This window comes from Pseudomonas sp. SG-MS2, from assembly GCF_009933855.1.
GTDB classification, from domain to species: domain Bacteria; phylum Pseudomonadota; class Gammaproteobacteria; order Pseudomonadales; family Pseudomonadaceae; genus Aquipseudomonas; species Aquipseudomonas putida_E.
Genome location: NZ_MOMO01000174.1, coordinates 1 through 49067 on the forward strand (window position 1 = coordinate 1; position 49067 = coordinate 49067).

General features: G+C 61.5%; 37 protein-coding genes and 2 pseudogenes. 27 read left to right on the plus strand and 12 right to left on the minus strand.

Features of this window, described 5'->3' with window-relative positions:
* Positions 1-366 (minus strand): annotated as a pseudogene (locus BLX42_RS14910) (NADP-dependent glyceraldehyde-3-phosphate dehydrogenase); the annotation flags it as partial.
* A gap of 138 nt (positions 367-504) precedes the next feature.
* Here BLX42_RS14910 and BLX42_RS14915 point away from each other — a divergent pair.
* The gene (locus BLX42_RS14915; RefSeq protein WP_046785981.1) at positions 505-2106 is read left to right on the plus strand and encodes a bifunctional diguanylate cyclase/phosphodiesterase; all 1602 of its coding nucleotides are present in this window, start codon (positions 505-507) and stop codon (positions 2104-2106) included.
* 6 nt (positions 2107-2112) lie between these two features.
* Here BLX42_RS14915 and BLX42_RS14920 read toward each other — a convergent pair whose 3' ends face one another.
* Complete coding sequence (locus tag BLX42_RS14920) at positions 2113-5901, minus strand: dermonecrotic toxin domain-containing protein (RefSeq protein WP_161872072.1); 3789 nt, start codon at positions 5899-5901, stop codon at positions 2113-2115.
* A 313-nt stretch (positions 5902-6214) separates the two neighbouring features.
* Here BLX42_RS14920 and BLX42_RS14925 point away from each other — a divergent pair, with 313 nt between their 5' ends.
* The 7 genes from BLX42_RS14925 to BLX42_RS14950 all read left to right on the plus strand — a co-directional run bounded on the left by BLX42_RS14925 (position 6215) and on the right by BLX42_RS14950 (position 13482).
* Complete coding sequence (locus BLX42_RS14925) at positions 6215-7363, plus strand: hypothetical protein (RefSeq protein ID WP_046785983.1); 1149 nt, start codon at positions 6215-6217, stop codon at positions 7361-7363.
* Positions 7364-7438: 75 nt separating this feature from the next.
* Positions 7439-8557 carry a glycosyltransferase family 61 protein gene (locus BLX42_RS14930; protein ID WP_046785984.1) on the plus strand — a complete coding sequence of 373 codons (1119 nt, stop codon included), beginning with the start codon at positions 7439-7441 and terminating at the stop codon, positions 8555-8557.
* A 338-nt stretch (positions 8558-8895) separates the two neighbouring features.
* Positions 8896-9072 carry an EPS-associated small membrane protein EppA gene (gene eppA, locus BLX42_RS26560; protein WP_168216558.1) on the plus strand — a complete coding sequence of 59 codons (177 nt, stop codon included), beginning with the start codon at positions 8896-8898 and terminating at the stop codon, positions 9070-9072.
* Positions 9073-9375: 303 nt separating this feature from the next.
* Positions 9376-9933 carry a polysaccharide biosynthesis/export family protein gene (locus tag BLX42_RS14935; RefSeq protein WP_046785985.1) on the plus strand — a complete coding sequence of 186 codons (558 nt, stop codon included), beginning with the start codon at positions 9376-9378 and terminating at the stop codon, positions 9931-9933.
* Between the two features lie 25 nt (positions 9934-9958).
* Positions 9959-11074 carry a hypothetical protein gene (locus tag BLX42_RS14940; protein ID WP_115274613.1) on the plus strand — a complete coding sequence of 372 codons (1116 nt, stop codon included), beginning with the start codon at positions 9959-9961 and terminating at the stop codon, positions 11072-11074.
* A 20-nt stretch (positions 11075-11094) separates the two neighbouring features.
* Positions 11095-12663, plus strand: a complete 1569-nt coding sequence (locus BLX42_RS14945; protein WP_161872073.1) for a Wzz/FepE/Etk N-terminal domain-containing protein — start codon at positions 11095-11097, stop codon at positions 12661-12663.
* A 12-nt stretch (positions 12664-12675) separates the two neighbouring features.
* Positions 12676-13482, plus strand: a complete 807-nt coding sequence (locus tag BLX42_RS14950) for a CpsD/CapB family tyrosine-protein kinase (protein ID WP_161872074.1) — start codon at positions 12676-12678, stop codon at positions 13480-13482.
* Between the two features lie 66 nt (positions 13483-13548).
* Here the strand turns inward: BLX42_RS14950 and galE are convergent, their stop codons facing one another.
* The 3 genes from galE to BLX42_RS14965 all read right to left on the minus strand — a co-directional run bounded on the left by galE (position 13549) and on the right by BLX42_RS14965 (position 18718).
* Positions 13549-14511 carry a UDP-glucose 4-epimerase GalE gene (galE, locus tag BLX42_RS14955; RefSeq protein ID WP_161872075.1) on the minus strand — a complete coding sequence of 321 codons (963 nt, stop codon included), beginning with the start codon at positions 14509-14511 and terminating at the stop codon, positions 13549-13551.
* A gap of 75 nt (positions 14512-14586) precedes the next feature.
* A complete protein-coding gene (locus tag BLX42_RS14960) occupies positions 14587-17187 on the minus strand; it encodes a glycosyl hydrolase family 5 (RefSeq protein WP_161872076.1) in 2601 nt (866 codons plus the stop codon).
* A 4-nt stretch (positions 17188-17191) separates the two neighbouring features.
* Positions 17192-18718, minus strand: a complete 1527-nt coding sequence (locus BLX42_RS14965) for an O-antigen ligase (protein ID WP_161872077.1) — start codon at positions 18716-18718, stop codon at positions 17192-17194.
* A 94-nt stretch (positions 18719-18812) separates the two neighbouring features.
* Between BLX42_RS14965 and BLX42_RS14970 the strand changes: the two genes are divergently transcribed.
* The 13 genes and pseudogenes from BLX42_RS14970 to BLX42_RS15030 all read left to right on the plus strand — a co-directional run bounded on the left by BLX42_RS14970 (position 18813) and on the right by BLX42_RS15030 (position 32640).
* Positions 18813-20189, plus strand: coding sequence for an oligosaccharide flippase family protein (locus BLX42_RS14970; RefSeq protein ID WP_046785992.1), 1377 nt, complete (start codon positions 18813-18815; stop codon positions 20187-20189).
* Between the two features lie 68 nt (positions 20190-20257).
* Positions 20258-20452, plus strand: a complete 195-nt coding sequence (locus BLX42_RS14975; RefSeq protein WP_046785993.1) for a hypothetical protein — start codon at positions 20258-20260, stop codon at positions 20450-20452.
* Positions 20449-21906 (plus strand): annotated as a pseudogene (locus BLX42_RS14980) (FAD-dependent oxidoreductase); the annotation flags it as partial. The gene BLX42_RS14975 and the pseudogene BLX42_RS14980, both read left to right, overlap by 4 nt.
* 122 nt (positions 21907-22028) lie before the next feature.
* Positions 22029-22646, plus strand: coding sequence for an acyltransferase (locus tag BLX42_RS14985; protein ID WP_046785994.1), 618 nt, complete (start codon positions 22029-22031; stop codon positions 22644-22646).
* A complete protein-coding gene (locus BLX42_RS14990) occupies positions 22639-23595 on the plus strand; it encodes a glycosyltransferase family 2 protein (protein WP_046785995.1) in 957 nt (318 codons plus the stop codon). Before BLX42_RS14985 ends, BLX42_RS14990 begins: the two co-directional genes overlap by 8 nt.
* 8 nt (positions 23596-23603) lie before the next feature.
* Positions 23604-24128, plus strand: coding sequence for a serine O-acetyltransferase (locus BLX42_RS14995; protein ID WP_161872078.1), 525 nt, complete (start codon positions 23604-23606; stop codon positions 24126-24128).
* 61 nt (positions 24129-24189) lie between these two features.
* Positions 24190-25164 carry a glycosyltransferase family 2 protein gene (locus BLX42_RS15000; protein WP_161872079.1) on the plus strand — a complete coding sequence of 325 codons (975 nt, stop codon included), beginning with the start codon at positions 24190-24192 and terminating at the stop codon, positions 25162-25164.
* A 10-nt stretch (positions 25165-25174) separates the two neighbouring features.
* On the plus strand, positions 25175-26131 hold the full coding sequence (locus BLX42_RS15005; RefSeq protein ID WP_161872080.1) for a VirK/YbjX family protein: 957 nt from the start codon (positions 25175-25177) through the stop codon (positions 26129-26131).
* Between the two features lie 79 nt (positions 26132-26210).
* The gene (locus BLX42_RS15010; RefSeq protein ID WP_161872081.1) at positions 26211-27413 is read left to right on the plus strand and encodes a glycosyltransferase; all 1203 of its coding nucleotides are present in this window, start codon (positions 26211-26213) and stop codon (positions 27411-27413) included.
* The gene (locus BLX42_RS15015) at positions 27410-28597 is read left to right on the plus strand and encodes a glycosyltransferase family 2 protein (RefSeq protein WP_046785999.1); all 1188 of its coding nucleotides are present in this window, start codon (positions 27410-27412) and stop codon (positions 28595-28597) included. The genes BLX42_RS15010 and BLX42_RS15015 overlap by 4 nt, the downstream gene beginning before the upstream one ends.
* Positions 28598-29347, plus strand: coding sequence for a WecB/TagA/CpsF family glycosyltransferase (locus BLX42_RS15020; protein WP_046786000.1), 750 nt, complete (start codon positions 28598-28600; stop codon positions 29345-29347). It begins immediately after the preceding gene.
* 169 nt (positions 29348-29516) lie between these two features.
* Positions 29517-30935 (plus strand): undecaprenyl-phosphate glucose phosphotransferase, encoded by a 1419-nt coding sequence (locus BLX42_RS15025; protein ID WP_046786001.1) that lies wholly within the window; start codon positions 29517-29519, stop codon positions 30933-30935.
* Between the two features lie 43 nt (positions 30936-30978).
* Positions 30979-32640: a phosphoethanolamine transferase gene (locus BLX42_RS15030; RefSeq protein WP_161872082.1), complete on the plus strand. Its 1662-nt coding sequence runs from the start codon at positions 30979-30981 to the stop codon at positions 32638-32640.
* Here BLX42_RS15030 and BLX42_RS15035 read toward each other — a convergent pair whose 3' ends face one another.
* Positions 32641-33606 carry a LysR substrate-binding domain-containing protein gene (locus tag BLX42_RS15035; protein ID WP_046786003.1) on the minus strand — a complete coding sequence of 322 codons (966 nt, stop codon included), beginning with the start codon at positions 33604-33606 and terminating at the stop codon, positions 32641-32643.
* 146 nt (positions 33607-33752) lie between these two features.
* Between BLX42_RS15035 and BLX42_RS15040 the strand changes: the two genes are divergently transcribed.
* The gene (locus tag BLX42_RS15040) at positions 33753-35129 is read left to right on the plus strand and encodes an L-serine ammonia-lyase (RefSeq protein WP_115274625.1); all 1377 of its coding nucleotides are present in this window, start codon (positions 33753-33755) and stop codon (positions 35127-35129) included.
* A gap of 1 nt (position 35130) precedes the next feature.
* Here the strand turns inward: BLX42_RS15040 and BLX42_RS15045 are convergent, their stop codons facing one another.
* From BLX42_RS15045 to BLX42_RS15055, 3 genes are all read right to left on the minus strand, one after another.
* A complete protein-coding gene (locus tag BLX42_RS15045) occupies positions 35131-36426 on the minus strand; it encodes an FAD-binding oxidoreductase (RefSeq protein WP_119687148.1) in 1296 nt (431 codons plus the stop codon).
* A 14-nt stretch (positions 36427-36440) separates the two neighbouring features.
* Complete coding sequence (locus BLX42_RS15050; protein ID WP_046786006.1) at positions 36441-37529, minus strand: polyamine ABC transporter substrate-binding protein; 1089 nt, start codon at positions 37527-37529, stop codon at positions 36441-36443.
* 65 nt (positions 37530-37594) lie between these two features.
* On the minus strand, positions 37595-38953 hold the full coding sequence (locus BLX42_RS15055; RefSeq protein WP_046786007.1) for a glutamine synthetase family protein: 1359 nt from the start codon (positions 38951-38953) through the stop codon (positions 37595-37597).
* Positions 38954-39103: 150 nt separating this feature from the next.
* On the opposite strand from BLX42_RS15055, the gene BLX42_RS15060 reads away from it, so the two are divergent.
* Positions 39104-40012, plus strand: a complete 909-nt coding sequence (locus BLX42_RS15060) for a helix-turn-helix domain-containing protein (protein ID WP_046786008.1) — start codon at positions 39104-39106, stop codon at positions 40010-40012.
* A gap of 59 nt (positions 40013-40071) precedes the next feature.
* Positions 40072-41985 carry an AAA family ATPase gene (locus BLX42_RS15065; protein ID WP_161872083.1) on the plus strand — a complete coding sequence of 638 codons (1914 nt, stop codon included), beginning with the start codon at positions 40072-40074 and terminating at the stop codon, positions 41983-41985.
* Between the two features lie 37 nt (positions 41986-42022).
* Here the strand turns inward: BLX42_RS15065 and BLX42_RS15070 are convergent, their stop codons facing one another.
* Positions 42023-43408 (minus strand): aldehyde dehydrogenase family protein, encoded by a 1386-nt coding sequence (locus BLX42_RS15070; RefSeq protein ID WP_161872084.1) that lies wholly within the window; start codon positions 43406-43408, stop codon positions 42023-42025.
* 105 nt (positions 43409-43513) lie between these two features.
* Here BLX42_RS15070 and BLX42_RS15075 point away from each other — a divergent pair, with 105 nt between their 5' ends.
* Together BLX42_RS15075 and BLX42_RS15080 are read left to right on the plus strand one after the other, a co-directional pair.
* Positions 43514-44398, plus strand: coding sequence for a LysR family transcriptional regulator (locus BLX42_RS15075; RefSeq protein ID WP_046786398.1), 885 nt, complete (start codon positions 43514-43516; stop codon positions 44396-44398).
* A 153-nt stretch (positions 44399-44551) separates the two neighbouring features.
* Positions 44552-45073: an acyloxyacyl hydrolase gene (locus tag BLX42_RS15080; RefSeq protein WP_125923697.1), complete on the plus strand. Its 522-nt coding sequence runs from the start codon at positions 44552-44554 to the stop codon at positions 45071-45073.
* 31 nt (positions 45074-45104) lie between these two features.
* Here BLX42_RS15080 and BLX42_RS15085 read toward each other — a convergent pair whose 3' ends face one another.
* The gene (locus BLX42_RS15085) at positions 45105-47240 is read right to left on the minus strand and encodes a TonB-dependent siderophore receptor (protein WP_161872085.1); all 2136 of its coding nucleotides are present in this window, start codon (positions 47238-47240) and stop codon (positions 45105-45107) included.
* Positions 47241-47439: 199 nt separating this feature from the next.
* On the minus strand, positions 47440-48330 hold the full coding sequence (locus tag BLX42_RS15090) for a universal stress protein (protein WP_046786012.1): 891 nt from the start codon (positions 48328-48330) through the stop codon (positions 47440-47442).
* A 158-nt stretch (positions 48331-48488) separates the two neighbouring features.
* Between BLX42_RS15090 and BLX42_RS15095 the strand changes: the two genes are divergently transcribed.
* Positions 48489-49067: inositol monophosphatase family protein (locus tag BLX42_RS15095; RefSeq protein ID WP_161872086.1), on the plus strand; the 579-nt coding region annotated here is incomplete at its 3' end.

The window sequence follows — 49067 nt, forward strand, 5'->3', positions numbered from 1 at the left end:
CAGCAGTTTTACCACGGCCTGGCGCTGTTCGCGCATGCGCGCAAGGAAGGTTTCGACATGCTGGATGCGTTCGGCGACACGCATGTTCGGCCAGGCGCCGCGGCCTTTGTCATAGGCCTGCACGGCGGCGTCCAGTGCCGTCAGTGCCGTATCAGCATCGAGCAGCGGGGCGCTGCCGAGGATGACCTGTCGCTCGCCGTCCCCTTCTTTTAGCCAAACCGGGCTGCGCACGGTGGCCAGCGGGCCGTCCCAGCGCCTCAGTTCGCCATTGACGAGGTAATCGCGTTGCTCCAGGGGGGCACCCAGCTGCCAAGGGGTGGGGACATCCTCGGCAGCAGGGAACAGCGAATCGAGCAGGTGGTCCATGTGTACTGCACCTCACAAGTCTGGGTAGGTGAATCGCTTCAGCTTCGAGGATGCACCCGGCGAAAGAAAAATACCAGTCTGGCTCAATATTGCCCGCAGTGCGCCGATACATAAGCAATCGAGCGCATACGAAGGCCTATGACCCCGTCCAATACCCCACTACCTGATGAACCGCCGCCCACCGGCCAGCTGCGCCGCTCCCTTGGCAGCCTGATGCCGGTGGGCTTTGCCCTGGCCGGGATCGCCCTGTCGGTGCTGCTGGGCCATCTGGACGTGCAGCGCCAGCCTGACGGCCTGATGGCCAGCCCTCTGGTCTCGCCGCTGCTCTGGTTCGCCCTGGCCTGTACAGGCTTGACCAGCCTGTTCCTGGCCCTGATCAACCGCAAGCAACGCCAGCTGCAGCAACGCAATCGAGAACTGCGCAGCTCCCAGGCGCAACTTGAGCGGCTGGCCCACTACGACACCATCACCGGCTTGCCCAACCGCGTGTTGTTCCAGCAGCAACTGGCCGATGCCATTCTCAAGGGCGATGGTCTGGCTGTGTTGATGCTGGACATCGATGGCTTCAAGCAGGTGAACGACAGCCTCGGCCATGCCATGGGCGACCTGTTGCTGCAGCAAGCCACCGCGCGTTTTTTGCAGGAGCTGGACGCGCCTGACCGGGTGTGCCGCCTTGGCGGCGACGAGTTCGTTTTCATGTTGCGCGGCACCCAGGGCCAGGTGAGCCACCAGGTGGCTCACCTGCTGCGCTGCCTGCAACGCCCGTTCGATCTCAATGGCAGTACCGCACTGGTGACCGGCAGTATCGGCCTGGCCAGGTGCCCGCAGCACGGCGAGGATGTCGGCAGCCTGCTGCGTCACGCCGATACGGCGATGTATGCAGCCAAGGAAAGCGGGCGCAACGCCTGGCGCCCCTACCACACCGACATGACTGCCCGCCTGCAGCAGCGCCTGGAGCTTGAGCGCAACCTGCGCCGTGCCTTGCAGGCGAACGAGTTCGAGCTGTGGTATCAACCCAAGGTCGACCTGTTCAGCGGCTGCCTGCAGGGTGTCGAAGCATTGCTGCGCTGGCGGGACCCTGTTCATGGCCTGGTGTCACCGGCCGAGTTCATCCCGCTGGCAGAGCGCACGGGCCTGATCATTCCGCTGGGTGAGCGCGTGTTGGCGCTGGCTTGCGCGCAGATGGCCGCCTGGCGCGACGAGGACCGCGTACCCGGGCCAATGGCGATCAACGTGGCGGCGCTGCAGATCGAGCGCAGCGACTATGTCTCCAGCCTGGCCCAGGCGCTGGAGTGTCACGGCCTGGCGCCGAGCCTGCTGGAAGTGGAAATCACCGAAAGTCTGCTGATGGAAAGCCAGCAACAGGCCTGTGAGGTACTGGCCCAATTACAGGCCATGGGCGTGACCACGGCGGTGGACGACTTCGGCACGGGTTATTCGTCACTGGCTTATTTGCGAGCGCTGCCGATCGATCACCTGAAGATCGACCGTGCGTTCATCAAAGACCTGCCGGACGATGACGATGCAGTGGCCGTGGCCCGGGCCATCATCGACCTGGGCCATGCGTTAGGCTTCCGGATCACTGCCGAGGGCATTGAAACCCAGGAACAGTATGACTTCTTGCGCAACGCCGGTTGCGACCAGGGGCAGGGCTATCTGCTGGCCCGGCCAATGCCGGCGGCGGACCTTGCGCGCTGGCTGGCGACCCGGGCCGAGCGGGGCCGCCAGGGCAGTGCCTGAAGCGGCTCAGAGATCCAGCAGCAAGGTAGCCGGCGAGTCTAGCGCCAGATCGCGAAAAGCGGGGTCTGCGTCCATGCGTTCGAGGCAGCGCCACAGTGCCTCCAGGCCTGCATCGAAGTCATCGAAATCGGCGATGTCCTCGATCAGCTGGCGCAGCTCTCGCCGGTAGTGCAACGGCACGCGCGCCCACAAGCGCAGTCGCTGTGCGCTGGCATTGGCCAACAGCGGCTGGTAGTCGATATCGGATACCAGAAGGTCAGCTCCATGAAGCTGGAAGTAATCCTCAATCTGCTCGCGAATGGGCAGCCCTAGCGCCGGGCTTTCCAGGGCCAAGGCATTGGCGTTGGCCGCGGGCAGGGTGAACCCCTGTGGAAGGCGCTGGAACTGGTTCTCGGACAGGTCGATGATCAACACCGACTCCAGTCGTTGAAGGCCTTGGGGGAGTTCGGTCAGGCCGCAGTTGACCATGAACACCGAGCCGAGCCCTGGAAGGTTCTGCAGGTTCGGCGCGTGGAGCAACGGGTTCTCGGAGAGATCCAGCACCCTCAACCCGTCCAGTCGTTCCAGTGCTGCCTGTGAGCGTGCGTCCCAGCTGATGCGGTTATGTTCAAGGTCAAGCCATTGCAGGTTGCCAGGTACCCGAACCTCTGGAACCGCGGCGAAGCGACAACGGCTCAAGGTCAGGCGCTGCAGTTCGGGCAGGCACTGCAGCCAGTGTGCGGGCAACTCGCTCAGTGCGCTGTTACCGCTGAGGTCAAGGTCCGCGACGTGGCTAAAACCTGCTGGCAACGTGAGGGTCGCCAAGTCGCTGTTTTCCAGTTCGAAGTTTTTCAGATCCAGGGAGTGGATGCGTTGACCGGTGGACAGCACACGTATCGAATTTTGCTGCCAGGCGTTGAGAATCCTGCGCACGGCGGGCTGGCGCCGGGGAACGGCCGTTGCCCATCGATCGAGGTCGGTGCGCAACTGTCTCAAGGTGTCTTCACGAATGCGCAATTCTGTCTCTGCAGAGCGCATCGTGTTACGCCAGTCTACCTGTAAGCGCTCGGCCTGTTCTTGGGTGATGCTGGGGTAGAGCCTGCGCAAGCGCGCCGGCACGCTTTGGTTGAAGAACGGTGAGGCGGGTGCCAGTGGAGTGACAGGTGCGCCACCGCGCAACCTGGGACGCGGGGTAGGGCGCTTGGCCTGTGGCCCCCAGAGGCGCATCGGCCACTTGCGCCGCTCGGCAGCGGCCAGGCGCTGCGTGCGCTCGCCCAGCGCGCCAGCACTGCCCCACGCGCGCTTGAGGTTTGGTGGCGCTGCGGCGTACAGCGCCTGGTACGCATCGGCATGCACTGGCCCGGCAACCGGGCGTTCGCCATTGAAGACCTCGTAGCCTTGACCCGACCTGAGCAACAGGCAACGCTCGCTGGCCTGTTCGTCGCCGATGGCTGCCAGCACGGTGCCCTCTGGCGTGGCCTCGCGGATCTCAACGCGCAACTGCTGTGGCCAGCCGGAGTACCGTTGCATGCAGGCGAGCAGCAAGCGTTCGCTGTCGCGGTTGGCCAGGCGCGGCTGATACAGGCCTTCCAGGGCACGGACCAATGGCAGATCCCGGGTGATCTGTTCGGCTTCCAGGTGCAGCCAGGCCGGTAACGCTCCTTGCGCTTGCCAATTGGCCAACGCCTCCGGTGAGAGCCGAGCCAGCAGACGCCTGGCAAGCGGTGGGGTCAATGGCGCGTAGGTATCGCACATCCGCTGCTCGGCGGCGCTTGTCGTACGGCCGTAAATACGCGTCAGTGCTGCGCCGTCCAGCTCGGGCATTTGCTTCGCCAGGGTAAAACGCTCCAGCGTATCGGCAAGCAGTGCAGGGGTGGCTTCACCGGCCAGGTGTACTGCCTGCAAACGTGCCCGGTCCACACCACTGATGACCATGGCCTGTTGCAGTTGCGCATCGTCCAGTGCATCCACAGGCAAGCCCAGGCGGCGCACGCACTGGCTGTCGGACCAGTCCTGAGGTGCCTCGTGTTCCGCGCGCCAGGCGCCTTCGCCGTTGTGTTCCAGCAGCGGCCGGTAGGCCTCGTGGTCACTGGGGTGGACGATCCTCCAGCGTTGGTCGGTGCCGTCCAGGGCAATTTCATAGTGTTGGCCATCCAGGTGGATGAATTGTCTGCCCTGGTGGGTTCGCAACCCTTGCGGGTTGGCTTCAAGTTCTGCTGGTAACTGCACGTTGCTCGCATAGCCCTTAAGGTCTGCACGCCAGAGCCGTCGGCTGCCGTCCCGCAGTTTCACCGGTTCAAGGCTTTCCATCAGCGCGCTGTTGAACAGCCTGGGCAGCACCTTGCCTGCCGCATGCAGACCGCCGATCGCAGCAAGGTTCAGGCCTACCGCCTCAATGTGCTGCAAGGCCAGGTGGCGGTCGCCGATGCTCCAAGCCTGGTAACCGTCGATCACCTCCCCAAGCAACTGGCAGGCGATTACCCCTGTCAACAGGGTGCCAACCCCGGGTATGAAGAAACCTGCAACCATCAGTGCGTCCAGCCCCATGCTTTGCCACTGGGCGATGCGCCGTTGGTGCGCTTGCCTGTCGACCTCTGCGGTAGGCACTGCCACGGCTGCGGCCTCGGCCTTCAGGCGTGCCACATGATCGCCATAGAGGAAAGCCAGCAGTGGCGCCTCGATGGGGGCAAGGGTCAGGTGCAGGTCGGCGCCCTCGCGCATCGACCACCGTTGATCTGCGGGGCTGTTACCTGGGGCGTCGAGGTTCTGGTGCAACAGGTCGAGGAAACGATAGCACTGCAACGATGAGACGTATCGCTGGAAACCCCGTCGGTAATCCGCTTGCAGCAAGTGGGTGGCGAGATGTGCATGTACGCCGGCACGGCCGGGAAACTGCAGCAGGCGCTGCTCATCACCGGGCAGGTACACCAACAAACCCGCCGTGCCGGCGTCGATGATCAGCACTTCGTGCAGTGCGATGCCGAACAGCGATGGCTGCCAGCAGCGTACGGGGGCCTGTGCCAGCAGTTGTTCAATGACATCACGGCCGGCGCCGGTAATGGTGTGGCGCAGCAAGGCCATGTCGGCGGCAAGGCGCAGGCGGTCACGCAGGGTCGTCATGAAGGCCGCGCGTACCGGGCTTGAGGGCGTTTCGAAGATCGCCTGCAGGTGTTCCTGATAACGCTGCCCAATGTCCAGGTCCCGGCAACTGCGGGCGAAGCCGCTGGGAGCAAGCGACAGCGGGTTGATACGGTATGACTCGGACGGCAGGTCGATATCGACCAGCGTTTCGCTGTCGCCCAATGTGGTCTGGCCGACGACCGTGGTGGCTTCGAACTGCGCATCACCGTCCAGTACCAGGGCGCTGTCGTGGCTGAACGTGGGCTGCTCTTCGAAGTTGTGCAGGGCGGCTTCGAGCAGGCTGGTCGCTTTGTGGCCGGTGACGTAGGTGCCGAAACTGAACCTGTGTTGAATATGGATGAGCTGGGTACTGCGCAGCGGCACCGACAGTTGGTGCTCGGCCTTCAGTCGTTGCTCGAGCACGGCTTCGGCGAATTCAGCAACGTTCTGCAGGCCCGCCATGGCGCGCGCCAGTTGGTACTGCGAGTCGTCCAGGCGGCGCTGGCTGGCAAGCACTGCTTCGCGCAGATCGGGTGCAGCATTGGCGAACCATGGCGCTTGACCCTCCAGGCCTTGCTCGGGCTGCACGCTCTCGCGCAAGCGCCGCCAGTGCTCAGGTTGCATCGTTCTGGCCCAGGCCGGTAGCTGTTCCTGGATCAGTTGCTGATGAGGGTTTTGAAGGGCGAAATCAGTCATCGTCGGTACCTGCATGAGAGAAAGAGCCGATAGCAGGCGCCGTTTGCATCGTAGCGGTGAGGTAGTTAATTACCCATTGCAACAATCAATGACCCAACGCGTACAGGAAAGAAAATTGACGTCATGAAATGAAGGCAGGCGATTGCAAAACGCCGCTTGCTAATACGCGAGCTTGCATCTTAAATTGTTACTGAATGTTAGGCCGGCAAGGGGCAATGTTGTCGGATTATCAGTCGCTTACGTCATTGTCTTGAGCAATAACCCGCTTCTCTTCCGATAAGGCCGTTTGAATTCAAAGGACGTCGAAGAAGAAATGAAAGCGCACATGATGGCCATAGCTCGAAAACTCATCTCACCTTCGCTGCGTTACGAGATCAGAACCGTATCAAACGTGTTACGCGACATGCTTGGGCGGGCGTGCTTCTGGCATTGGGAGGTCGCCCGGTTCAGGCTGCAGCAGCAAAGCCCCTACGAAATTCTCTACATCGGCAGGAAGCAACAGCGCGAAATGGCCAAGCTGTTGATAGGCGGCAAAGCGCAACAGCAGGCACCAGCACCCGAGGGCCCGGCGGGCAGCGTGCCCAGCCGCGTAGTAGTCAGTGAGTTACCCACCCTCGGGGCACTGTCCGTACCGCACTACCTGAGTGCCGTCGTACCGCTTGGGCGCTCGCTGGACGATATCACCGCGCGCTATGACAGTGAGTTGCGCCGCAGTATCCGCAAGAACCGACCGCTGTACCAGATGAGGCAAACGCTCTCGGATGACGAAATTGCCATGGCCGACCGTGACCTGCTTCGGCCTTATGCCAGCGCACGGCAAGGCATTCATGCGGCACAGTTTCCCACCGAGGAGGTGTTTCGTTTGGCCAAGGGGGTAGGCCGCCTGGACTTGATCACCTTGGATGGCGAGGTGGTGGCCTGTCACCTTGGTTGTGAGATAACCCGGGCTGGCAAGCGCTACTGGAGCACCTTGCGTTTCGGTTACTGCGAAGCCGTGTTTTCCGATGCCAAGAAACTGCGTGAGGTCAACTCCATCACCACCTACATGGCGTTGGAGTGGGCCTTGGCCAATGGCTACGACTATTACGACATCGGTCTTTGTCTGGCGCGCCCGGATGACGGGTTACTGAAGTGGAAGCGGCGGCGCGGGGGTGATATCGACTCGCTGGGCAACCACGCTTACATGTTCATCCGTCTACCCAAGACGGGAGTGGCCCGGTTTCTTTGGGACACGCCGCTGTTTGCGGTCGAGGGCAACAAGTTGACGCTGCACCTGGGTTTACCGGAAGGGTCCAGTGATGAAGCGCTTGCAAGCCGCTACCACGAAATGGTGTTTGGCGGCCTGCACAAGATATACCTCTATGGAAATAGAAGTTCGGGTGAGTTGTTTTTCGAGAACTTGCGCGAACGGTATGCCAACTTGAAATCACCGCCCACGATGGAAAGGGTGTTGTCCAATTAACTTAGCGTCAGGGCCGGCCTGGATAAGGACGTCGCTTGCGAGCTTTTTGGCGTGCTTATTATAAGGGGGCTTTCCATGGGTAGCGATATATCCAAGTTCAGTTCGACGCTGATCACCAGCGAAACTGTCTGGACACTGGCCGCCTACAAACACATGGCCAGAAAGCGGCTTGCCCGTAAAGCCGATATCGACATAAAAAGTCGGGCGGTTAAAACCTGGGACATCGCGCCCGGCGAAACCACCGTCTCTCCACCGGCGTATTTCTTGCCCAACCAGCTGGAACGCGTGACCGGTTGGGAGGCCAAGCGTTTTTTCCCCCATGTTCACCCCGCGCTCACCATGGAAGGCGGTATCCGTGCGCAGCAAGGCCCGACGCGCGGCTACCTGCTAAAGGATGTCTGGCTGATTGACGGGGCGTTATACAAAGACGACGCCAGCCATTGGCTGTCGTTGAAGCCCAGCACTTTCCCGCGGGTAACGGTGGACTACGAGATAGAGCGGGGTGCTGTGTATTGCACGCAAAACGGCAACACTTGGTTTGGTACCTGGTTGATGGAAGATTGCCCGACCTACGCACTGGCCTGCAACGAGGGCATCCCTGTTACCACGGCACCATCGGCCAGGTTTCCATTGTTTACCCAGGCCCCCGGCTATGAGGCGTGGCTGGACATGCAACCCTTGCGCTTGCGCAGCGCATTTTTCAAGGAGCTGGTGCTGTTCGACGACGTGAGCAACAACCGCAGCCGGCATCAGCGCTACCGTGCCATGGGCGACAAGTTGCTGTCGCATGTGGACCCTGTAACGCACCCTGGCGTGTTCATTCTGCGCGGCTGTGAAGGCCAATTGCGTTTGATGCGCAACGAACTTGAGGTCGCCGAACACTTGCGCAAGTACCGTGGCTTTCGCGTGATCGACCCACTCAGGTGCGATGTGCCGACCATCGTCGCGGCATGCGCGGGGGCCAGGACGGTGATTGGCGTGGAAGGCAGCCAGCTGGTTCACGGCGTCAATGTGCTGCGTTCAGGCGGCTCGCTGCTGGCGCTGCAGCCGCCTAACCGCTTCGTCAGCTACTACAAGTACCTGACGGACCGTGACCATCAGCATTTTGGCTTCGTCGTCGGCACGCCGCAGGGTGATGGCTTCACGATCGATATTGATGAGGTCGAACGTACCCTCGATCTTTTTCCGTCATAAGCGTGACGCTAAGCGCAATGATTCTCAATGTTTCTCGCCTATGAAACACATCGTTCAAGTCGTGCCCCGGTTCGACTACCCGCATGCTGGCCAGGGTGGGGCGCTGATGACAGTTTATTTTTATGGCATATCAATGAGTTGCTTGAAGCGCGAGCGGGTGAAAAGTGCCTGCATCTTCTGCATGTCGATAATTTGACGAGTCGAGGGGCAGTCGATTGAGATTTATTATGGTGTCGGAACGTTGACGTAATGGCATCGTGCCCATAAGCTCCAATCAACAGCGATTCATTCCTCCGCCAAAAACCCATAATAAATTTTCCTCTTCGTAGGAGGGGACCATGCGCTCAACACTGTTCATCAAATCCATCTTTCTGTTGGTGTTATTGAGTGGTGCGGCACGGGCGGCTGATTCTTATATGAGCCAGGCAAATATTGTTCCCTTGGCAACGGCAGGCTGGGTGTTTGCGTTTGCGGTGATCGGCTTTGTCGCAGTTGCCAACAGAAAGAAAATTTGAGGACGCTGTTGTTACCATTACGATCAACTTAACCGTACTGCCAGTGAATTGACGCTAAATAATAGATGTTTGCGTCGAAGACGGGATTAGCCGCTTGTCAATTTTACAGCTGTTGCTATATTCCAGTAGCTGACGCCCCAGACGCAAATTGGCAGTGGCAGGCGAAGCGGCATTGCGGTAAAGGGCCTCCTGGATGCTTGAGGCCGTCGCAGCGCTGTAACGGCTGCGAAGTGGAGCGAGAGGTTTAGTGTCGTTCTCATTCAGTGCTCTTGAACCTGGGCCGCAAGGCCGGAGGGATCCCTCATGGCGCGTTTGCTGATTTCCATCCTTTGCGTATTCGTGACTTGGTCCGGCACCAGCGTGGCCGATCAAGGCAACCCGGCGTACCTGCTCAGCCCCGGTGACAGGGTGCTGATTTCGGTCTGGCAAGAGGACACCCTTCGCCAGGAAACCGTCGTACTTCCCGATGGCAGCATCACCTTCCCGCTGGCAGGTCGAATCGATGTGGCCGGGCTGGACGTCACAGCGGTTGCCGACAAGGTCACTGCCGGCCTCAAACCCTACCTGGCAGATCCTAATGTAAGCGTCGTCGTCACGGGTACGGCGGGCAACCTTGTGTATGTGCAAGGCAAGGTCATCAAGCCAGGCCCGGTGCCCATGGCAGGCCCTACGGCGGTGCTTCAGGCGCTGAGCATGTCGGGTGGAATGGACAAATTCGCCGACGAAAGTGCCATCAAGGTCATCCGCGGCAGCGGCCCTTCACAAAAGGTATTGCCGGTGCGCTACAAGGATCTGGTTTCCGGGCGCGACATGTCCACCAACTTCCAACTTCAGGCTGGCGATACGCTGGTCGTACCTTGACCCTACCAATATATAAGAATCTCTAGTGCCTATTTTCCGACCAACGAATATTGCGACGGCAATCATGATGTTGCCGTTGTCTGGGGTGGTTCACGCCGCCATTTGGCAGTCTTCAGTCGTGGTGCCCACGTCTGTCGAGTACGACAGCAACCCATTGCTCCTGACGTCCGAGGAGAAAGGTGTGACGCGTACCATCATTGCGCCCGACTACAGCCTGATCGGTCAGTTCGACCGCGACCAGTTGCGCCTGGGCCTGGGTGTCAACGTGCTGCGCTCATCCGACCGGTCGATCGTCGATGACCGAGAAGACCCCAAGGTGAGCCTGGGGTGGCAGCGCGAGACCGAGACCGGTGGCTTTGGCTTGCTGGCGCGCTACGAGGAGAGTTCCACGCTGTCCGGTGCTGTGCAGGACACCGGTGTTGTCACCACCGACGGCACGCAGGAGATGTCCACGCTCGAGGCCAACTGGAGCAGCGCGGTGACCGAGCGCAGCACGCTGGCCAACGTCCTGACCTACTCACATGCCCGTTATGACATCAGTTCGTTGACCGGTTACGACGAGCTGTACAACACATCGACATGGACCTACGCCTGGAGCGAGCGCACCGACATCATCACCGGTTTCGACGCCAGGCGTTATGAACCGCAGGACGATACCACCGCGGTGTCCTCCAACAGCTACAGCCCGAATATCGGTGTCAGGCACCGGTTTTCCGAACGGTTTGAAGGCGAGATGCATATCGGCGTGAACAAGACCACGGGTTCTGGCGGCGGGCGCCGCGGTGAAGGTGGCATGTCGCTGTTCTACCGAGGCGATCGTGCCGATGCCACCTTCAGCGCTGAGCGCAGCACCGTTGCCAACGCCGAGGGCGGCTTTGCCGAACTCGATATGGTACGCGGCAGTTGGAGCTACCTGGTCACCGAGGTCGACCGCGTGGGCGTCGATGCGTCCTGGCAGGACAGCAAAGGGGTCTCGCCAAACACGTTACAAACGTATGGCATCTGGGCAAGCCGCGCATTTTCACCGGCCTGGGACCTGCGTTTCTCGTTGATGTACAAGCAGCGCCAGCAAGACGGCTTGCCCGATGCTGACGCGACCATTGCCGGATTGACGCTGACGTACAGATATCCCGACATCTGACTCTCGCACGGGTGGCCACCATGAAAACGGACTACGAGCTTTCCCTTAAAGATTACATCGCCATCATCAAGGACCGCGCCTTGTTGCTGGGGGTGAGCATCGTGGTCGTGATTGCGGCAACCGTCGGGGTCGCCGTCACGGTGCCGCCCCTTTATCAGTCGACCGGCACCATCCTGGTGGAGTCGCAGCAGATTTCGCCAGAGCTGGTCTCGGCCAACAACAACAGTTTTGCCGATGAGCGTATCGAGGTCATTCGTCAGCGCGTCATGACCCGCGAGAACCTGCTGAAGATCATCGACAAGTACAACCTGTTCGCCGACAAGGGCAGGCGGTTCAGTGAGACCGACAAGATCGAGCAGATGCGCAGTGCAATCGTCGTGGCCACGCTCAGTACCTACGTCAAAGGGCGTGGCGAGGCGACGGTCGCGTTCACGGTTTCCTACGAGGACAAGCGCGCTGAAGTTGCCAAGGAAGTGGCCGACGAGTTGGTGACGCTGTTTCTCAACGAAAACATGAAACAGCGCACCGAGCGCGCAACCGAGACCACCGAATTCCTTACCCAGGAGGCGAACAAGCTGGGCGCCGAGCTGGCTGCGCTCGAGAACAAGCTGGCGGATTTCAAGCAGGCGCACGCCAATGCCTTGCCTGAGAACCAGCAGTTGCGCATGAGCATGTTGTCGCGTTCGGAGCTGGAGTTCCGCGAGGTCGATCGCGACTACAAGGCTGCCCAGGAAGAGCTGCGTTACCTCGAACTGGAGCTGGCGGCCGCCAATGCGGGGGTGCCCGCGCAGGCGGCTGGCGGCAGGCCTGCCTCGGCGGACCAACCACAGGACCTGGCCAGCCTCAAGGCCGAGTATGCCCGGCTGTTGACCAGGTACACCCCGGCGCACCCCGATGTGATGGCGGTCAAACGCAAGATCGACCTGCTCAAGGCGTCGGGCGAGAAGGGCATCGCCGCTGCGGCGGCCATGAACCTCGATGCTGCCAGGGTACGTACCAAAATGGCGGCTACGCAGTCACGCATCGCATCGCTTGCCGAACAGAAACGTCAGCTGACGGCCAAAATGGAAGGCTATGAGGCCGATATCCTCGAAGCTCCGCAAGTGGAGCGCGGCCTGGTAACACTGATGCGTGACCATGACAACGCACGCAAGAAGTATGAAGAAATCCGCGACAAGGAAATGGGCGCGAAGATCACCGAAAGTCTGGAGCAGGAAAACAAGGCTGAGCGCTTCGTGTTGCTGGAGCCACCCTTGATGCCGGAAAAACCGGTCAAGCCCAACCGCAAGAAAATTGTCGCCCTTGGCCTGGTGTTGGCGCCGGCAGTGGGCGGCGCGCTGGTGATGCTGCTGGAAATGCTGAACCAGCGTATACGGGGTGTCGGTGCGCTGGAAAGCGTGCTGGGCAAGCGGGTGCTGGTGGCCGTGCCGTACATCACCACGCAGGCCGATGTGGCCAGGCGCCGCAAGTGGCGGGTGCTGCTGGTCATCGGCGGGTTGTTGCTGGTTGCTATGCTGATGGTGGTCGTCCATGTGTTCTACATGCCACTGGACCTCTTGCTGTTTAAAGCTATGGCTCGGTTTGAATAGGGAAGCGCAGCGATGGACAGAATTACGCCGGCTATCGGAAAGAACATTCATCAGGTTTCTCCCACTCCCGCTGAAACGCCAAAGGCGGCGCCTGTGTCGGAGCAGCCCGAAGCCTTGGGGCAATTCGATTACGTGCAGACCAAGGTGGTGCCGCTGCGTGCGGAGCATCTGGAACGCAACCGGATCGTCTCCTACAACAAGAACTCGAACATGAGCGGGGCCATCGACCTGCTGCGCACGCAAGTGCTGCAGGCCATGGAAGAAAACGGCTGGCGGACTTTGGCGATCACCTCGCCGACACCCGAGGCGGGCAAGACAGTGCTGGCGGTCAACCTGGCCATGAGCATCGCCCACCACACCACCAAGACCGCGCTGCTGGTCGACTTCGACCTGCGTCGGCCAAGGGTTGGCAGCAGCCTTGGCCTGCCCATGGACAAAGCGCTGAACGAGCTGCTCAAAGGCGAGGTCTGGCTGGAAGAGGTACTGGTCAACCCGACCTTGCCGCGGTTCGTGGTGCTGCCCACGCGTGAACCGATACCGATGTCTACCGAGATGTTGTCATCGCCCAAGGTCAACAGCCTGATCAGCGACCTGCGCGACCGCTACGACTCGCGTATCTGCATTTTCGATCTGCCACCGCTGTTGAGTTCCGACGATGCATTGACCGTCTTGCCGAAGTTCGACTGTGTGCTGCTGGTAGTGGCCAACGGGGTGAACAGCAAGAAGGATATCGAAGACTGCCTGCATCATCTGGCGACGGCGAATTTGATCGGGGCGGTATTGAACAAGGCGGATGAGCAACCGCGGCCTTACTACTGAGCCTTTGATTGCTGATGCAAGGAGCTGGCTAGCCATGCTTGCTCCTTGCTTGCTATTGCGCTCACGTCATTGCCAGGGGTACTGACGCTCCCAGTCCCAGGCGTGCCGCACAATCTGCTCCAGTGAATCGAACCGTGGCTGCCATCCCAGCACCTCCCTGGCCCGGGCAGCATCGGCAACCAGCCTGGCCGGGTCGCCATCGCGCCGCGCTGCCTCGACCACGTTGATCTGCCGCCCGGTCACGACCCGGGCGGTATCGATCACTTGCTGCACCGAAAACCCAAGGCCATTGCCCAGGTTGAACGCCGTACTTGCGCCGCCGGCCAACAGGTAGTCCACCGCCAGCGCGTGTGCCGACGCCAGGTCGGCCACATGCACATAATCCCGAATGCAGCTGCCGTCGGGTGTGTCGTAATCATGGCCGAACACGGTGATCGCCTCGCGCCGACCAGAGGCCGCCTGCAGGATCAACGGGATCAGGTGGGTTTCCGGTTCGTGGCATTCACCCAGCGAACCTTCCGGGTCGGCGCCCGCGGCATTGAAGTAACGCAGGCACACCGACCGCAATCCGTAGGCACGGTCGAAGTCCTGGAGGATCTGCTCCACCATCCACTTGCTGCGCCCGTAGGGATTGATCGGCGCCTTGGGGTGCTGCTCATCGATGGGGATGTACTGTGGGTCGCCGTAAACGGCTGCTGTAGAGGAGAAGACCAAGTGCCTGATCCCGGCTCGCACCATGGCATCGAGCAGGGTCAGCGTGGCGGCGACGTTGTTCTGGTAGTACTTGCACGGGGCGGTGACCGATTCTGCCACCTGGATGAACGAGGCAAAATGGAAAACGGCGTCGAAGTGGCAGTCGTCGAACAGCGCATCTAGCGCGAGCGCATCAGCGATATCCAGCTCGACCCATTCGATATCAGGGCCAGTGGCCACGGTATCCGCTACCACCACTTCATGCCCGGCGGCCAACAGGTGCTTGACCATGTGTGAGCCGATATAGCCTGAACCCCCGACAACCAAGTACTTCATCCAATCCTCCTGGAACAGAAGCAGCGTCGAATGCCTGGAATACAGGTCTGAATTGACTCTAGATGGCGATATGCCCTATTTCAAGAAAAGCCAGTTGGTCATGCTGCGCCCGTCGAAACGGATAAGGTAGCGCCCCTCTTCGTAGCTCGACGCCAGCACCTGCTCCTGTCCATCGGCCGTGCGGCCGTAGAGTTTCAAGCCTGCTGGCGCCTTGACGCTCAGGGTGCCTTCGAGCGGCTCGACGTGAAACGGAGTCATGTCGTCGGGGCGGGGCACAGCACGGGTACCCAGTGAAATCAGCAGGCTGCGCGACTGGTTGAGCGGCTTGGTATCGAGGCTTTGTACCACCACGCTGGCATACGCGGTTTTCAGTTGCAGCTGGATGTCGCCAAGGTCCATTGCCTGGCCACCCAGCCAGCCAGTCGCGGCCTGGGTCGAGGGCGTGTCAATGGTGTAGACGCCCTGTTGCCAGTTGCGCCGCAGTTGCCCGGTATCGGTGACCGACTCGCTGGCGTTGGCATCGAGCAGTGAGTGGTCTGGGTCACGCAGCACCTGCGCATCGGCCGGGATGGCACTGGCCTGTAGCCACGGCAATTGCGCTGTCTGGGGCATGGCGATCTGCAGTTGGCCCTTTTCCATGGCGGTGCGCAGCAGCACCGAGGTATTGGGTGTGATCCGCCTGTTGAACAAGGTGTCTGGAGTGGGTGCGAAGACGTAACGGGTTTTTGCCAGCTGCACGTCCTCGCGGCGATAGAGCAGGGCGGCGGCGGGCAGGGTGGCCATCAGCGCCGGGTCGTTGTAGGCATTCCAGTTGTCTGCGCGGCGCCACTGGCTAAAGAAGCCCTGCTGGCTGTAAGCGTATTGCATGATTGCGTCCCAGCCCTGGTGGCTGGCCGTCGCTGCTATGTAAAGCGGCAACGAGTGGCGGTCAGGCAGCGGGAAGGGTTCGGCGTTCCACTCGGTGACCGTCATCGGCAGTCCCACCACCTGAGCGGCGCCGAGCCAGTCGATCATGCCGTCGCTGGTCAACGGGTTCTTCTCCAGCTGCCCGATGCCGCCATAGCTGTGGGCATCGATGACGTCACCCGTGGTCAGCGACGGCAGCGAGGACAAGCCGTTGCCGCCCCAGGTGCTGGTGGTGGAGATGGGTACCTTGACCCCGATGTTGCGCAGGTCCTTGATCATGTCAGCAAAAACGCGGTGTTCGAGGTCGTTGAGGAACAGCTTGGAGGGCCCGTGTTCCCAGGCACGCCAGGTCTTGTCCGCCGGCAGGTCCTGGCGGGCGGCGAAAGCCTTGGCCTCGTCCATGTACAGCCGGCTGTGGCGTGGCACGCCCTTGTCCGGCAACAGGGCGTTGCCAAAGTGCTGGGTGATGTCGTTTTCGTTGGTGAGCAAAATGGCCGCGATTGCCGGGTCGTCCTTGTAGGCAAGCCCCGTATAGCGGTTGACGTGGTTCATGTAGCGTTCAGCGAAGCGCTTCATGGCCTGGGCAATGGTGACGTTGACGTAGGCATAGCCCTTTACAGCGGCAACCCCTTGCTCTTTGGGCAGTTCATCGAAGGCGTAAATGTTGTCGTTGGCGGTCAGGATGCGTGACACGTTCATGTCGAGCCAGACATACACGCCTTCGTCCTTGAGGCATTTGATCCACCAGTCGATCTTCCTAAGCGCTTCGGCGTCGAGTTGCTCGGTGTTCTTGAGCTGGGTGAGATCGCCGAAGATGTTCGGGCTCACCCACGGGGAGTCGTGGTGGTGCAGCCTTACCAGGTTGAAGCCCAGTGCCGATAGACGCTTGGCCTGCGCCTTGATTTCCTCGTCAGGCGTTTTGAACAGGGCATAAGCCGACAGGTTGGTGCCCCAGAAGCGCGCCGGGGTGTTGTCGGCAAACACCAGTTGCTCACCGGATGCTTTGACGAAACCACGTTTGCCGGCTGGTATTTCCCCCGCGTTGAGGAACGACAGGTCCACAGGTGACGTGCGCCAGTCCAACTGGTCATCCGGCCATTGCGTGGGGTCGGCCAGACCGAAGCGTTCGCTGGGCGTGGGGCCTATGGCAATATCCCCGGCAACGGTCAGCACCGCCTTGATCTGTTGGCGGCCAGGCAGAATCGGGTCGCTGTAGAAGAAGGTTCGCACCTGGCTGGTATCGCCCCGCTCGAAATAGACCTTGGCCAACGGGGGATCGAAGCGCATTTGCACACGTGGCCCGACGCTGTTCTTGCCCCAGGCCCAACCGCGGTTGTCTGGCAACAGCACAGGGTCGCCCATTTCCCCGGCTATCAGCGCCGGGTCGAAGCGCCAGACGATGCCGCCGCCCATCACATCGGCCTGCTTGCTCTGTGCCTGCAGGTCGAAGTGCCAGGTCAGGGTTTGCCCCTGGTCCTTCTGGATATCGGCTTTCAGGTCGAAATCAAGGTCCTTGTTTCGCCCCGTCAAGGTGTAGCGGTAAGGCCCCTGAACCTTGAGTGTCGGGTAGAAGCCCGTCCAGCTCCAGTCTTCACCCCAGAAGTCGAAGCTTGAGGCAAAGGCCGGACCGCCGCCGCGCGTCAGGTTGGGCAGGCCGTTCTGTTCGTCGACGCTGACGACCCACTCCGAGGCCATGCCGGCCAGCGGCAGCATCAGCAGGCCAACCAGTGCCGTTGCCCGGGTCAAGGGGCAGAATGAAGTGCAGGTCATTGAACTACCTCGGTTGCAGGCTGGCGTTGGCAGGGTGTTCGGCATCGGCGAAAGCGTGCCTGCGGACCATCTGGATGTAGGCGATGCCGAGCCCGGCAATCGACCAGTACACCACCGGGATTACCGTGATGCTGCTTACCGTGAAAATGGTTACCAGGATGCCCAGCAATGTCGCCAACAGCACCCTGCCGAGCTGGCGGTAAGGGTCACTCTTGTCGGGGAAGGTACGCATGCTCTTGTTGATGCCCATCAGGACGCAGGCGAAGAACCCCACGAACAGCGCCAGCCCTACCAGGCCGATCCTTAGCGCCAGGCCGATGTAGGTGTTGACGATGTCGATGATGCCCTCGCCCTGGATCATCGATTGCATTTCCGGCGTGTTGCGGAAATCGAACGATCCGAATAACGGGTAGCGCTGAATGACGATCCACGAATTGTCGAGCAGTCGCTCGCGGTAGGTTATGTTCTCATTGTCCACGCTGCCGATGAACGGCAGCAGGTCGAGGATCTTTTCGCCGCCGGGCACGATGGTCAGCAGCGGAATGCTCAGCACCCCTGCCAGTGCCAGCAGGGACAGGCGCGTGACTGCACGCTTGCCCATGGCGATGAACACGACAATCATCACCACCGCGCCCACCCATGGGCCGCGTGACAGTGGCGCAAACAGGCCGGCGGCCAGCAGCAAGGCCCCAAGGTTGCGCTGCAGCTGGCTGCGCACGAAGCCCTGCACGAACAGGAACAGACCAATCGCAACCGTGATCACATAGCCCAGGGCAATGGCCTGGCCGGCGGTGACGCTGGCGCGCAACGAACCGCCCCGGCTCAGGTAGCCTTTCATGCTCCACTCCACACCCAGGGCGTCGAGCAACGCGTTGTACAGCAGCCAGTGGCGCGCGTACTCAGCGACGGCCAGCAGCGACAAGACCAAAGCGGCAATGACGAAGGCCAGCATCGCGTCCTTGAAGTCGCTCAGCTCCCTCAACCCGCGGCTGGCGACGTAGTAGGGCAAGAACACGTCGACATACAAGTACACCGCCTGGCGCAGGGTATCGGTAATCGTGGTCTCGCGCAGGTACAGCAGCCCCATCAGCAACAGGCTGGCGGCCAGCAGCTTGTCGGCCCACAGGCGGCCGAAACGCAGCGTATCGCTCTGCTTGCTCAGCACCAGTGCGGCGGGGAGCAGCACGCACAGGGTCAGGATGCGCTGATGGTTCAGCTCGATCAGGTAGTTGACCACGCCAAAGCCGGGCACCTCTTTCGACGCGGGCGGTATGACGAACAGCAACAGGAAGAACAGCGCCATGGGGTTGCGCTCGCGGCGCCTGGCCGTGAGCAGCATGACGGCGGCAACGGCGGTGTAGATCCAGTAGCTGTGGGCAAAAAAGGCCACCAGTGTCAACGCGAACCACAGGTTGCGGCGGCGCTTGAAATCGCTCTCGGCAATCAGGTCCTTTGCCGGGCTGCGTGCGAGAAAGAACACCACGCAAGCCAGGAACAAAATGACGATCAGCGCACGTAAATGTTCGGGCATGGGAGAGGTCACCTGTCCCTGGGTGGATGGGCACTAGCATCATGGCTAATTGAAACTATAGTGACTTCTAGCCATTCAGTCAGAGATTCAAGTCATGCCGTCGATTGATGTGCAAGCACCTGCCAGTCTGCGCAAGCGTGCCATGGGCGCAGGCGCATGGAACCTGGTCTCGCTGGTGGCCTCGCAGGTGCTGCGCTTGGGCGGCAACCTGATCATGGCGCGGATACTGCTGCCGGAAATGTTTGGGGTGATGGTCATTGCCACCACCGTTTCTGTGCTGCTGCACCTGCTGTCCGATGTCGGCCTGCGGCAGAACATCATCCAGAGCCATCGCGGCGACGACCCATTGTTCCTCAACACCGCCTGGACGGTGCAGATCGTGCGCGGCTTTGTGCTGTTCGCGCTGACGCTGCTGCTTGCCCTCGGCGCCTGGTGGGCGCAACTGGCCGATCTGTGGCCGGCGCATTCCACTTATGCAGCGCCAGAGCTGCCGCTGGTGCTGGCGGTGACCGGCATTTCAGCGATCATCTGGGGTTTCCAGTCCACCAAGATAGACGTCGCGGTACGCGCCTTCCAGCAAAAGCGCGTGGTGCTGATAGAGCTCGCATCGCAGGTCGTCGGGCTGGTCACGATGCTGGTGATCGGCTATTTCACCCGGTCCATCTGGTCTCTGGTGGTAGCCGGCCTGGCCTCGGCGCTGGTTGGCACGTTACTGGGCCATTTCGCCTTGCATGGCCCGCACAACCGCCTGCAATGGGACCGTGCAGCGCTCACCGAACTGATCGTGTTCGGTCGCTGGATACTGCTGTCTTCGATGGTCGGGGTATTGGCCATGTATGGCGACCGCATCTGGTTCGGCGGCACGATGACGGTGGCGCAGCTTGGGGTGTATTCCATTGCTGTGCTGATTCTCGGGTCGATCCAGACCGGCTTGCTCAAACTGGTCGGGTCAGTGGCGCTTCCAGCCTTCAGCGAAGCGGCCAGGGCCGGTGACCAGGCGCGCCTGAAAAAACTCTACTTCCACTTCAGGCTGCTGGTCGATCTGGTCATGCTGTTCCTGTGTGGCGGTTTCCTGACGGCCAGCCCGCTGCTGATCGGCTGGATGTACGATGAGCGCTATGCCGACGCAGGCCCGATGCTGGCTATCCTGTCGCTGTCGTTCTTCACCTTGCGCTATACCTTGGCACATCAGTTGTGGATCGCTTTGGGCCATACCAAGTACCAGGCGATGGACAACATCATCCGGCTCGTCTCTTTGTGGGCACTGATACCGTTGTTGCTGGCCATTGGCGGAGTGAAATACGCCATCTGGGGGGCCGCTTTGCATACCTTTCCGACGCTGGTACTGATCGTCTATGTCAATTCCAAGCTGAATATCTGGAGTATGAAGCGTGAACTTGTGGTGCTACCGATGATTGCGGTCGGCGCATTGTGTGGCTTCCTGATCACGCGTTTGTTCGACTGGCTCTGAAGCCTTCCCGGCAGGCTGCACATAACGATACCGGGCTAGATAAAATCAACGGCATAGGTCTTGTGATCATGGGGAAGCTACAGTTTCTTGATCGGCAATCGGGTCGCCGCGGCTTTCTTCGCAATGGCGTGTTGCTGGGCGTCGGCGTAGCTGTTTTCGGTATCGTCCCTGGCGCTGGGCGCAAACCGGCGGAAAAGGGCGGGTTCGTTGTGATCAACGGCTGGGTCTTGCCTTCGGAATACTTCAAGGACGGTCGAGCATGATCAAGGACTTCGAGGCTGAGAAAACCCTGCGCGAAGCCTACGACGTGTGCATCATCGGTGCCGGCCCGGCCGGCATCACCCTGGCCCTGCAGCTGGCGCAGGCGGGGTGGAGTGTGGTGCTGCTCGAGGGGGGAGGGCGTGAGTATGAGCCGCGCTCGCAGGAGCTCTACGCGTGCACCTCGACCGGCCTTGAGCTGTATGCCGAACAGACGCGCCTGCGTTACCTGGGCGGCACCTCCAATCATTGGGCAGGCCGTTGTCGCCCCTTCACTTCGTCCGATTTTGCCGTAGCGCCGCCTGTCGGCCTGCCGGGCTGGCCGATCGACTATGCGCAGATCGAGCGCTACCTGCCGGCGGCCATGGCGATCGTTGACCTGCCGAACGGGGCTGGCTTTAAAACCGTGAACACCGGCTTGAACGGTGGCGAATTCGATGCTGACTGTTTTCTGCTGAGCCCGCCAACACGGTTCGCGCAAAAGTACGCATCGGCGCTCAACGAGACGCCCGGGCTGGAGGTGTTCATCAACTGCAACTGTGTCGACCTCGAATTCGATCAGGCTTCAGGGCAATTGAAGGCAGCGGTGGTGTCCGATTACGACCAGCATCGCGAGCGTGTCGCGGCCAATCAGTTCGTCCTGGCGATGGGGGCGATCGAGAATGCCAGGCAATTGCTCAACAGCGCTTCGCTGGTGGGTGCTGGCGTGGTGAAAAAGGAGGGCCTGACCGGGCGTTGCCTGATGGAACACCTGAACATCGACTTGGGTACCTTCATACTCAAAGATGGCTTGGGCACCGAGCCGCGCCAGTATTACACCACCGATGCATTCGTCGCTGAGTACCATGCCGGCAAGGGCAATGTTTCCGCTACGGTGCTCTCCGATGTGCAGACCTACGGCAGAACGGCCGAGGTCAAATACTTTCTGGAAACCCTGGCGTGTCAGATGGGGCTGGCCAGCAAGATCGAGTTCGTCGCCAAGTTCAGTTGCCCCGGCGATGGCGTCATGACCACGATGATCGAACAGTTCCCGGATGCACAAAGCCGCATTTCGCTGCTCGACGAAACAGATGAGCTGGGCGTGGCCAAGGTCAATGTCAATTGGGTACTCAGTGCCACCGACAGGCATACCATCAAGTGCATCGGCGCTGAACTGGCCAAGCAGTTCGCCCAGGCGGGGCTCGGCTTCGTCAAGCTCAACGATTTTGTCTATGACACCGAGTTGCCCCTGAAACTGTCGCCCCATGCCCATCACATGGGCACCACACGCATGGCGGCATCCCCCGAGTTCGGCGTGGTCGACGCCAACTGCAAGGTGTTCGGCAGTGAAAACCTCTATATAGCGGGCAGCAGCATTTTTGCCACAGGTGGCGCCTCGAACCCGACGATGCCGCTGTTGCAGTTCGCACTCAGATTGGCCGACCACCTCGATACGAAGATGAAGGCGGCCAGTGGGGCAGTTGTTCGAAGGGATGAGCAATGTGGGGAAAGGGTTGAGCGCGATACGGTCAGCATAAAGAAGAACGAGACCGGTTCGCCTCAGGGACAGTCCAGGACCGCTTGACGTGCGAGGGTAGCAGAATGATTGGATGGATACGCAATGCCATGACGCAGTATGTCTACTCAACAGGACGGGGAGGCTCGGCTTACAAGAAATTCTGCAACCCGACGCCCTTGGAGTGGGGTACCTACCTGGCACGGTGGGGCAAATTCCACTCGGTGGGCAGCAATGTCTATATCAATTGCGGCTGCAATGTCACCGACCCCACTCTGGTACGCATCGGTAGCAATGTGGGCCTGTCGGACTGCACCTTGATCGGCCACGACGGTGTGGTTGCGCTGATCGAGATCTGTTACGGCAAACACCTGGATTCGGTCGGCTACATTGACATCAAGGACAACTGTTTTGTCGGGCATGGTGCGATCGTCATGCCGCGCGTGACCATAGGGCCGAACGCTGTGGTCGCTGCAGGCGCTGTCGTCACCAAGGATGTTCCACCCGGCACGGTGGTCGGGGGCAACCCGGCCAAAGTCATCTGTACGACTGAAGAACTGATCAGCCGGGTCGAGGCGCGCTGCAATGCCTACCCCTGGATCGAGACGGTCAAGCAACGCAAAGGCGCTTACGACCCGACCGTGGAACCTGCGCTGGCACGCCAACGCAGCGAGTATTTCTTCGGAGACGGCAGCAATGGATAGCAAACCCGTCGACGTGATGGTCGTCAATTTCAATACCGCATCGTTGCTGCAGCCGATGTTCGATGCGCTGCGCCAGGCCGGGAGTGAACGGCTGGCCAGCTATCTGGTAGTGGACAACGCATCCGTCGATGATTCGGTGCAGCGCCTGGCCGAGGTCTGCCCGGAAGCTGTGCTGCTGAGCAACACGCATAATGTCGGCTTTGGCCGCGCCAACAACCAGTTGCTGGCGCACCTGCAGGGCAAGTACGCGCTGCTGCTCAACACCGACGCCTTCGTCGCTGCTGACAGCCTGCAAAAAACCGTCGATTACATGGACGCGCACCCGGACTGTGGCGTTCTGGGCGTGCGCCTGGTGGGGCGCGACGGTGACCTGCAACCCAGTTGCCGCTACTTCCCCACGCCCTTGAATGTGTTTGTCGCGCGTACCGGCCTGGGGCGCTTTTTCCCCGGGCTGAAGATGGTCGACGAGATGGCCTGGGACCATGCCTCGGTGCGTGAATGCGACTGGTTGCCGGGCTGCTTTTACCTGGTGCGCCGCGAGGTGCTCGATCAGGTGGGCCTGTTCGATCCGCGCTACTTTCTTTATTACGAGGAAGTCGACCATTGCAAGCGAGTGAAGGAGGCCGGTTGGAAGGTGGTGTTCTACCCGCACACCACCGTGGTGCACATTGGCGGGGAAAGCTCCAAGTCGGTCGCCGAACTGGAGGCTGCGAGCCGGCAGATCTCCAGCTACCAGATCGAGAGCGAGCTGCTGTACTTTCGCAAGCACCATGGCGTGCCGGGCTTGATCCTGCACATGCTGCTGGTGAGCCTGGGTGACCTGGTGCTGGCGCTCAAGGCATTGCTCAAGGGGCGAGGCTGGGGCGCGATCAAGGCCTGTTGGCTGCACACGCGCGCCACCTGGTCACTGTTGCTCAAGACCCAGTTTGCCAGCCAACCCACACGGTAGGTGAAGCCATGTTCCAGAACATACGCGCGGACTTGCGTGCACACGGTGGAGATTGGGGTGCCCAGGGCTTCTGGGTACTGCTGGTCTATCGTTTTGGCCGCTGGCGCTACGGCGTGCGGCCGGCACCTTTGCGTAAAGTGCTGTCGTTCGTCTACAAGGTGCTGTTCAAGTTCGTACAGATCATCACCGGCGTCGAGTTGCCGTGTGAAGTGGTGATCGGTCGCAACTTCGTCATCGACCATTTCGGCGGCATCGTCATCAGCGGCTATGCGCGATTCGGTGATGACTGTCGGATTCGCAATGGTGTGGTGGTCGGCCTGAAGAATGTCAATGAACCGATTGCTCCCGTCTTTGGCAACAACGTCGATATCGGCGCCGGGGCCAAGGTGCTGGGCAACATTCGCATCGGCAACAACGTGGCGATCGGCTCCAACGCTGTAGTGTTGATCGATGTGCCGGACAATTCACTGGCCGTTGGCGTGCCAGCGACCATCAAGGCCCGAAAACCCAGCGAAACGATGGAGTTCACATGAGCCAGGCAATGGCTGACCGTACCCGGGGTGGTTCCCTCAAGCGCTGCGAGTGAGGCTCAAGGTGACAGGCATTGGAGTGGTGGTTATCGGCCGTAACGAAGGCCTTCGCCTGGAACGCTGCCTGGCGTCGCTGGCGGGGCGTGCGGACAAGGTGGTGTACGTGGACTCAGGCTCCACGGACGGCTCCGTGCAACGGGCATCGGCCTTGGGCGTCGAGGTGCTGACGTTGGACATGACCATACCTTTCACCGCCGCGCGTGCACGCAATGAGGGTTTTGCCTGCCTGCAAAAGGCCCTGCCTGCAGTACGCCATGTGCAGTTCGTCGATGGCGATTGCGAAGTGCATGCCGGCTGGCTCGTCACGGCGCAAGCCTTTCTCGACACCCACCCGCAGGTGGCGGTGGTGTGTGGGCGGCGCCGCGAGCGCTTTCCCCAGCACTCTGTCTACAACTGGCTGTGTGACCTGGAGTGGGATACCCCGCTGGGGGAAACCAAAGCCTGTGGCGGTGATGCGCTCATGCGTGTCGATGCCTTCGTGGCCGTCGCAGGTTATCGCTCTGCACTGATCGCCGGGGAAGAGCCCGAACTGTGCGTGCGGCTGAGGGCGGCCGGCTGGAAGGTCTGGCGCCTGGCTGCTGAGATGACCCTGCACGATGCCGCCATGACGCGCTTCGGCCAGTGGTGGCGGCGCAGCGTACGCGCAGGTTATGCCTATGCCGAGGGCGCCTCACTGCATGGCGCACCGCCGGAGCGGCATTGGCTGCGCGAGTCGCGCCGTGCCTGGGTTTGGGGCTTGGGCATTCCACTGCTGGTCGCGTTAGCAAGCATCTGGATGGGCCTGTGGGCACTGGTGCTGCTGCTGGTCTACCCGCTTCAGATGCTGCGCCTGGCGCGCCGTGGCGGTAGGTCGGCGCGTGAAAACGCAGTACAGGCGGTATTTCTGGTGCTGGGCAAATTCCCGGAGATGCTGGGCCAGATGAGGTTTGTGCTGAACAGGTTCATGGCCGGTAACCCGGCGTTGATCGAGTACAAATGAGATGCCTAAGATGCTCGGATCGTTAGCCAGAAGCGTATTCACCTTGCAACCCGGCTATTCGCTGCGGGCGCTTAACAACAAGTACAAGCTGGCCACAGCAATGGTCAGGCAGTGGCCGGACTTGCGCACGTTCATGCAGCGCATGTCAGGTGCGCTGGGCAACGAGCGCTTCGCCAGGCTGGGCGTGGACTGCATCGGGGTGGTGCAGTGGCCCTACATCAGCAAATGCTGGGACGCCCGTGAACGGCTCGATGTGCTGGCATCGCACTATGAAGTGGTCGCCAGCCATTGCCCGGCACTGTTGCTGTTGGAGCGCGAGGAGCGCCAGGTTGTCTGCGACCTGTCCGCCTACTCCAACGGGTGCACCCTGGTGCTGGATCGGCCCATCTGGTTCAAGCGTGAAGGGGAGTTGGTGATCAACCTGTTCCAGGCTGACCTGCGTGTGGCGTCGCTGGCGTTCACGCTGTGCCGCACAGAGGGCGAGCTGTGCCTGTTCATTGGTGCCGTGCAGGGCATCCATAAAGGCATCGACAGCGAAACCTCGCTGAACATCTACCGCGACCTGACCAAGGATTTCGAAGGGTTGCGCCCCAGAAGCTTTCTGCTAGAAGCCCTCAAGTGCCTGGCCAGAACAACCGGGGTCGCCCGCATCTATGCTGTCGGCGATCAGTGCCGGCACCACCGCCACCCGTATTTCGGGGTTGAGAAGGCTCAGGACCTGGCAGCCAACTATGATGTGATATGGCAGGAGAGCGGTGCCGAAACGTCGGAGCGTGAGGACTTCTTTGCGATCCCCCTGGCGGCTGCCAGGCGTAACCTGGAGGACATCGCGCCGAAGAAACGGGCCATGTACCGACGCCGCAACGCGCTACTGGACGACGTTTTCGCCAAGATAGAAGCAGCACTGCCCGGCACCGCCGCGCAAACAGAGCTGCCGTTGCATCCTCAGCTAGCCTGTAGTCAGTGAGCCGCAGCATGAGGTAAAGGTCAGGGCGTCGCCGAAGCGGCCCGACCCTATCAGTAAACGGATTTCGATTTGGGGGCGTATGCGCATTGCTTATTTCATCAATCAGTATCCCAAGGTCAGTCACAGCTTCATTCGTCGCGAAATTCTGGCGCTCGAACGTCAAGGCATGGAGGTTCAACGCATCGCCCTGCGGGGCTGGGACGCCGAGTTGCAGGACGATGAAGACATCGCCGAGCGTGGCAAGACCCGCTACGTGCTGCAAGGGGGCGTCAAGGGCCTGCTCAAACCGATGCTGCAGGTAGCGCGCGCCGAGCCGCGGCGTTTCATGTCAGCATTGCGCCTGGCGTTGCGCATGGGGGTGCGCGCCGACCGACCCTGGCCCTATCACCTGGTCTACCTGGCGGAAGCCTGCCGTGTCGTGCAGTGGTTGCAAGGCGCTGCTGCTGAGCACGTGCACGCGCACTTTGGCACCAACTCCACCGAAGTGGTCATGCTGGCCAACGCGCTCGGTGGCCCCCGTTACAGTTTCACCGTGCATGGGCCCGAGGAGTTTGACAAGCCGCAATTCCTGCACATGGAAGAGAAGGTCCGCCGCGCAGCATTCGTCGCTGCGGTGAGCTCCTACGGGCGCAGCCAGTTGTTTCGCTGGGTGGCACATGAGCAATGGGTCAAGGTGAAGGTGGTGCATTGCGGCCTGGAGCGTAGTTTCCATGAAGGTTCGGCCATTGCGCCCCCGGCAACGCCGCGGCTGGTGTGCGTAGGGCGGCTGTGCGAGCAGAAGGGCCAGCTGCTACTGCTCGAAGCAGCCCGGATCCTGCTGGCCAAGGGCGTAGCGTTTGAACTGGTGCTGGCCGGCGATGGTGAAATGCGTGAGCAGATCGACGCGTTGATCGCCCGCCATGGCTTGCAGGCACAGGTGCGCGTCACTGGCTGGATCAGCAGCGCCCAGGTACGTGAAGAAATCCTGGCCGCCCGCGCACTGGTGCTGCCGAGTTTCGCCGAAGGGTTGCCGGTGGTCATCATGGAGGCCATGGCCCTGCGTCGGCCGGTATTGACTACCTATGTGGCCGGCATACCCGAGCTGGTTCGGCAAGGGGAAAACGGTTGGTTGTTCCCGGCAGGCGAAGTGCAGGACTTGGCCGCGGCCATGGCCGATTGCCTGGCGCAGCCTGCCGAAGCCCTGCAGCGGATGGGGCAAGCGGCTTACGAGCGCGTGCTCCAGCGCCACGATATCGATACCGAAGCGGCCAGGCTGGTTCGCTATTTCAAGGCAATTGCATGATTACTTTACTGAGTTGGCTGCTGGGCATCGTGGCACTGCTTGTGCTTCTGCCGGTACTGGTGCTGTTGGTCCAGGTGCTGTTGGCCTGCCTGCCGGCGCGGCCGGTGCCACAGCCCAAGGGCGCACGCCCACGGGTGGCGGTGTTGGTACCGGCGCATAACGAGGCGCTGGTCATCGAGTCGGCACTTGCGGCCATCGGCGCGCAATTGCGCGAGGGCGACCAGTTGCTGGTGGTGGCGGACAACTGCACCGACGATACCGCCGCACTGGCGCGTGCTGCCGGTGCGCAGGTGATCGAGCGCCAGGACGCGCACCTGCGGGGCAAGGGCTATGCGCTGGACTACGGTGTACGGCATCTGGCGCACAACCCGCCGCACGTGGTGCTGATCATCGACGCCGATTGCCAGGTCAGTGCCGGTGCCGTCGAGCGCTTGGCACACTGTTGCATCGAGGCCGGCCGGCCTGTGCAGTCCCTGTACCTGATGCATGCGCCTGCAGGCGCCGGGCTGAAAGTGCAGGTCGCCGAATTCGCCTGGCGCGTGAAGAATCTCGTGCGCCCGCGTGGATGGGCTCGGGCAGGCTTGCCGTGCCAGTTGATGGGGGCGGGCATGGCGTTCAGCTGGCAGGATGTGACCGCGGCCAACCTGGCGACCGGCCACCTGGTCGAAGACATCAAGCTGGGCCTGGAGCTGTGCCGCGATGGTAAACCGCCGCTGTTCTGCCCGGCTGCTACGGTCACCAGCCAGTTCCCGACCAGCCAGGAAGGCCTCACCAGCCAGCGCACCCGCTGGGAACATGGCCATCTGGGGCTGCTGCTGACGGAGGGCCCCGGTTTGATTCGCCGCTCGCTGGCGCAGGGTAACTGGCCTTTGCTGGCCATGGCCGTGGACCTGCTGGTACCGCCGCTGGCGTTGCTGGCATTGGCCATGATGGTGGTCTTCAGCGTGGCATGGCTGGCATTTCTGTTCTTCGGCATTTTACTGCCGGCAGTGCTTGCCACCGTCAACCTTGTGCTGTTGGTGGCCGCGGTATTGTTGGCCTGGTGGCGCTTCTCGCGTGAGGTGATCCCGTTTTCCGTATTGCTGTATGCCCCGTTCTACGCGGCGAAGAAGATTCCCCTGTACCTCGGTTTTCTGCTCAAGCGCCAGGTTGAATGGGTGCGCTCGAAACGGGATGACAACTGAATGGACGCATGGCCCTGGTTGCAACGCTGGAAGACAATCATCGGCAAGCTGCGCGTGGTCGATGACGCGGCAGATGAGCAGAAGGTGCTGCAGGCACTGAGCGCTCCGCGAACGGCAACGGTGCTCGGCTTCGTCAATGCCCATGCCATGAACCTGGTGGCTGCCAACCCCGACTATTGCACAGCGCTGGCGGCAGCGGACGTGCTGCTGCGCGACGGCTCCGGCATCGCGATACTGTATCGGCGCTTGGGGCTGGCGCCCGGGCTGAACATGAACGGCACCGACTTCATTCCCGAACTGCTCGCAGCTTACAACGGCAGGCGGGTAGCGTTCTGGGGCACCCAGGAGCCGTATCTGAGCCAGGCAGCCGAACAGGGCGAAGCGCTTTACGGGGTTAATGTCGTGTCGCTGCATGACGGTTTCGCCAGTATCGACACCTACATTGATCTGGCGCGGCAGCAGCAGCCGGAGCTGATCGTGCTGGGCATGGGCATGCCCAAGCAGGAGAACGTCGCGGCCCGCCTGGCTGAATTGGGCAGGCCCTGCCTGATCGTCTGCGGCGGAGCGATCCTGGACTTCATGGGCGGCAAGGTCACCCGGGCCCCGGACTGGTTACGCCGGTTGGGCGGCGAATGGGTGTACAGGCTGAGCAGGGAACCCAGGCGTCTGTTCGTGCGCTATGTGGTCGGCAACCCACTGTTCCTGCTGCGGGCGCTGCTGTGCAGCAAAGCGACCCTGCCAGAACCCTGAGCGAGGAGGATTCAGCCCCGCACGGGCTGCCGGGTACTGCTACAGTGATATCAAGCGGCGTGGGGTGGCGTGGCAGCTTTTTAATGATTTGGTATTGAACCTAAGGTTGGTTTTATCGCACGGGTGTAATGGCGACGCGTGGGTCACGCACATAAAAAGAGGCCTCATAATGGTATTCGAGCCTAGAAGCAGCCGTTCCTTGCTCCAGCGAAGAAGTAGCGTGAGTAACGCCATTCAAGCCGGCCTCGATGGCATAGCGGTCACCAGTGTCGCGTGGTATCTGATTTACGATCAGTTTGGTTATATTACTTCAGACTACGTCATCATGCTGCTGTTGCTGATCGGTGCGCTGGCCGTCATTTATGACCACTATGCCATTTATCGAAGTAACGTTGGCCTTTCCGTCAAAGCTTTCAGGCTGTTCAAGGCGTGGTCTGCGACGTTTTGTTTTCTGGTGGTTATCGCTTTTCTTACCAAACAAAGCGAAACGTATTCGCGGCTGTTGGTGGGGCAGTTGTTTATATTTGGTTACGCTGTGCAGTTGCTGTTGCATATTGTGGTGCGCGAACTGCAAAAGCGTTTTACTGCCCATGCTCGCCAGGACAACGCATTGATTATCGGTGGGGGTGACCTGGCCAACTTCCTCTACCAGAAAATAAGCAATAACCCCTGGTTCGGAGAGCGGGTGGTGGGTTGTGTGCTGATCGATGAACAGCTCGATGGGCAGGGCACTGCCGATGCAAAATTGCGCTTGCCTGTACTGGGCCGTATTGCTGACCTGGACGAGATCATCGCCAAGCAGGCTATCCGAACGGTGTACCTGGTGACGCCGCTCGGCGGCTCTGAGCTGATCAACGATGTCTACCTGAAACTTTTGGACAAGTGCATTGCGGTCAACTGGGTGCCCGACATTTTCTCGCTGCGCCTGATCAACCACAGCGTCCGTGAAATTGCCGGCATCCCGGTACTGACGTTGTCTGAAACCCCGCTCACGGGCATGAGCCTGTTCCTGAAGAACCTGGAAGACCGCGTGCTGGCCGCGTTCATTCTGCTGTGTGCGTCGCCGGTACTGCTGGTGGTCGCCGCCGTCATCAAGTTCGACAGCCCCGGGCCGGTGTTCTTCCGCCAGGAACGTACCGGGTGGACGGGGGAGTCTTTTCGCATCTGGAAGTTTCGCAGCATGCGCGTTCACCAACCCGACAGTGGCGTGGTCCAGCAGGCGCAAAAGAATGACCCCAGGCTGACCCGGGTCGGTGCCTTCATCCGACGCACCAGCCTGGATGAATTGCCGCAGCTTTTCAATGTGCTAACCGGCGAGATGTCGCTGGTGGGCCCACGCCCGCATGCGTTGCAACACGACACACTGTACTCCCAGGACATCGTCGATTATTTCGCCCGCCACAACATCAAGCCCGGCATGACAGGTTTGGCGCAAGTACGTGGCTACCGGGGCGAAACCAAGGACATCGAACAGATGATCCAGCGGGTGAACTCGGACATCGAGTACATCAACAACTGGTCGCTCTGGCTCGACTTCGTGATTCTGGTACGAACGCTCAATGCCTTTACCGGCAAGCAGGCTTATTGAAGGCCGGTACTCGACCGCGCGCCATCCAGAGGGTCAGTGATCAATGAAAACCATGTCTCGGCTGGGCGGTGTTGCCTCGAGGGTAGTGAAGGCAGAGTGGCCGGTTCTGCTGTTATGGTCGTTTCTGCTGTCGCCGTTGTTCGTAAGGCTACTGGCCGAGTGCAATTGCTCGAAAACAGATTTGCTGGTTATCTATACGTTTGCCATTTCAATGTTATGGCTGCTGGCCACGCGTTTCGTTTCAGCCAATCAATTCAAGGTTCATCTTCTGTTGTTGCCATTTTATCTGGCGGCCAGCGTGGACCTGTTTCTGGTGCTGAACTTCGGTTCACGCTTGACGGCGGCCTATCTTTTTATCGGGCTGACCAATTACAAAGAGGCTACTGATTTCCTTAGTACCTACTGGCATTCGATCAGCGCGGTGCTGCTGATATTCGTGCTGTGCTATGGCGTTGGGCTGGCAGGGTTGCACGGGCGCACGTTTTACAAGAACAAGGCGATTTTCGGTTTGACGATAAGTGCCTTGGTGTTGGGGTATGGCGCCTATTTTTATAAAACCGTAAAGCTCAACTCGCTGGGTAAGAGTGCAGTCCTGGACTTGGCAGCGAAGGACCAAAGTACCCCTGTGGGTTATTTGTCGCAAATCGGCTTGACTGTAACGTTGTATGCCGAGTCGAAGCGCTATATCAAACAGCGCCTGGAGTCCGAGGTAAAAATAACAGCAGTATCGGACGCCGCTGACGTGGAGACCCTCGTGTTCGTCATCGGCGAGTCTTCACGGCCACACAACTGGTCGCTGTATGGTTACCACCATTCCACCACGCCGAACCTTGACAAAGAGTCGGGGGTGTTCAAGTTCAACAGCATGTGCACCACGGCGCCGCATACGTCGGTCGCGGTGCCCTCGATGCTCAGCCTGGAGCCGATCGAGCACTGGGACCTGATCGCCTCGACCAAATCGCTGGTTGGCATCTACCGCGCCGCCGGCTACAAGACGTACTGGCTGTCTTCCCAGGAAGTCGACAGTTTTGGCGGGATCATTCCGCAAATTGCTGCCGAGGCCCAGAGCCGGCAGTACTTTGAGCGCAGCTACGACGGTGCATTGATGTCGGCCTACGAAAACATCGTCGAGCAAGGCGGCACGCAAAAACAGGCGATCTTTATTCATATCAAGGGCAGCCATTTCGATTACGCCCGCCGCTACCCACGCGAGTTCGGCACATTCAAGCCTGCGACCGACAGCGCGAAGGACCGGATCACCGCAGATTACGATAACTCCATCTTGTACACCGACTGGCTGTTGGGAAAGATCATCGATCAACTCAAAAGCAGCCAGCGCAAGGCGCTGTTGGTCTATTCGTCAGACCATGGCGAGAATTTGCTGGATGACAGCCGCGGCCTGCTAGGGCACGGTATGGGCAATGAGTATGACCTATCGGTCGCGGCGTTTTTCTGGGCTTCAGGCAGCCTGCTGCAGCGGCAGGCGCAAACGCTGCAAAAGCTCAAGCAGCGGGAAGGGCAGACCGTCAGTATTTCTTCTCTCCCGCATACGTTGTTGAACATCACTGGCATTTCCATGCCGGGTTATGACAGCGCCCAAGACCTGTTGAGCGACAACTTTGTCTCGTCCAAATGCCCACATTTGCTGGCCGGTGAGTACGTTCCCTCGTTTGATTTCGATGTGAAACGCGTTGCAGTCGAATGACTACGCGGGTGTGCGGGTGGACGCGGTACGGGCTTGAACAGGGTGCTGCAGGAGGAAGCTTTTGGCCTCTTCCACCAGCCAGTCGTGTACCGCACGAGCGCCCGGCTGGTTCAGCCCGCCTGGCGGGTAATGCACTACATAGCGCTTGTGGTTGGCGATCGGCACACCGAAGGGCACGATCAGCGCACCCCGTTCCAGTTCATCATTGAGTAAGGTGCGACGGGCTATGGCCACGCCGATCCCGGCAATCGCCGCTTCTATCGTCAGGTGATTGCGGTTGAAGGTATGCCCCCGGCGCACATCCAGCCGTGGCGCACCAATGCCCTCCAGGTAGAACTCCCATTCGGCAAAGTCCGAACTGCCGCGCCAGGCAGTGATGTCGTGCAGCAGTGGATAGTGGGCAAGGTCCGCAGGCCCGTGCAGTGGCGGGCGGCCGCGCAGCAGGGCTGGCGAGCAGACGGGGAAGATCTGTTCGTCCAGCAGCGGGGTCGAGAGCATGCCCGGGTAGCTGCCATCATTCAGGTCAATGGCCAGGTCGAAGTCGCCCGGGTTCAACGCCTGCGCACTGTCTTCGGCCACCAGGCGCAATTCGATATCCGGATACCGCTGCTGGAAGCGCGGCAGGCGCGGTGTCAGCCACTTGGCCAGGAACGAGGGAATCGAGCGTACGCGCAAGGTGCCGCGGATCTCGCCGGCGTCCAGGCGCAGCAGTTCGGCTTCGATACTGCCGTAGGCCTCGGCCACGGTCTGCGCCAGGCGCTGCCCCTCGGCGCTCAGCTCTACCCCCCGCGCCCGGCGCAGGAACAGGCGGTAACCAAGGCGCTCCTCCAGCTGGCGCATCTGCTGGCTGACCGCACCGGGGGTGATGTGCAGTTCCTCCGCGCAGCGGGTGAAAGAGAGATGCCGTGCCGCACAGGAAAAAACATGCAGCCAGACGAACATCTGGCCGTTCATTTGTCGTCGCATCGTTTAGTTCTGCTAAAGCCTTGCTTAGAAAGTTTCGTTGGTCATCAACAGGTGAGCGCGGCAGTATCGCGCAAATCCGCAATAGCGTTCAATTTATCCAGACAGCCGCGTAACGGTGATACAGGCCGGCGCGGTCAGGCATTAGCATGGCTATCAGTGTTTTCGACCTTTTCAAAATCGGCATCGGCCCATCCAGTTCCCACACCGTCGGCCCCATGCGGGCAGCCGCCACCTTTGCCCAGGCATTGCGCACCCAGGGCTTGCTGGGCCAGGTAAGGCGTATCGAAGTACGGCTTTATGGTTCGCTTTCCGCCACGGGTGTGGGCCATGCCACTGACCGCGCCTGCCTGCTCGGCCTGATGGGGCAGTGGCCGGACCGGATCGACCCGGCCACCATCGAGTCACGCATTGGCCAGGTGATGCAGGAGCAATGCCTGATGCTCGACGCCAGCCACCCGCTGACTTTCATCTATGCACGCGACATGCTGCTGCTGGAGGAAAACCTGGCGTACCACCCCAATGCCATGACCCTGGAGGCAATGGACGAGCAGGGCAGCCTGCTCAGCCAGACCTACTACTCCGTTGGTGGCGGCTTCATTGTCGAACAGGGTGAAATCGACGCGCCCCAGAACCAGGCGGCTGCAGTCCCGCTGCCCTACGAATTCTCCAGTGCCGCCCAGTTGCTGGCGCTGTGCAAGGCCCACCAGTTGAGCGTTGCCCAGCTGATGCTGGCCAACGAATGCGCGTGGCGCCCTGAAGCCGAGGTGCGCGAAGGGCTGCTGCGGATATGGGCGGCGATGCGTGAATGCGTCGACAACGGCCTGCGCAATGAGGGCATCCTGCCTGGCGGGCTTGGCGTCAAGCGCCGCGCTGCACGCCTGCATCGCAGCCTGCAGGAACTGGGCAAACCCAATGTGATCGGCTCGACCCTGAGTGCCATGGAGTGGGTGAACCTGTTCGCCCTGGCGGTCAATGAAGAGAACGCCGCTGGCGGGCGCATGGTCACAGCGCCGACCAACGGCGCGGCGGGCATCATCCCCGCGGTGTTGCACTACTACATGAAATTCAACCCCGCTACCTGTGACGACGATGTGGTGGCGTTCCTGCTGGCCGCTGCCGCTGTCGGCATCCTGTGCAAGAAGAATGCATCGATCTCCGGTGCCGAGGTGGGTTGCCAGGGCGAGGTGGGGTCGGCGTGCTCGATGGCCGCGGCAGGCCTCGCCCAAGTGCTGGGCGCTACACCGCCGCAGTTGGAAAATGCTGCCGAAATTGCCCTGGAACACAACCTGGGCTTGACCTGTGACCCGGTCGCAGGCCTGGTCCAGGTGCCGTGCATCGAGCGCAATGCGATTGCCGCGGTCAAGGCGATCAATGCCGTGCAGATGGCCCTGCGCGGTGATGGCGAGCACTTCATCTCGCTTGATCGGGTAATCCGCACCATGCGCGATACCGGTGCCGACATGCATGCCAATTACAAGGAAACCTCGCGTGGTGGTTTGGCGGTGGCGTTCGTCGAGTGCTGAGTCAACCCAGCACCTCGCGCACCCGATACCACAGCATCCCCAACGCCAGCAGCGGCGAGCGCAACGCCTTGCCGCCCGGGAAGGTAAGGTGGGGTACGGCGCTGAAGACATCCAGCCCCTGGCTGTGCCCGGCAGCGATCCCTTCAGCCAGCAGTCTGGCCGTCCAGTGCGTCACATTCAGGCCATGCCCAGAGTAGCCCTGGGCGTAGTAGACATTCGGGTACTGGCTCAGCCGCCCGACCTGAGGGAAGCGGTTGGCGGTGATGCCGATCATCCCGCCCCATTGGTAATCGATGCGCACGTCGGCCAGTTGCGGGAACACCTTGAGCACCTTGGGCCGCATGTAGGCGGCGATGTCCTTCGGGTCGCGCCCTGAATAATGGCAGGCCCCGCCGAACAACAGCCGACGATCTGCGGTGAGGCGGTAGTAATCCAGGCCGACCTTCTGGTCGCACATCGCCATGTTCTGCGGGATAAGCGCCTTGGCCACAGCCTCGGGCAGTGGCTCGGTGGCCACCACGTAGCTGCCGGCAGGCAGCACTTTACCGCTCAGGCGTGGCTCCAGTTCGTCCAGGTGGGCGTTGCAACCGAGCACCAGGCTTTGTGCCCTGACCTTGCCCCGAGCGGTGTGCAGGGTGACCGTGGTGCCATGCTCGATGCGCAGCACCGGGCTCTGCTCGAAAATGCGTACCCCCAGGCCATGGGCCGCGCGCGCTTCACCCTGGACCAGGTCGAGCGGGTGCAGATGGCCCGACCCCATGTCCACCAGCCCGCCGGCGTACTGGTCGCTGGCAACGATCTCATGCAGTCGCTCAGGGCCGACCAGGCGCGTTTCATGGCCATAGCCAAGCTCCGCCAGCTCGCGCTGCTCGTCCTTGAACGCCGCGAACTGGGCAGGTGTATTGGCCAGTTCGCAGAAGCCCCAGCGCAGGTCGCAGGCAATGCCGTACTGCTCAATACGCCTGGCCACCAGGGCCACCGAGTCGATGCCGGCCTGTTTCAGGTAGCGCACGCCGTCCTGGCCGACATAGCGCGCAAAACCGCTGACGTCATGGCCGATGCCGCGGATCAACTGGCCTCCGTTGCGCCCGCTGGCGCCCCAGCCGACGCGCCGGCCTTCGAGCAGGATCACCGACAGGCCACGCTCGGCCAGTTCCAGCGCCGTATTGACCCCGGTCAGGCCACCGCCGACCACGCACACATCAGCGGTCAGTTCGCCGTCCAGGCTGGGGTAGGGCGCGGTATCACGCGCGGTAGCGGCGTAGTACGACGCAGTGTGTTGGGTGTCGAATGGCATGGCGCGCTCTCGGCTCAGCGGTTGGACTTGATCTTGCTCCAGGAGCGGGTCATGACCCGCATGATCTTCGGGCTCGGCGTGCTGGAAATGTACAGCTTGTCCAGCACCTCCTGGGGTGGGTAGATCTCGGGGTTGTTGACCAGCGACTCATCCATGTAGGCCTTGGCGTCGGGGTTGGCATTGGCATAGCCGACGGTGGCACTGACCTTGGCGATCACCTGTGGTTCGAGCAGGTAGTTGATGAAGGCCAGCGCCTGCTCGGGGTTGCTGGCGTCCTTGGGAATGGCCAGCAGGTCGAACCACAGGTTGCTGCCTTCCTTGGGGATGCTGTAGGCGATCTTCACGCCGTTTTTCGCCTCGACAGCGCGGTTGGCGGCCTGGAACACATCGCCGGAGTAGCCGAAGGCAATACAGATGTCGCCATTGGCCAGGTCCGAAACGTATTTGGACGAGTGGAAGTAGGTGATATAGGGGCGCAGTTCAAGCAGGTGCGCTTCGGCCTTGGCGTAGTCAGCCGGCTTTTCGCTGCGCGGGTCCATGCCCAGGTAATTGAGCATGGCCGGGAACAATTCGTCGGGCGAGTCCATGAAGGCCACCCCGCACTGCTTGAGTTTCTTCAGGTTCTCTGGCTCGAACAGCACCGCCCAGGAGTCGATACGCTCGATGCCCAGTGCAGCTTTGACCTTCTCGACGTTGTAGCCAATGCCGTTGGTGCCCCACAGGTAGGGCACCGCGTACTGGTTGCCGGGGTCGTTCTGCTCAAGTTGCTTGAGCAGTTTCGGGTCCAGGTGCTTCCAGTTCGGCAGCTTGCTGCGGTCCAGTGGAAGGAAGGCACCGGCCTGCGCCTGGCGGGCGAGGAAGTGGTTGGACGGCACGACCACATCGTAGCCGGTGCGCCCGGCAAGCAGCTTGCCCTCCAGGGTTTCGTTGGAATCGAACACGTCATAGACCACCTTGATCCCGCTGCTGGCCTGGAAGTCGGCCAGGGTGGTATCGCCAATGTAGTCGGTCCAGTTGTACACGCTGACCGTGGGCTGAGCCTGGGCGGCTGCACCGAACAGCAGGGTGAATGCTGCAGGAATCAGGGCTTGCAGATGACGCATGTCGACACCTCGTTGGTCTTGTTCTTTGGGTTGGGTGTGAGGGGCTGCACGGCAGCCCCCGCAGATCAGACGCTGAGCAGCAGGAATTCACGCTCCCACGAACTGATCACACGCTTGAAGTTTTCATGCTCGGCACGTTTGACCGCCACGTAGCCCTGGACGAACTGCTTGCCCAGGTAACGCTGTACGGTCTGGCAGTCCTCCATGTGCTGCAGCGCGTCCTCGATGGTGATCGGCAGGCGCAGGTTGCGCCGCTCGTAGGCGCGGCCTTGTACCGGCGCACTGGGTTCGACCTTCTCGACCATGCCCAGGTAGCCGCACAGCAGGCTCGCGGCGATCGCCAGGTAGGGGTTGGCGTCAGCACCCGGCAGGCGGTTTTCCACGCGCATGGCGTCGGGGCTCGAGGTCGGCACGCGCAGGCCGGCGGTGCGGTTTTCCTCGCCCCATTCGACGTTGACCGGCGCCGAGGTGTCCGGCAGGAAGCGGCGGAAGGAGTTGACGTTCGGGGCAAACATCGGCAACAGCTTGGGGATGTACTTCTGCAGGCCGCCGATGTGGTGCAGGAACAGCGCGCTCATGCTGCCATCGTCGTTGGCGAACACCGGCTTGCCGCTGGCGATGTCGACCACGCTCTGGTGCAGGTGCATGGCACTGCCCGGTTCATCGGTGATCGGCTTGGCCATGAAGGTGGCCGTCACGTTGTGCTTGAGCGCCGCCTCACGCATCGTGCGCTTGAACACGGTGATCTGGTCGGCCAGGTCCAGCGCATCGCCATGGCGGAAATTGATCTCCATCTGCGCCGGGCCGTCTTCGTGGATCAGCGTGTCGAGGTCCAGGCCTTGCAGTTCGCACCAGTCATAGACGTCTTCGAACAAGGGGTCGAATTCGTTGGCGGCATCGATGGAAAACGACTGGCGCCCGCTTTCGGCGCGGCCGGAGCGGCCCAGTGGCACTTGCAGTGGCAAGTCCGGGTCTTCGCAACGCTTGGTCAGGTAGAACTCCATCTCCGGAGCGACGATCGGCCGCCAGCCCTTGTCGGCATAGAGCTTGAGCACCTTCTTCAGCACGTTGCGCGGCGACAGTTCGATGGGGTTACCCTGTTTGTCGAAGGTGTCGTGGATCACGATGGCGGTCGGTTCGATGGCCCAGGGGATCTGATACACCGCAGTCGGGTCGGGGCGGCAGACCATGTCGATGTCAGCGGCATCGAGCAGGCTGTAGTAGATGTCATCGTCGACGTAGTCGCCGGTGACGGTCTGCAGCAGCACGCTCTCGGGCAGGCGCATGCCACGCTCATGGAGGAACTTGGCGGTCGGTGCGATCTTGCCGCGGGCGATGCCGGTCAGGTCGCTGATCACGCATTCGACTTCGGTGATCCGGTGTTCTTTCAGCCAGGTGGAAAGCTGATCGAAGGGGGCGTTCATACAGACCTCTTGGTTGGGTTTTTGTGGCACTGGTGTGCAGGAGCCTTCCCACATGCCGTGCTGAGGGCTATCTTGGGCGCAGCCCCCAGGGGCAATCTATCCACTTTCTTCGGCAATGAATGCACCAAAAGAGTGCAATTAGGACGCAGCGTGACAACGCCCAATGCCTTGCAGGTCCAGGCCTTCCACACCACCGATGTGACCGAACAGGTGCGCGCCACCCCCGGTTGGCAGCAGCAGTACCGGCAGATGTCGCCCGGCCACTTCAGCGGCCAGCTGCGTTGCCTGGGCCTGGATGGCGTGCAGGTGTACGAAGAGCGCCTGAACACGCGGGTCGAGCAGTTTTTCCGTGCCCCTAGCGGCGCGTTGGCATTTTGCTTCGACCGCAGCGAAAACAGCCTGTACCTGCTCAACGAACAGAGCCGCAATATCTGGATCACACCGGAGAACTACCAGGAGGTGGCGGTGGTGTTCGACCAGGCCTTCCTGGCCAGCCACGCCCTCGACCCGCAGCGCCTTGACGGCTTGTTCATGGTGCCGCTGGGCAGCGGCCAGAATGCGCTGTTCGGCAGCTGGCTCAGCGCTACCCTGACGCGATTGGGACAAGCCGATTGCCCACTTGCGGGGCAAGCGTTGGCCGAACAGTTGCTGGAAGACTGCCTGTTCATCCTGGACAACGCCTGCCAGCAGCTGCAGGGCGGAGCGCTGGGGCGGCGGGGAGAGGAGCGGGCGATCATGCAGCGGGTCAGTGAGTGGGCTGCCGACTGCCCCGAAGAAACCCTTAACCTGCTGGAGTTGGCAGACGTTGCCGGCGTTTCCCTGCGCCAGCTGCAGCAGGCATTCAAGGCGTTTACCGGCATGCCGCCGGCCCATTGGCTGCGGCTTCGCCGGCTCAATGGGGCGCGGCGCGACCTGTTGCGCGGCGGCGAGGTGACGGTTGCCGAAGTGGCCATGCGCTGGTCGTTCTGGCATTTGGGGCGCTTTTCCGAAAGCTATCGGCAGTTGTTCCGGGAACTGCCCAGCGAGACGCTCAAGCGGGGCCGGCCGGTTCGCGGTTAAACCCAGCATTGCGTCGGGAAAGTTGCTATCGTGCCCGGCAGTGTTCACCCGAGGTCCCGATGTTCTACCTGCCTTTGCCCAGCGACCAGGCCGAGCGCCTCGCCAGCGCCCCCCAAGCCCCCGACTTTTTTCCCAGCGCCAGCGTGCTGCAGGCGGCCGCCGTGCTGTTCGTGCAGAACCTGCCGCGCCAGCCCGCCAGCGTTTCGGCTGACGCACAGGAACGCCGCTTCGCCGAAATCGTGCGCATCGCCAATGAGGTCGAAACGGCGGCGCCTGGCCGTTTTCAGGGCCAGGTAGCGCAGCATTTCGACCGCGAGGCGTTTGCCATGGGGCTCGGCATGCTGGGTGAGAACGGCGTCGCGCTGGTATCACCCGAAGTCGACTACCCGGCAGAAGAATTTCAGGACGCCGAAGGCCAGTGGAACTTCCAGTTTGCCGACAGCTACCGGCAGCGGGTCACGCCATTGCACCCGGTGTACCTGCCGTCGTTGGCCAGCGACCTCATGCTCAGCGACCAGCAGAACCGTCTGCTGCGCGAGTTCTTGTCCGGGGTGGACGAGTCGGTGGCGGTGCAGGGGTTCGCCGGTACCGGCAAAACCTTCCTGATCCACCAGTTCGCGCGCCTGCTCGACCCGCAACGCACCTTGCTGCTGGCCCTCACCGAAGGCCAGCTCAGGGCACTGCGGGCACGGGTCAAGGATGCTGAGGCGTACACCGCGATGACCTTTGGCCAACTGGCCGACGAGATTCTCAACCGCGACCTCACCAGTAACAGTTGGCGCCTGCGCGACCCGTACCGGACCAAGTTGTCATGGCGCCCGCAGGAGGCGCAGGTGGTGAAATGGCTGGCCATCCCCGATATCGGCCCCTTGGCCGCCCGGGACGTGGTCGCCCTGTGCATCAAGGCCGTGCGCAGCTTCTGCCGCAGCGGCGACAACCAGTTGCAGCTGCATCACTTGCCCTGGGCCGGCCCGGGGACCTCGCCGCTGGATCAGGAAGTGCTGCTGGAAAAGGCCAGGTTGTACTGGCAGGAACTGATCCGCCCATCGTCGCGCGAGATCCAGTTGCCGGTGCGCGATTACCATCGGGTCAAACTGTTGTCACTGACGGCCGAACTGATCGACAGCCGCTATACCCATGTGATCGTCGATGAAGCCCATGAGTTGTCCGCACCCATGGTCGCCGTGCTGGATCGCAGCCCGCAATCAGTCATTGCCCTGGGCGATGAGCTGCAGAACCTCAATGGCTTAAGCCCGCACCATGGCGGCTTCATCCGCCAGCGTTACATCGACCATTCATTACGCGCAGGGCCTGCCATGGACAGCGTACTCAACCCGTTGATCCAGGCCCACCCAGCGGCCATCCAGGCAGCCTTCAGCGGCAGTGCCGAGCATTACACGCGGGTCAGTTTCTTCGATGCTGTGACGGTACCCGAGCAGCCCACCGCGTTGATCGTCGATGACGAGTGGGGGTTGTTCGGATGGTTCCAGCGCCTGACCCACCAGGGTGTGCCGTTCGTGCTGCTGCAAAGCGCACGCAAGGATTTCGAGCTGTTCGTCGAGGATTGCATCGAGTTGTACCGCTATGGCACGCGGCCGCGTCACCCGATGCTGTTCCGATACCCAAGCTGGCAGGCCCTTGAGCAAGACAAGGGGGACGACAAGGCGTTCGTTGCCGTGGCCAACATGCTGCGCAAGGGCTACACCCCGGAGCACTTTGCCAAGGCCAAGAGCCGCTACCGCTGGGACAAGGCGCCCAAGCTGTTCCTTGGCCGCGTACGCGATGTGAAGAACATGGAGTTCGCCCGGGTGATGGTCTCGCCGGAGCTGATGGTTGCGCCGGTAACGGCCGGCAATCGCAACGAGCGGGCACGGATGCTGGCGGGGCTGTACACCGCATGTTCGCGGGCGCGGCACGAGCTGATCGTGCCGGGGGGGATGCTGGACTGGGTCAAGGACCAGGTCCGCGATTGAGCGTGCCGGGGCTGCAAAGCAGCCCCGGCTCACGAAATCAGTTGCGATCCAGCCACACGGTTTGCGCGTTGGTGAACTCGCGCACGCCAAAATGCGACAGCTCACGCCCGAAGCCACTCTTTTTCACCCCACCAAAGGCCACGCGGGGGTCAGAAGCGCAATAGCCGTTGATGAACACCCCACCGGTGTCCAGCGCTGCCGTCATGCGCTCGGCCAGGGCATAGTCTGCGGTGTAGATGGTCGATGCCAGGCCGAATTCGCTGTCGTTGGCCAGCTCCACCGCATGTTCGGCATCGCGGGCAGTGATGATCGCAGCCACGGGGCCGAACAGTTCCTGCTTGAACGCGGTCATGTCCGGGGTGACGTTGGCGAACACGGTCGGTGCGTAGAAGTTGCCCACGCCTTCGACCTTGTTGCCGCCCAACAGCAAGGTGGCGCCCTCGGCGAGGGTCGCCTGGACCTGGCCATCGAGCTCGTCGCGCAGGTCGTAGCGCGCCATCGGGCCGATGTAGGTGTCATCTTCCAGCGGGTTGCCGACCTTCAACTGGCGTGTCGCCTCGACGAACTTGCGCGTGAATGCCTCGACGATGCTCTCTTCCACGATCAGGCGCTTGGCCGCAGCGCAGACCTGCCCGGTGTTCTGGTAGCGGCCGACCACGGCGGCTTTCACCGCAGCATCCAGGTCGGCGTCGGCCAGCACGATGAACGGGTCGGAGCCTCCCAGCTCGAGCACGCATTTCTTCAGCGCGGCACCGGCCTGGGCGCCGATCGCCATGCCGGCACGCACGCTGCCGGTCAACGTCACGGCAGCGATGCGCGGGTCGTTGATGGCGCGGGTGACGCCGTCCGGGGTCACGTTGAGTACCTCGAACACGCCTTCGGGCAAGCCGGCATCCTTGAACAGGTCGCCCATCAGATAGGCGCTGCCCATGACGTTCGGCGCATGCTTGAGCACATAGGTGTTGCCGGCCAGGATCGCCGGTACGGCGCCACGCAGCACCTGCCAGATCGGGAAATTCCACGGCATCACGGCCAGGATCGGGCCCAGCGGGCGGTATTCGATACGCGCTTTTTCGACCTGGGTCGGCTCAGAAGCAAGCATCGCCGGGCCGTGCTCGGCGTACCACCGGCACAGGCCGACGCACTTGTTCACTTCACCTCGGGCCTGGCTGATCGGCTTGCCGATTTCGCGGCTGATCATCTGCGCGAAGGTTTCGGCCTTGGCCTCAAGAGTGTCGGCCAGGGCAAGCAGGTACTCGCTGCGCTGACCCAGCGACACCTGGCGCCACTGGCGATAGCCAGCCTTGGCACGTTGCAGCGCCGCTTCCAGTGCGGCGTCGGTGTCGAAAGGGTAGCTGCCGATCTGCTCGCCGCTGTGCGGGTCGATGGAGATGGCGTGGGTCAGGCTGCTGATCTGGCTCATGGCTGCACACTCGTTGTTGTTCATCAGTGAGGCCAGACTAGTGGGCTAGGGGTTTAATGAAAACTGAATAATAATGAGCGAAATATTCACGTTTGGAGAATGACTGTGGATCTGGTGCAATTGGAGATCTTCAAGGCAGTGGCCGAACAGGGCAGCATCAGCGCCGCCGCCCAGCACATCCATCGGGTGCCGTCTAACCTGACCACGCGCATCAAGCAGCTGGAGGAAGACCTGGGTGTCGAGTTGTTCATCCGTGAAAAAAGCCGCCTGCGCCTGTCGCCGGCTGGCTGGAACTTCCTCGAATACACCCGGCGCATCCTCGACCTGGTGCACGAGGCCCGGTTGACGGTGGCGGGCGAAGACCCGCAAGGCACCTTCGCCCTGGGTTCGCTGGAGAGCACCGCAGCCGTGCGTATACCGGCATTGCTGGCCGCCTATAACCAGCGCTACCCGAAAGTCGACCTGGACCTTTCCACCGGGCCGTCGGGGACCATGCTTGAAGGCGTGCTGTCCGGGCGCCTGGTGGCAGCATTCGTCGATGGCCCGTTGTTGCACCCCACGCTTGAAGGCATGCCGGTATTCGAGGAGGAGATGGTGATCATCTCGCCGCTCAACCATGCCCCGGTAACCCGTGCGCAGGACGTCAACGGTGCGAGTATCTACGCCTTCCGTGCCAACTGCTCGTACCGCCATCATTTCGAGAACTGGTTCGTCCAGGACCAGGCGGTACCAGGCAAGATCCATGAAATGGAGTCCTACCACGGCATGCTCGCCTGCGTCAGCGCAGGTGCCGGCCTGGCCATGTTGCCACGCAGCATGCTCGACAACATGCCCGGCTGCACCACGGTTAGCGCCTGGCCCATGTCGGAGGATTTTCGCTACCTCAAGACCTGGCTGGTGTGGCGCCGCGGTACCGTGTCGCGCAGCTTGAGCATGTTCGTTAAGCTGCTTGAGGAGCGGCGCGCTGGCTCAGACCGTACTGAACATTAGCCATTGGTGGCAATTCACTTCCAACTTTCTGATTAATTGGACAATAATCAGAAAAGTATTACCTCGTGTGACCGGTTGGATGCACCGGCCACCGTAAAAATCGAGGGGCAAAAGCCCCCGCTTGCCCGTGTTGACCATCAGGAGATGTCATCGATGAAAACCCGTCTTGCCACTATGCTGGCAGCCGCCGCATTGGCCGTTGCCGGGGCCAATCTGGCCCAGGCCGCGCAGGTGTCCGGCGCCGTGGGCGCCACCAGCCAGGGCGACATGACTTACCGTGTAGGCCTGGCCTTCGACTGGGACAAGAAATGGCTGCAAAGCAGCACCGGCTTCGTGACCGGTTATTGGGATGCGGCCTACACCTACTGGGAAGGTGGCGAGGCCAGCGGTGCTCACTCGCTGTCGTTCAGCCCGGTGTTCACCTACGAGTTCAGCGGCTTCACCTACACCCCGTACATCGAGGCAGGCATCGGCCTGGCAGCATTTTCCAAGACCGATGTCGGCGATCAACACCTGGGTTCGTCGGTCAATTTCGAGGACCGCATCGGTTTCGGCCTGAAGTTGCCGGGCGAGCAGAAAGTCGGCATCCGTGCCATGCACTACTCCAATGCCGGTATCAAACAGCCGAACGACGGCATCGAATCCTACTCGCTGTTCTACAGCAAGGCGTTCTGAAACGGCGGGCCGCGCCAGCGGCCTCGGCCATTCAGAAGGTGTACGAAACCCCGGCTTGCACCGTGCGCGGTGCACCCGGGTACACGTAAGTGTTGAACGCCCCTTCGTCATAGCCCTTGTTGAACACGTTCTTCACGTCCAGGTTCAGCCGTACATGCTCGTTGACCTTGTAGAAGCTGTGCAGGTCGACCACGCTGTAGCTCGCCATGGTGTAGGTCGTCGCGGCGGTCTGCCCGGCACGGTCATCGATGTACTTCACCCCAACCCCCAGCCCCAGGCCCTTGGCCAGTCCATCCTGAAACTCGTAGGTGTTCAGCAGGCTGAAGCTGTTGCGTGGGATGTTCGCCAGGCGCGTGCCGGTGGGCACCGTGTTGTCCTGGGTGACTTCGGCGTCGACATAGGCATAGCCACCGATCACACGCCACTCAGGGGTGAGGTTGCCGGCAATGTTGATGTCCAGCCCGCGGCTGCGCACCTCGCCGGCGGCGATGCTGTAGGTGCCGGAAGGGTCATTGGGGTCGCGGGTCAGCACGTTTTCCTTGACGATGTGGTAGACAGCCGCGTCGATGCTTAGCTGGCGATCGGGCGCTTCCCACTTCACACCCAACTCATACGACTTGCCTTTCTCCGGGTCGAAACCACTGCCTTGCAGGCTGGCGCCACTGTTGGGTTTGAACGACCGCGCGGTGTTGGCGTACACGGCAAGCGTGTCGGTGATGCCATACAGCAGGCCGAAACGAGGGGTGACGCCGTTTTCGCCCTTGCTGAAGTCACCAGCATTGTTCAGCTTGTTGTCGTAGTCATGCTCGTAACGCTCGAAGCGCACCCCGGCCAGTGCCTTCAGGCGCTCGGTCAGGGCGACCTGGTCCTGGATGAAGGCGGCCCAGGTCTTGAGGTTTTCCTTGTCGTGGGTAGTCGTGCGGGTCAGGGCAGGGCGCGGCTGGCCCGGCACCGGGTCGAAGATGTCGATCGGATAGGCGCCGGCACCGGCGGCCGAGCGTTGAATGATCGAGCTGTAGTCGTAGTCTTCATATTCGATACCGGTCAGCAGGGTGTGGGCGAAGCCACCTGTGTCGAAGTGGCCGGTCAGGTTGAGCTGGTAGTCGCGGTCGGTCCATTCGAGCTTGCGGTAGTTGAAGTTGCGCCCAAGGGTTTGGCCATCAGCCTGCAACGCATTGGCTTCCACGGCGTTGCCCTTGAGTGAGCCGTCCAGCCACTGCATGCCGCCACCCAAGGTCCAGTCTTCGCTGAGCGCGTGCTCGAAGCGCAACTGCGCCATGTTGTTGTCGTTGTGCAGCAGGTTGTCGCTGCCTTTTTCCCAGATATTGGTGTCACGCGAGGCAGTGCCGCGCTGGCCGGGCAGGCGGGTAAGGCCCCGGTCGAGCGGGTGGTTGTTGCGCATGAAGTCGCCCTCGAAGACGATCTTCGTGGCGTCATTGACCTGCCAGCTCAGCACGGGCGCAACGTCATAGCGTTCGCTCTCGACATCGTCGCGGAAGCTATCACCACCTTCACCCAGCACGTTCAGGCGGTAGGCGAGCGAGCCATCTTCATTGAGCGGCCCCGTGGCATCGAGCGTTGCCCGGTGCATGCCCTGGTCGTCGAGCTGGCTGCCAAGCGTTACCTTGGGATCGGCCAGTGGCTGCTTGCTGACCACGTTGAAGGTCCCGCCCGGGTCGCCACGGCCATAGAGGCTGGTGGCCGGGCCGCGGATCACTTCCAGCCGCTCGACGCTGTTGGCATCGGGGGCGTTGGGGTAGCCACGGTTGATCGGGAAGCCATTGCGGTAGAACTCGCCCGTGGTGAAACCGCGCACCGTGAAAGTGGTCAGGCCCTGGCCGCCAAAGTTGTTGGCGCGGCCAACGCCGCCTGCGTAGTCAAGGCCGTCCTGCAGCCGCGTGGCGCCGGTGTCTTCGAGTACATCCTTGGGTACGACGCTAATCGACTGCGGTATTTCGTGCAGCGCGGTGTCTGTGCGCGTGGCACTGGCCGAACGACTGGCTTTGTAGCCCTCGACCGGTCCATCGGCGCGTTCGCTGTCGGCGGTACCATTAATGTTCAGGGCCTGGAGTTCGATCTGGGCGGGGTTACCGAGTGTTTCAGCCTCGGCGAAAGCCAGCGGGGAGACAGCATGTAGTACACAAAGCGAAACGAACGTGCGACGCATCGACGGTACGATCCTGAAGTAGGGCGCTAGGAAGGGGATTGATAGGTCGCGAAAGTACTACGAATCATTATCAAATGCATTATTTTTAAGTGGGTCGGGAGTACCAGTTTGGTGCTGGTCGTGCGATTGACTGGGCTGTCAGATCAAGCACCGCGCAGCCGGCGCTCGATCCGACAGCCCAAAAATCTCAGCTGATGCCTCAACGCACCCCTTTGACCGCCAGCACATTGCACAACGGATGCTCCAGCACATGCGCCGTGGTCCCGCCCAGGAACGTCTGCATGGCGTCATGCCGGTGGTTGCCCATCACGATCACATCGACCCGGCCGTGGCTGACGAACTGGGCAATCGCCCGAATCGCTGCACCTTCCAGAAAGTGTCGGCGTTCCAGCGGGACCTGGTGATGGTCACCCAGGCGATTGAACGCTGCCCGTTGCGCGGTGCGCACACTGCCCTCGAAACCGGGCATGGTCACCGTGCCGGCGCCGAAGTCGGCGAGATGGGTCCTGGCCGCATCGCATACATGCAACAGGTGCAGTTCGGCGTTGCACTGCAGGGCCAAGGCATGGGCGCAGTGGATCACCTGCTCGTCCAGGTGTTCGCCGGCACCGTGGCTGTTGAGGTCGACGGCGACGGCGATTTGCCGGGGCAGCGGCAGGCGAATGTCGCTGACCAGGTGCACGGCCACCGGGCTGTCCTTGAGCAGTTGCCAGTCCAGCGGTGTGACCAACAGGCGCTTGAGCACCGGTTCGTGCTGTACATCCTTGATCAGCAAATCACAGCCCAACTGCTCGATGCGCTCGATCACGCTGCCCAGCGGATCGCGGGTGAGCAGCAGTTCGGTGGACACATCCAGGCCGTCATCGCGCAATTGCTCGGTGGCATCGGCCAGCCACTGGCGGTTGTCGGCAAGCAGCCGCTCGCGTTCACGGCCGTCGCTCATCAGGCCAAAGGTGTCGACATCGTCGACGAAGACATTGATATCCAGCAGGGCACCGCTGGATTCAGCCAACGCCGCCGCGCGTTGCAGCGCGGGCGTGTAACGCATCTGCGGGCCGAGCATGACTAACAAACGCTTGAACTGGCTCATCGCACACCTCCACGTGTGGGCAGCCCCCCGGTTCATGCCTGTTGATCTGGTCTGTTCAGTCTAGGCGGCAGCGGGCTTGCCCGCGAATACGCAGGCGTCTACCGCCAAAGGGTTTGTCGGGTATGATGCCAGCCCCATCATTTCACGAGGCCCGTTTCATGTCCCTGAGTGCTGAACAGACCGGCGAATTCCGCGCCTTCGCCGAGCAGTTGGCCGATGCCGCTGCAGCCGCGATCCAGCCGTACTTTCGTGCCAGCCTGGACGTCGAGGACAAGGGCGGGCGCCTGTACGACCCGGTGACCGTGGCCGACAAGGCTGCCGAAGACGCCATGCGCACGCTGATCCAGGCGCGTTACCCGGAACACGGCATTCTTGGCGAAGAGCAGGGGGTGGCAATCGGCAGCAGCCCATTGACCTGGGTGCTCGACCCCATCGATGGCACCCGCGCCTTCATCACCGGCCTGCCACTGTGGGGCACGCTGATCGCCCTGAACGATGGTACCCGCCCCGTGCTGGGGGTGATGAACCAACCTTTCACCGGTGAGCGTTTCGTCGGTACCCCCGAAGGTGCGTGGCGCAGCGGCACGCCATTGAAGACCCGCGCCTGTGCAGACCTGGCGGCGGCAACCTTGATGTGCACGACGCCGGACATGTTCGATACCCCAGAGCGCAAGGCTGCGTTCCAGGCTGTGGCTGACAAGGCGCGGCTGATGCGCTACGGCGGCGATTGCTACGCC

Coding starts and splice junctions, on each gene's coding strand:
- BLX42_RS14915 (WP_046785981.1), top strand. CDS start 505: ATGACCCCGTCCAATACCCCACTACCTGATGAACCGCCGCCCACCGGC.
- BLX42_RS14920 (WP_161872072.1), bottom strand. CDS start 5,901: ATGACTGATTTCGCCCTTCAAAACCCTCATCAGCAACTGATCCAGGAA.
- BLX42_RS14925 (WP_046785983.1), top strand. CDS start 6,215: ATGAAAGCGCACATGATGGCCATAGCTCGAAAACTCATCTCACCTTCG.
- BLX42_RS14930 (WP_046785984.1), top strand. CDS start 7,439: ATGGGTAGCGATATATCCAAGTTCAGTTCGACGCTGATCACCAGCGAA.
- eppA (WP_168216558.1), top strand. CDS start 8,896: ATGCGCTCAACACTGTTCATCAAATCCATCTTTCTGTTGGTGTTATTG.
- BLX42_RS14935 (WP_046785985.1), top strand. CDS start 9,376: ATGGCGCGTTTGCTGATTTCCATCCTTTGCGTATTCGTGACTTGGTCC.
- BLX42_RS14945 (WP_161872073.1), top strand. CDS start 11,095: ATGAAAACGGACTACGAGCTTTCCCTTAAAGATTACATCGCCATCATC.
- BLX42_RS14950 (WP_161872074.1), top strand. CDS start 12,676: ATGGACAGAATTACGCCGGCTATCGGAAAGAACATTCATCAGGTTTCT.
- galE (WP_161872075.1), bottom strand. CDS start 14,511: ATGAAGTACTTGGTTGTCGGGGGTTCAGGCTATATCGGCTCACACATG.
- BLX42_RS14960 (WP_161872076.1), bottom strand. CDS start 17,187: ATGACCTGCACTTCATTCTGCCCCTTGACCCGGGCAACGGCACTGGTT.
- BLX42_RS14965 (WP_161872077.1), bottom strand. CDS start 18,718: ATGCCCGAACATTTACGTGCGCTGATCGTCATTTTGTTCCTGGCTTGC.
- BLX42_RS14970 (WP_046785992.1), top strand. CDS start 18,813: ATGCCGTCGATTGATGTGCAAGCACCTGCCAGTCTGCGCAAGCGTGCC.
- BLX42_RS14975 (WP_046785993.1), top strand. CDS start 20,258: ATGGGGAAGCTACAGTTTCTTGATCGGCAATCGGGTCGCCGCGGCTTT.
- BLX42_RS14985 (WP_046785994.1), top strand. CDS start 22,029: ATGATTGGATGGATACGCAATGCCATGACGCAGTATGTCTACTCAACA.
- BLX42_RS14990 (WP_046785995.1), top strand. CDS start 22,639: ATGGATAGCAAACCCGTCGACGTGATGGTCGTCAATTTCAATACCGCA.
- BLX42_RS14995 (WP_161872078.1), top strand. CDS start 23,604: ATGTTCCAGAACATACGCGCGGACTTGCGTGCACACGGTGGAGATTGG.
- BLX42_RS15005 (WP_161872080.1), top strand. CDS start 25,175: ATGCTCGGATCGTTAGCCAGAAGCGTATTCACCTTGCAACCCGGCTAT.
- BLX42_RS15010 (WP_161872081.1), top strand. CDS start 26,211: ATGCGCATTGCTTATTTCATCAATCAGTATCCCAAGGTCAGTCACAGC.
- BLX42_RS15015 (WP_046785999.1), top strand. CDS start 27,410: ATGATTACTTTACTGAGTTGGCTGCTGGGCATCGTGGCACTGCTTGTG.
- BLX42_RS15020 (WP_046786000.1), top strand. CDS start 28,598: ATGGACGCATGGCCCTGGTTGCAACGCTGGAAGACAATCATCGGCAAG.
- BLX42_RS15025 (WP_046786001.1), top strand. CDS start 29,517: ATGGTATTCGAGCCTAGAAGCAGCCGTTCCTTGCTCCAGCGAAGAAGT.
- BLX42_RS15030 (WP_161872082.1), top strand. CDS start 30,979: ATGAAAACCATGTCTCGGCTGGGCGGTGTTGCCTCGAGGGTAGTGAAG.
- BLX42_RS15035 (WP_046786003.1), bottom strand. CDS start 33,606: ATGCGACGACAAATGAACGGCCAGATGTTCGTCTGGCTGCATGTTTTT.
- BLX42_RS15040 (WP_115274625.1), top strand. CDS start 33,753: ATGGCTATCAGTGTTTTCGACCTTTTCAAAATCGGCATCGGCCCATCC.
- BLX42_RS15045 (WP_119687148.1), bottom strand. CDS start 36,426: ATGCCATTCGACACCCAACACACTGCGTCGTACTACGCCGCTACCGCG.
- BLX42_RS15050 (WP_046786006.1), bottom strand. CDS start 37,529: ATGCGTCATCTGCAAGCCCTGATTCCTGCAGCATTCACCCTGCTGTTC.
- BLX42_RS15055 (WP_046786007.1), bottom strand. CDS start 38,953: ATGAACGCCCCCTTCGATCAGCTTTCCACCTGGCTGAAAGAACACCGG.
- BLX42_RS15065 (WP_161872083.1), top strand. CDS start 40,072: ATGTTCTACCTGCCTTTGCCCAGCGACCAGGCCGAGCGCCTCGCCAGC.
- BLX42_RS15070 (WP_161872084.1), bottom strand. CDS start 43,408: ATGAGCCAGATCAGCAGCCTGACCCACGCCATCTCCATCGACCCGCAC.
- BLX42_RS15080 (WP_125923697.1), top strand. CDS start 44,552: ATGAAAACCCGTCTTGCCACTATGCTGGCAGCCGCCGCATTGGCCGTT.
- BLX42_RS15085 (WP_161872085.1), bottom strand. CDS start 47,240: ATGCGTCGCACGTTCGTTTCGCTTTGTGTACTACATGCTGTCTCCCCG.
- BLX42_RS15090 (WP_046786012.1), bottom strand. CDS start 48,330: ATGAGCCAGTTCAAGCGTTTGTTAGTCATGCTCGGCCCGCAGATGCGT.